Genomic DNA, 57,671 nt, shown 5'->3' with positions numbered 1-57,671 from the left:
GAGACTTCTCTTCCCAAAACACATAGGCAATCAAAATCACACAGGACGCCAATGCTGTCACAACAGACGCAATCCCGGCACCAAGAATGCCCAGTTGAGGAAAGCCGAAATAGCCAAAGATCAGCACATAATCGAGAAGTGCATTGACCACAGCACTCACTACAGTTGCCCACAACACAATTTGCGAACGTTCAATGCTGGTGAGGAAGCTGCGAAGCGCCGCCACAAATAACGATGGATACATCGACCACTGAACAATACGCAGATAATCGGCAGCAATGGCAGAAACCTCGGCGTCCTGCCCAAGGGCCAGCAAGAGACTCTCACCATTCCACAGCACGACCATCGCAAAAGTCGTATAAATGAGCGAAATCCAAAGGCCCATGCGCGAAGCACGACGCACATTACGTATGTCGCCTTTACCCTCGGCTCTGGATGCCAATGGCATAACGGCTTGCAAGAACCCAAGTCCTGCCAGCCATGTCAGAAAGAACAATTGCAAAGCGAGCACGGATGCTGCCAGCTCTGTTGCGCCAAGCCAACCGATCATCAATGCATCAGTGGCATTGATTGCCATCTGCGCAAGTTGCGCACCGATCAACGGCAATCCCAAAATAAGCGTTGCATTGGACTCCCCCCACCATGCAGACATGGATGTGGGTTTGGCAACGCTGGTGCTTTCAACCCGCGTCATCATAAGCTCCTGAAGAAAAGGGCATGGAGCCCCTCCAGAACTTGAGCCTCTCAAGAACATAAACAAGGCTGGGTCCTGCAATTGACCACAGTGCCTCGCTGGGAGGAAACTTCCTATCATAGAAACAGATCGACAAAATCCCAGTGGCTTCTTGCCTAAGCAATACCGCTAGTGAAAATGCCGATTACGCTACTTTGCAAAACTCTTCGGGAATGTCCAGAGGAATAAAGCAAGGCGCATTATCACCGCCATAGACCATAATGTGTCCGCAAGGCACTTCATACCAACCTTGCCCGCCCTTTTCCAAAGGCTCGGAGACAACACTCAAGTTACTGTTATGTAAGCGGTAATATAGGCTCGGAACGATCTTATCACTAGAGCAACGTACAGCATAAAGGCGCTCACCATCAGTCAAGGCCATCGCTACACGCAATGGAGCAATGACATCATTGCAACGCATAATCTCAAGTGTTTTCGTGAGGACCTGTTGCACAGCCCCCACAGGATCGACATCCAGACCATGACTTAACATGGCGAGAAAAAGCGCTTCACTGTCTGTTGTACCCTGCCGGTAACGATAAAAGTCGTCGCTGATCAAACCCTCAATCTGCCGGCGGATATCATCATACCCCCCAATCTGCCCGTTATGCATGAACATCCATTTGCCAACAGCAAACGGATGACAGTTGGAACGGGAGGTAGCAGTGCCAGTAGACGCACGCACATGAGCAAAGAACAAAGAGGATTTGAGGTGCTTGGTAATGCTCAGAAGGTTCTCATCACCCCACGCAGGCTGCGTATCACGATAAAGACCTGGCTCAGCCTTGTGACCGTACCAACCAATCCCAAAACCATCACCATTGGTGTTCACCTTGGCTTCCGCACAATGCAAGCTCTGCGCAATCAGAGAATGGTTGGGCATTGAAATCAGCTCTTCCATAAAAATGGGAGCTCCACGGTACGCAAGCCAGCGGCACATTACATTATTCTTTCTTCTGGTCTATTACCCAAATGAGGTCACTAGAGTATGCATGATCCATCAGCACGTATAAACCCCTTCCCTCGAACTAGAGTAACGAGTTTTCTCAGCGATCGTTCCGTGGATCTAAAGAGAGTCTCTCAATCGCAACTCTCGCGAGTCGAATGGACTCACTCGACTCATTTCCGAAGTCAGAAATGACGAGCAGCGTTTGAAGCGAATTACATTCAAATTTCCACCTCGATTTCCACTGTTCAGAAAAGCTCCTGTGACTTTTTTCAGCGTTGCAAGAGAGACTCAACCATACACAATCAATGGTTGTATTTCGCAAAAATAATTCCATACTCAAAGTTACAATGCATTTTGAAAGCTTTTTTTACTTATCTTTTACTTTACCCTCGAGCGTGCCGATGCCCCAATTTGAAGAAAATAAACACATGCTGCTGAGATTGCCTTGCCCCACAAGAGGTATTCCCCCCTTTCCCATCTATAAATTAACATAGATTCTCAAGTAAGGAGGTAGACAGCCCCCACACAGTCTGTTAGTTACCCCGTCAAGAAGCGACGCATCAGCGGCGACGGAGTTCTTGTGACCCGTGCATATGCGCTAAGCGTTGCTATCAATCATTTCATCTATGTCGTTCTGGATACGTAATCCAGAATGCTCGAAGGTAAGGATAAACGCGTGCAGGTTCTCGTTCGCGATAATAACGTCGATCAGGCGCTTAAAGCGCTTAAGAAAAAGATGCAGCGTGAAGGCATCTTCCGTGAAATGAAGCTTCGTGGCCACTACGAAAAGCCATCTGAAAAGAAGGCTCGCGAAAAGGCTGAAGCAATCCGCCGCACTCGCAAACTGGCTCGCAAGCGCGCACAGCGTGAAGGCCTGTTGGTCGGCAAAGGTCGTCGTTAATCCGGCTGCACTCGGGACATCACGCAGCTAAGGCTCAACTATGTTTGACGAAATGCGTGTGAGCGGACCGAAGCTAGAATTCAGAACGGACTAACCGGTAAACCGGTTGGTCCGTTTGTTGTTTATGCTGGTTCAATTGACCTTTTTTTGCCACACTAAAGTGTAGGCTATCGTGTCATTGCAAGGACTCTTTAAGAATGGGGCACATTCTCGTGAACAATAAACTGGCTAAAGGCATCTGTGCGTGTCTGCTCGCACTTGGCGTTGCAGCATGCCAATCCAACTCATCTGGCCTTGTTTATCAGAATGTGCCTATCGACAAAGCTGTTGGCTCTTCCTCCAACATCGACAGTCTGAGCGCTGTTGTTGACGCAAACCCAACCGACGCTGACGCCTACAACAAGCGCGGCATTGCATATGCAAAAGCTGGACGCCTTGATCAGGCTATTGAGGACTTCAACAAGTCTCTTCAGCTGAGACCAAACTCTTATCAGGCTTACGCAAACCGAGCTTTGGTGGAGCGCCGCAAGGGCAACACGTCTCAGGCAGTGCAAGATTACAGCTCAGCACTTTCTATCAAGCCAGATTACGTGAAGGCCCTGAACGGACGCGGCAACACCTACCGCTCTATCGGTCAGAACACAGCAGCGCTTCGTGACTACAACGAAGTCATTCGTTTGAACGCCGGCGATGCACAGGCCTATCACAACCGTGGCCTCATCTATCAGGCGCAGGGTCTACAGGAAGCAGCCCTCAATGACTTTTCATCGGCTGTTGGTCTCAACTCCCGCGCATATTCACCTCTGATTGCGCGAGGAGTAACCTACCTTTCTCTGAGTGATCCAAAATCTGCACTCAAAGACTTCAACGCTGCGATCGCACTCAATGGCAAGTCCGCATCTGCTTGGGCAAACCGTGGCCGCGCTGAAGAAGCTCTGGGGCAGATTACAGAAGCCCGCCAGTCCTACAGCAGAGCACTGCAGATTTCTTCGACAAACCAGATTGCGAAGGAAGGCTCCCAGCGCCTATCAACGTCATCTGGCGTTCCGCAAGCTTAAGCTCACAAACCATCTCGCTTCCAAAGGCCGGGTTCTCCGGCCTTTTTTATTGTCTTGCTTTCGAAGATATGGACAGTATCCAGTTAATCTCGTCACGCCAGTCAATCATGCGAATGGGTGTTCCGTGAGAGCCTGTTTCGAACAGTCGGAAGCGCACCGGATACTGTTTCTTTTTACCAGTGAGCACCTCGAACAACTGATACTGCTTCTCCCAACTGTAAACTCTGTCAGCACTGCCATGCCCAAAGACAATCGGCACGCCCGTCTTATACGCTTCACTCGTCGACAACCGCTGATCCGTCGCCCCGCCCAAGAACATGAGGCCGGACAGCGGCCCCGCTACACCGGCCTGATCAGCAAGCCCATAGCAAACCTGCGAACCCATGGAACCACAAGCCACAATCACCTTGGCCTGAGGCGCTTCTTCTCGGTATTGCGCAATCAGCTCGCGGATTTCCTGAGTACCCCTAGAGCTTGCAAGCTTCACATCAGGAGACAGATAAACCCCACGATTACGCACCATCAGGTTTTTCAGGCGATTGAAGTTACCACCAAATGTCCAATCGGCATTCCCCTGCTTTCGATTGCCACCCTTACCATGCAGATAAAGCAGTAACAGCTTGGTGTCGGCGTCAGGAGCCCCAACTCGGATGTGCTTACGCTTATTCCCCGCAAGCACAGCTGAGCGCTCCCGCACATACCAGGAAGGCCTGCTAGAGACGTAACGCCCCTCAACGCGTCGTTCCGGTATTTCATCCCGATCACGCAAATCACGCTGGATCTGATAATCGAGCCGCAAAAAGGCTCCATTCTTCGACTGCTCCAGCACGCGCGGATAGGCAAACAGCTCATTTTTAAAAGGCTTCAATTCAAAACCGGCAGCCTGCGCGACCGACAAAGTCACCGCAAGTGCGCTGCCAACCAAATACCCAAGGATCCTGAAGTTGCCTTGCATGCAGCACCTCCGTAAGAGCGCGTCACTTAAGGCTTCAGGTAGTCATACATAACCCGGCCATAAGGGAGTGTAAGGTCAGTGATGAAATGAACACCACCGAGTGACTTGAGCATTGGCAACTCAGCCACTGGTGCATTGGCATGGTGGAACAATTGCAGGCTTGCCGGACCAGACCATGCCCCTTTCACCGTCACATCAGCCGCCTCATAAGCAACCAACTGAGCGATAGCCAAAGAACCATCAACATCTGGAATGAGCTTCAGATTAACCTGAGTTTTCTGAAGCTTCTTAAGAATCGCATCAGGGTGACACTGCGTACCATGCTCCACATCATAAAGAAGATGCTGGTACTTGTAGCCCATGGTCGCAATAGCGATGGTCACATCATCAAAGACCAAATGCCCGGTCAATGTTGCTCCCGATATACTCAGTTCCGGTTGGCCAAGTTTTTTCGGAAAACCCCAAATCTCACGCCCACCAAATATCGGCGGTGTGTCATCAAGAAACATTTGCTGCGTGAAGTTCACAGGATGATCGCCAAACTTGGCAGGGATCACGATACCAGACTCGGTGTAGTCCCCAAAGCCAGCAGAATCTGGCATGCGGATCACCTCGAACATCACCGTGTTGGACCCATCCGGTTCCAAAGGCTCAGGCAAAGCTTCTCGAATTGCGTCGGGATCACTTTCATAGGAGACCACAAAAAACTCGCGGTCGATAAACCTGTATGGCCCCTTGGGATAAGCAGGAGAAGCAATCGGCATAGAAGCCTGTTCAAGAATATCGGCAATTTTCATGGACCACCTCGATCATGAAAGAGTGGGAACCGCGGCCAAATCACCAGCCAGCGCGCTCTCACCATAAGCACCGATATTTTAGATGTTGCCCCTTGGGTTTTAGGGTGACACTTTCAGAGCTCACCCCAAACACTTTTTTAATCAGCTTGTTACATCAATTTCTTTGAAAGTTGCCAGCGGCGCTTTTTCGCGGATAACCCAGTTCAAGGCACCAAGCTCTGTTTTCAAAGTTGGATGAACCAGTCCCAACACGCGCAGTTCACTCGCACCAGTGCCTGCATGGGTTTGGTTCACACGACTTGCGATATTGAGTGTGGTCGTTGACTGATCAACACTCCAACCAACTCGGTCACCTGCAACAAAGGCGACCTTGCGCCCTGTGCGTGTCGCACCAATCGGAATACCTTCAACCAGCTCAACAGAAGCAAGACGCTCTGTATCAATATGATAATCAGCGATCATCATCAGACCCAGCAGGTAATAATAACCCGCCTCTTGAGAAAGCCCCTGTCGGCTAGCCTGATCAATCAGATCATTCCTGCCGCGAACACCCTTCAACGAGTGCAGGCTTGCAACGAAAATCATTTTTTCACCGCGCGTCATAGAAGTAGCGCTCAGGAATGCTCGTGTGCTGCGCTGGCGAATGGCCATATCACCAAGCATCTCGCGCATCGTCTCATCGGCAACGGTCGGGCTGGCCTTGAGAGCCTCGCTTAAGTTGGTTGTTGCCAGAACTCCACTAACTGCCGTACCAACGCCACCCGGAATAAACACAGTTGCGAGATTGGTCAGACGGTTAGACGTTGCATAAGCCCAGGCAGCCTTATCAAGCGCGTCAGAGAGTGGAGGAAATGTCGTATAAGGGTCAACATTCGCCGCAACAGCTATATAGCGTCGGGCTTTATCTCGGCCAACAACAGCCGCAGCAACACTCTCAACCGCAGAGGTCTTCTTTCCACTTTCCTTAGACGGGGCAGTCGCTCCGGAATTTCCGGTAATGGTGTTCACAGTACCATTCAGCAACAAGCCGACACCATCAGCCGTGGAACTCAGTGTCTCTTTGGGAGAGGTTACAAGGCTACCGAGAAACGTCAGAGGTTTGGCGACCGCAGTCACAACGCCCTCACCCGCCTGAGAAACCGTATCCAGTTCTTGAATGCCCTTCAGCGCATGAAGTTCATTAATGCGCTTCTTCAATGTCGCCGTACCGCGCACTTTATAGGTCTTGCCATGAACTTTGAGGCTGTAAACCAGCAATGTCCCGTTCCGCAAAACCGGCGGCACAATCTCGTAATTACTGCCACGCGCAGCAACACCTTCTTCCTTCAGAATCTGGGAAAAACCAAGATCAGTTGAGGCAGAATGAGATGGCGATGAGACAACTGCAACCACAATGAAAATTGCAAGCAGCAAGGAACAGCGCAGAAGAACGCGAACAGTTTGCGCAGTAGACATATGATACCCGAACTCAGAACAACTCTTATTAAAGGCTCTATTCTTCAATAATGATCAGAAAAGGGCAGCGCCTCTGGCAAATCTCGGGGTTGAAACGAAAAATCGCAGAAGCACACAGCTCCTGCGATTCTCAAAACCTTAAAAACCTGAGGGTTTCTTAGATTGTCAGTACAGCTGTCACCACACAAGCAAACAGGAATACGATTCCCGGCACAATGTGTGACCTGTCACCAGATGCCATACCAACACCAACAGCAATCACTGTTGCGATTGTGGTGATGCTTGCCCATACCGTCCCGGCAGTGCCACCAAATCCAATCATTGCAATAACGAGTACAAATGTAAGAGCTGCAAGAATTCCAACCTTTGAGAAGTTGATGAAGTTCTTGTAGGTCTTCTCGTGTTCCTCATAGTCCATAACAGACGCGCTCCCGTCAGCCATGCTTCCCCCTCGAAACAAGTAGTTTTCCTAATATCAGTCTTTAACACCACATGGTCCGGTGACGCAACTTCCCTAAAGAACCGCTCTGGAAATAACCTAAGTGCCGGGGATAATTCTAACGGCCTGAGTATGTGCCTCAATCCTCACCAGTCAAACCACATAAGTCCAGTTGGTGCTTTTGATGGGCATTCAACGCATCCAGCTCAAATCCATCAATCTGCTCATTAAACAGTTGATGGAAGTTAAGCTCAGCTCGCAAGTGAAGGAAAACAGATCCAAGCCCAATTGCTGCCCGGTCCATAAAAACAAAGTACCGAGGTATTTTCACTGGCCCCAGCTCTTTGAGAGACTGATGCACCCGAAACGCTTCCTGCCGTCCATAAGCTGCTGGAGAAACCCCATCAGCAATCGAGCGCACCCGATCACTGAGCAACGGGCCAAAAATGAAACTCGCCCAAATATTCAAGGTCTCAATAAGCTCGGTCGTCAGCCCATCAAAACCCCAAGTCTCATAAGCAGCGACAACGCGATCCTGATCATCTTCGAGCAGGCCGTGATACAAATCTACCACGCCTTGCACAAAGTCTGGCGGGAAGATGCGCACACACCCATAATCCAGCAAATTCACACCAGCTGGCTCCGCACCATCCTCAAAGATCGTGTAGTTCCCAAGATGGGGATCGCCATGGATCACACCATAATGCGCAAACGGATGCCACCACGCCTTAAACATCACTTGCGCAATCTTGTTACGCGCCTCCAGCTTTTCTTGTCGATAGGCCAGAAGCGGACGCCCTTCCAGCCAACTCATGGAAAGCAAGCGCCGTGTTGACAGACCTTCAAACACGTCCGGGATCCGGATCTGCTCATCTGTAGCAAAAACATTGGCGTAAAGCTTGGAATGCCGAGCTTCCCGGCGATAATCTAGCTCTTCCCGCAGTCGGTCACCAACCTCCTTCGCAATCTCAGAAGTCTCAATCGCGGGTCTGAATCGCCGATGCAGAGCAAGCAGCATGTCAAATTGGTTCAGGTCAGCTTCAACCGCACTATCCATATCCGGATATTGCAGCTTACAGGCCAGCATTGCCCCATCCTGATCATAAGCTCTGTGAACCTGACCAAGAGAAGCCGCTGCTGCTGGTTCCTTCTCAAACTTATCAAACTTGCCTTGCCAACCAGGGCCAAGCTCAGCCCGCATGCGCCGTTTAACAAAAGCCCACCCCATAGGAGGTGCATTCGCCTGAAGACTTGCCAGTTCTGCTGCATATTCGGGAGGCACGGCATCCGGAATCGTCGAAAGAAGTTGCGCCACCTTCATCAGTGGCCCTTTGAGTTCACCAAGAGATTCTGCGATAGAAGCCGCATTCTTCGCAGGGTCTTGATCCCAACCAAACAGCTTACCTGCTGCAAGCTTGGCTGCGATGCCACTCATATTTCCTCCAACCTTGGCATAGCGGCCAATGCGGGCGGTCATTCTGTTTGCTTCCCGGTCACGAGATGAAGGCATATGGGGTTCCTGCGTCTCACACTCTTATTGCAATATATAGTGCACTGCAAAACCTAGCAGAAAACGCAGAGAACCCAAGGGCACTTTTAGAAATTACCTAATCACATATTTGCTCAGGCTTGCTCAGCTCTCTCCACAAACTCCAGTTCAAGCAGGCTTTCAACAGCATTGCCATGCGAAGCAACATACTCGCCCCGACCAGAAACACGCTCAAATCCTCCGGTTCCGGAACCGGGCACTACAGTCATCGAAGAGCAAACAGTCTCCCCATCAAACACCCCGCTCTCCTCGACAAGGAACGTGCCTTCATGTGAACCATATCGACCAGAAATCTGCGTGTACCCCGAGTATTTGCCCTCTTTCTCTGTTACATAGGCCAAAAGATAAAACATGCTCACCTGCCCAACGATTTCTCCGCTGAGGGGTCCCTGAGCGCGAACTGATGCAAACTTGCTCGCCATAGAAAACGCTTCTGCGATCTCTTCTTTCCATTCTTCAACTTTGTAGGTGCATTTAATCTTTGCCATTTTCAGCTCCTTGCATTGGGAGCCAAACACCTACTGCGTCAAAACCAGAAGGGCTTGTAAAAGCGCGACAGCTGCTATCTTTTATGCCTATGCCAAATCAGGATAACACCTCAAACCAGATCAGCGGCTTGCTAGACCAGCAACGCAGCCTCAAACACTTCAATCTGGACTGGCTCACTCCAGCTGAGCCATTACAGGAAGCCATCGAGTTCTATTGGCTGATCACATGGGACCTGCGAGGCAAGCCTCCATATAAGCAAGCAAACCTGCCCCACCCATCCCAACACATTGTCATCGACACATTGCAGACGACAGGCGTGTTTGGCATTAACACAGGCGTTTTCCATTACACCTTGCAACAGAGAGGCCGCGTATTTGGGGTAAAGTTTCGCCCGGGAGCCTTTGCAGATTTCTTCCGATACAGCCCATCCTTGCTCCTCAATACTCACGAAAATATTGAACCATTCCTCAGTATTTCCGAGCAGCAACTGGTAGCTAAGCTAAAATCGGCTGATGATCCAACAGCATTCGCGATCCAGATGGACTCCCTTCTGATTTCACATAAACATCCCTCAACTTCTAAGGCGAAGGATGCCGGTGCACTCGTAGACCTCATCGCGACAACAGACGAAATTAGCAATCTGAAAGATCTTTCCGGGATCTCAGGTTTCCAGCCAAGAACAATCCAACGCCTCTTCCAAAGCTACGTCGGCGTTAATCCCAAATGGGTGATCGAACGCTACCGCATGCTAGCCGCGGTTAATGCGATCAACAACGGACAAGACCTCAACCTAACAGACTTGGCCCACTCCCTCGGCTACTTCGACCAATCCCATTTCAACAACGCCTTCAAGAAACTAACAGGCCACACACCAAGTCATTACCTACCAGCGTCTCAGCCTTCCTAAACACGTTCCCCAGCGATCATATCAAGCGCTCGTGCGATAGTTGATGCGTGCGTTTTGATGCCTTTGTAGTCCAACTGCTCATCAGTTAACTCAAGCAACTGCGTCTTTAGGCCTTGGGCTAGTTGATCACCATCCGGATGCTCTAACAGGCCATGAACGGGATCATGATGAACCCTGATAGTGAAGAGGATATCTCCACTGTTAGGCAGACGTCGCAATGTCTGCTTCTCAACGCGCACATAAAGCTGCTCAAATGCCTGATCAGCCTCACAAAGAACTTCCCCGCGCAAACCTGAAATCGGATGATGAAGCTCAGCGTCCGTATACAGAGACCAGTTCAGTCGCCAAACGGGCTTATCTGCTTCCAACCTTTCAAAAATCCGCTGAACCATGTGTCCCATGCGATGTCCATTGAAATCCGGTACCCCTTCATGGATTGCACTCATTGAGCCGCCGAACTTTTCCGCTAGAGACCAACTGGAAGGAAAACACAGGCTTGCAGCAACAAGTCTATACCCATCATCGCCTTTACGCATCAGCACCAGATCTTCCTGAACGACACGGGAGATAGCTAGTAGTGGCGGTTCAGCACAAAACGATAGCTCAACACGCTTCCCTGCATTCTTCACGCTAAGAGAATTGTCCGAGTGACGCTCATAAATACTGGGAAATTGATCAAGCAGATGGACAGCAAGAAGATCTGCTACTTCGCGCTGAGCTGCTTCAGTATCCGCTTCTGCCGCAAACACAAACCTCTTAGGATCTGCAATCAGTCGCTCTTTTTCATCAAGATGGGCAGTTAAAAACTCATCGGGCTCAATCCACTCTCTCAAATCAAGAGGCTCAAGCCCAACGGTAAACGGTCTCTTAGAGCCATCATAAGGTGTATGTGCAAATCGCGACATAAAACGCCCTCCCCATCCAAAACATGCACCGGAAGGAGGGCGTTCTTCAACCTATACGGATTACCCGAGCTCTTTCATGAAATGAGCAAACGAAATAATGCCTTCTGGCCACGGCCCTTGACCGCTCTCAGAATTGATATGGCCACTTTCACCAGCATCCTGCAAACGTGCATTCCAGAGCTTGGCAAGCTGCTCCGCACGCTCGAAGGTGCAATAAGGATCATTGCGGCTCGCCACAACCTTGGCATGGAACGGCAGCGGGGAAGTTGGAAACGGACCAAAGCTATGCAATTCCGACGGAACACATGAGGTATCATCCACATCTGCAGGCGCAACCAGATAAGCACCCTTCACCCAATTCTTGATACGAGGTGCAGCGTGAATCACTGCAACAACACCAGCAGAGTGCGCAACAAGCACCACCGGACGCGTGGCTTCTTCGACCGCCTTCACAACGGCATTCACCCATTCCTCAAGGTCTGGCTTGCTCCAACTGCTCTGCTCAACACGCCGACCAGTGGAGAATTTTGTTTCCCAACGGCTTTGCCAGTGGTTTGCGTCGGAGCCATGTAGGCCGGGGACAATGAGAATGTCCGCCTCAGAAATCTTCATAAGGTTCCTCAATACGTGGTCGTGCTAAAAAGTCTGGCAGCTTAATAGGACGAAAATACCCAGTTTTCAAAGCGCCAGCCCAATCTCCACGCTGATTACGCGCAGCTTTTCTACTGGCATGATCCCAATCGTAGTTCACCATTCGCTCTTCAAAGGACCACCGTGTCCCAACCCGGGTCACAATCATGTACCGCGCATGAGGACTTCCAACTTCCATCGTATGTGCATGAGGCTTGTCATCATCATAGGCTGGCAGCCCAACACTGCCTGCATTCATCACGATTTGTCCGGTTGTCTCTAACCAGATGACCCGAGGGATGTGGGAGTGCCCACAAACGACCAGCGGTGACGAGACATCGCCAATATGCTCTAACACATACTCCGGTGATGCAATTCTGGTGTGATCCCCACAAAGCTCTTCAGTGAGATAAACATGATCAGCTGATGGCGTGCCATGGCACAGAAACACATTCTCTACATGTTCCATTTGCGTTGGCAGTTGCTTCAACCATGCCTTGGATTCATCAGAAAGGAGAGAATAAGCATGTGCATCGCTAGGACCCATCTTGGATTGGACATGGTCCACCAAATGCCGGTCATGATTGCCACGCACAGTAAGCCAGTTTTCTGCGATAAGGTACTGAGCCGTTTCTTCTGGCCACAGCGGTCCGGAAACACAATCACCCAGATTAAATACCAGATCCGGTGACTTCCGCTTTATGTCGCGATGAACAGCTTCCAGAGCAGGCAGGTTACCGTGAATGTCCGAGATAACCGCAATTCTCATAGCAATGACTCCTGATCGACATCAGCCCTATTAAAACTAAGAAGGACCATGTTGTCAGCGAGGTTCACCCAGCAGTGTCAAAACATTGCCAAACGGATCATGAAAATGTGCAAGAACTCCGCCCCACACCTGCTTTTCAGGCGGGCTGGTAAAGGCAACGCCTTTCTCACAAAGGCGCTCATAAGTATCGACGATATCATCGACCTGAAGTGACGCACCGAGAAAGCGACCAATGTATTCTTGGTCTTCCTCGTTATGCGCTTGCTCAATAATGAGCTCTGCGTTGTCGAGCTTGGCACCAAACGCGCCAAGCTCTGGCATTTCCCAGCTAAGAGGAAGACCGAGCGTTTCGGCATAAAACTCCCTGGCCTTTTCGATATCACTCACGAAAATCCGTAGACCATAAAGCTTCATCTTCCCCTCCACTGCTGTGTACGGGTTGCTTAGGCTTCGCCAAACACCCGCTTAAAGATCACATCTACATTCTTGGTGTGGTAGCCAAGGTCAAAGCGCTCACGAATTTGCTCTTCAGAAAGATGTTTGCGAACATCTTCATCCGCCAGCAGTTCAGTCAGGAAGTCCACCTTCGCATCACCAGAAACCTGGTAGCTGTCCCAAACCTTCATCGCATTACGCTGAACAAGGCGGTAGCTATCTTCGCGAGATGCACCAGCCTGCGTCAGTGCCAGCAAAATACGCTGAGAGTGCACCAGACCACCAAGGCGATCCATGTTACCCATCATACGCTCTGGGTAAACCACTAGATTTTCCATCACGTTGGTCAAACGAGCCAGCGCAAAGTCCAGTGTTACAGTCGCATCAGGACCGATCATACGCTCAACGGAAGAGTGCGAGATATCGCGCTCATGCCACAGTGCAACGTTCTCCATAGCAGGCAATGCATAAGAACGAACCATACGAGCAAGACCGGTCAGGTTCTCAGTCAGCACAGGGTTCCGCTTATGCGGCATCGCAGAAGAGCCCTTCTGGCCTTTTGAGAAGAACTCCTCAGCTTCCAGAACTTCCGTGCGCTGCAGATGGCGTACTTCTGTAGAAAGACGTTCGATAGAGGATGCAATCACACCCAAAACCGCGAAGAACATGGCATGACGGTCACGCGGAATAACCTGAGTGGAAACAGGCTCAGCACCCAACCCCAGCTTCTCAGCAACATGCTCTTCAACACGCGGGTCGATGTTTGCAAAGGTACCAACAGCACCGGAGATCGCACAGGTTGCGATCTCTTCGCGAGCCAGCTCAAGACGCTTCTTACAGCGATCAAACTCAGCATAAGCCTGAGCCATTTTTAGACCAAAGGTCACTGGCTCAGCATGAATGCCGTGGGAACGACCGATGGTCACTGTGTCTTTGTGCTCGTAAGCACGGCGCTTCAAAGCAGCCAGCAGCTTGTCCATATCGGCCAGCAGAAGGTCTGCTGCACGAACCAGCTGAACGTTGAAACAGGTGTCCAAAACGTCAGAAGAGGTCATGCCCTGGTGCACAAAGCGTGCTTCCGGACCAACGATTTCAGCAAGATGTGTCAGGAACGCAATCACATCGTGCTTGGTTTCACGCTCGATCTCATCAATCCGCGCAATGTCGAAGGTAGCTGGACCACCCTTCTCCCAGATCTTCTCAGCAGATTCTTTTGGGATCACACCCAGCTCTGCCAGAGCATTACAGGCATGAGCTTCAATCTCAAACCAGATGCGAAATTTCGTTTCAGGAGACCAAATAGCGACCATGTCAGGACGCGAATAGCGCGGGATCATGCCAGTCCTCGTATGCGTTACAATTCTGTCGCAGGATGTAGCAGGACAGGCTCTCTAGAACAATGCCAGAAAGCTCTGGTAATGCCGAAAAAACGCGTTTTTTAGAGAATTCAACGTTGCTATGCGTACTATGAATATTTCTTCATCACCCGAAAAAAGAACCTGCAATTTTCAGTCAACTTGTCTGCAACCAAACACAATCAAATCCAAGCCGGAAATCCCCCTTGGCAGTATCTGTTGCATCGTGGTTCATGACCAACTTGAGCTCTGCAAAACTTCCCTTATGCTGAGCATCTAAGACGTTTCAAAGTGGTTCTTGAGGGGGAAGTCACATGCAATTGGGTGCATTTTCAATCAGCCTGACGGTTAAGGACATCAAAGCATCAATCTCGTTCTATCAAAAGCTCGGCTTCGCATGCGATCCTGGTTGTGATGGCACAGATGGCTGGGCGATCATGAAGAATGGCGAGACTATCATCGGGTTGTTTCAGGGAATGTTTGAAAAGAACATGCTCACCTTCAATCCAGGATGGGATCAGGAAGCACAAGCCCTTGATGAGTTTATCGATGTGAGAGAGCTCCAAAAGCGCTTGAAAGCTGATGGCATTGAAGTTCACGGACAAGAAGCAGACGAGACCACATCAGGTCCGGCAAGCTTCACTGTGATTGATCCGGATGGAAACCCTATTCTGATAGACCAACACCGCTAGTGGGCAAAGGACCAGCAGTAAACAAGAGAGCCAGCAAAGCCATATTATAACTCCGACAAACGTTGAGCTTCAGTAAGCTACTCAGTTCCCTCTACACTCCTCTCAGTAATCCAGTGAGGTTTGTGAGTGACTGTGCCTTCAAGTGAATTAGCCAATACCAAAGCCTGTTACCTAGAGTTCAACACCCCGAACAGGCAAACGCATTTCATTGAAAGTACATTCTACCTCCACGACGATGGAACGCTCTCAGCCCAAAGCAAAGGCAACTTCGCCTCTCCCTATGCTTCGTTACGGTTCGAGCATCACGCAGACCATTCAGACACCCCATTCAAGCCGAAATACACACCTCCTAAACTGACAGCTTCACTTAAGAAACATCCGGTCATCGGCACCATATGGGGGATGAGGTTTAAGCACTTGCCACCCAAAACCATTCAGCATCCATCATACCGTATGCAAGAGCAAATCGTAGCCGCTCTCCAGCAACATACTCTGGCTCGGTTAAGTATCGAGGGCGTCCATCAAACCCTTATCGAAATATGCGACCTCTTGATCTCGTCCGTACCCGATAACAGTTTGCCACAATATGCTGATGATCGGCCTGACAAGAGGTCAGAAAGGACAGCGCGCCGACATTTCAAGGCGCATATGGGTCTATCCCCCAAGCCGTTCGCGGGGCTCAATCGGTTTCACGAGGCTCTCTCTGATATCACCAGAACCAACACCTCACTCACTGATATCGCCTACGATCACGAGTTTGCTGATCAGGCTCATTTCAGTCGGGACTTCCGCGAAAAGACGGGCCATACACCAGCACAGTTCCGACAAATCTGGCGCAAGACTGAAACTGTCCGTTTCCTTCAAGACTACGAGAGCCACCCCGCACTAAGACTTGGCATAGTTGCCACCTAACAGATTCAGATAGACATTTTCGGAGATAATATGAGTGAGTTTACGCCTCGATTTGCAGGTTATGAGAAGAAAGTACGAGACAGCTTTGCCCGTCAGCCAGCCATGGCCTCATTGGGTATTGAAATCGCCAGAGTAGAACCCGGCATCGTCGAGCTGACCATGCCGTACAACAAGGATTTTACCCAGCAACACGGCTTCCTCCACGCTGGTATCGTCACCACAGCCCTCGACAGCGCAGCCGGCTACGCAGCTTTCTCTCTGATGGACGAAGACGCTGCTGTACTTACTATCGAACTCAAAACCAATCTCATGAACCCAGCTACCGGAGACCATTTCATCTTCAGAGCAAAAGTAGAAAAACCAGGCCGCACAATCACCTTCGTCAACGCCACCGCCTACGCAATTAAGGACGGCAGTGAAAAGAAAGTCGCCACCCTATCAGGCACCATGATGTCCGTCCGCGGCAGGGAAGATATTCAGCAGTGAGCATAAACAAACCCGCAGCAAACTATACATGGGTCACCAAAGTCGATAACATGCAATCTGATACGTTCTTCGAAAGGACTAAACATGTCAGGTAAGGCGCAGCACGTTGTTCCGAGCGGTAGTGGCTGGAGTGTGCGAAGAGCAGGTGCGTCAAAGGCCAGCCGAACATTTAAAACGCAAGATGAAGCAATTGCTGATGCCCGTAAGAAAGCCCAGAGGCAAAAAACAGAGCTGTATATACATGGGCGCGATGGCCGAATTCGTGAGCGAAGTTCCTATGGAGAGGATCCCTTCCCTCCGAAAGGATAAATTTTGTTTGAAAAGTCCGTTTTTATTAATTGTCCATTTGATGCCGAATATGCACCACTTTTAGAGGCAGCACTTTTTACAATCGTTTACCTCGATTTTCAGCCGCGTTTAGCAACAGAAAGTCTTGAGGCTGGAGAAAATCGATTAGACAAAATCATTGAGCTCATACAAGCTTGCAAATACTCAATGCACGACCTGTCGCTATGTCGAGCACAAGAAGCAGGTGAAGCTTTTCGAATGAATATGCCATTTGAGTTGGGAATAGACTTAGGTATTCGGCGAAGTGCAGCCAACCGGTTTTCTCAAAAGCGATTTCTCATTTTTGAAAAAAATGCATTCGACTTGAAACCGACTCTATCCGATTTAGGAGGACAAGATGTGCTCCATCATAAGGGTAATTTCGAAGAGGTTATCAGACACACCCGCAATTTTCTTCACATAGAAACACAAGTCCATGCTCCTGGAGATGCAAAACTGATTTCAGAGTATTCCACGTTTCAAGGCTGGATGTATGAGAAGAAAATCTATGAAGGTCACTCAGAGCGTAATATTAAAGAACTCCCAACAACTGAACGCCTAAATGAAATGCTAATTTGGAACCAGTTGGGCCGTCCCCCAATTTTTGAACCCATAGTAGAAAATAAGTGACGGCGAGAGCAAACGCCCCCGCCTCTTAAAAACATCAAACCCAGTTTAGCTTACGCCTTATCCATCTCTTCCAGCTCATCAATGAACCGCTCAATCACAGCCAAGCCTTTCTGCCAGAAGGCTGGGTCCGTTGCGTCCAGACCGAATGGAGCCAGCAGCTCGCTATGGTGTTTGGTACCGCCCGCTTTCAGCAGGTCGAAATACTTCTGCTGGAAGCCATCCTCAGCTTCTTCGTAAACCGCATAAAGCGAGTTCACGAGGCAATCACCGAAGGCATAGGCGTAAACATAGAACGGCGAATGGATGAAGTGCGGAATGTAGGTCCAGAAGTTCTCATAGCCGCCTTCCAGGTCAATCGCCTCACCGAGGCTTTCTTCCTGAACGCCCATCCAGATTGCCGAAATCTGCTCAGCAGTCAGCTCTCCTTCCTTACGCAGCTCATGCACCTGACGCTCGAAAGTATAAAAGGCGATCTGACGCACAACAGTGTTCAGCATGTCTTCCACTTTGGCAGCCAGCATGATCTGACGCTTTTCAGGCGTCTCTGCCTTCGCGAGCAGATCCTTGAAGGTCAGCATCTCACCAAACACAGAGGCGGTTTCAGCCAAGGTCAGCGGTGTCGGTGCCATCAGCGCGCCGTTTGGTGCAGCAAGAACCTGATGCACGCCATGACCAAGCTCATGCGCCAGCGTCATCACATCCCGAATTTTGCCTTGATAGTTGATCAACACAAACGGATGGGCACTTGGCACAGTTGGGTGAGAGAAAGCACCCGGTGACTTACCTGGGCGAGCAGCAGCATCAATCCAATTCTTATCGAAGAACTGCTCTGCAATTTCGGAAAGTTCCGGCGAGAATTTCGCATAAGCATCCAAAACGGTGCCTTTTGCTTCATTCCACGGAATATCGCGCGTATCAGCTTGTGGTAGCGGCGCATTACGATCCCAGAAATTCATCTTCTCAACGCCAAGCCACTTGGCTTTCATCGCATAATAACGGTGCGACAAACGCGGATAAGCAGCACGGACCGCATCAACCAGCGCATCAACAACCTCGCGTTCAACACGGTTGGCAAGGTGACGGCTGTCAGCAATATCATCAAAGTTATGCCAGCGGTCGTAAGTATCTTTATCTTTCGCCAGTGTGTTCATGATCAGCGTAAAGATGCTCAGATTTTTACCGAAGGTTTTCGCAAGCGATTCAGCAGCCTTCTTGCGCATGTCCCCATCAGGTCCTTGCAGCAAGTTCAATGTCTGCTCAATGGAAAGCTCTTCACCATCAATCTCATAACGAGAACCAGAGATTGTCTCATCAAACAACCTGTTCCACGCTGCAGCGCCGGTCACGTGCTTCTCATGAAACAGCTGTTCAATTTCCTCACTGCGTTCATGCGGGCGTTCTTTGCGCAGGTCTTCCAGCCAAGGGCGATAATACGCCAGCTTTTCGGAGTTCAGCGCCTTTTCCAGAACCTCATCTTCAATCTTGTTCATCTCAAGTGACAAGAACAGCATGTGAAGGCTCGCAGTCGTCAGCTTTTCCTGCACATCACCATAAAACTTCTGACGAGCTGGATCTGTTGTGATGCTGGTGTAAGCCAGACCGGCAAAAGAGCCGATACGCCCCATCAGATCTTCAAGTTCCTCATAACGACGCACGATTTCGGCGAGCTCATCGCCAGAACGTGCTGCAATTTCAGCAAGCTTGCCTTTGCAGTCTGCTTCAAACTGCTCTGCCAGTTCTTTCGCTCGCGCCATATCCTGATCAATCGCGGGATCATCAATAGAGCTGTAAAAAACTGAAAGGTCCCACTCCGGCAGTTCACCAAGGGCAGAGCCTGCCGTGGCTGCATCAGCGCTTTGATAGGTGATGGAAAATGGAGTGACGTGCTTGAGTGTCATATGAGCGTCCGATTATGGGATGGCATTGCGCCAGAAAAGAAACCTGAGGTCTGCAAAACAAGTTCTGCAGTACACTGTTTTAATATGCGTCCAATCCTTACACATGCAATGGCGTCTTTTAACAAGATCCCCAAAATGAAGTGGGCAATTTGTTTACCAAATTAGGTGCAGGATGACCTGAATTGGCACACTATGCATTACTGCCCAATCGATTTGAAGGGATTTCCCATGGCACAGCGCATTTTGATCGTAGATGACGATCCGGTCCAACGACGCTTGCTGGAAGAAGCCGTAAAGCGTTTCGGGTACCGTTCCAAAAGCTGTGTCGATGGTCGCGAAGCGCTGGAAATCCTTACAGGAACTGCCCAAACAGAAATCGATCTGGTCATCCTTGATCTGATGATGCCAGAAGTAGACGGCTTTCAGGTCCTGAAAGAAACACGCGCCGCCAAAAATGCAGTACCTGTCATTGTTCAGACGGCTAATGGCAGCATCGAAACTGTTATCGAAGCAATGCGCGCTGGTGCACAGGATTTCGTTGTAAAGCCAAGCCGCCCTGAGCGCTTGCAGGTGTCCATCACCAACCTTCTCAAAGTTGCTACGCTGGAAGGTGAACTCACCCGCATCCGCAAGCACACAGAAGGCACCCTCACCTTCGATAATATCGTCACACGTTCCGAGCCGATGGATCGTGTCCTGCGATTGGGCGAAAGAGCTGCCTCCTCCAACATTCCGATCCTCATAGAAGGCGAGTCTGGAGTTGGTAAAGAACTGATCGCGCGCGCTATTCAAGGCTCCAGCGAGCGCCGGTCCAAGCCATTTGTCACCGTAAACTGTGGCGCTATTCCAGACCATCTGGTGGAATCTATTCTCTTTGGTCACGAGAAAGGTGCATTCACCGGCGCTGTCGATAAACACATGGGCAAGTTTCAGGAAGCCAGCGGCGGCACTCTCTTCTTAGACGAAGTCGGCGAGCTCCCACTGGAAGTACAGGTAAAACTCCTGCGCGCTCTGCAAGAGGGTGAAGTCGACCCAGTTGGTGCACGCAAGCCGATAAAAGTAGATTTCCGCCTGATCTCGGCAACCAACCGTCGTCTGATCGATCAGGTGAAAGAAGGTAAGTTCCGGGAAGATCTGTACTATCGCCTCAACGTCTTCCCAATCTGGATCCCACCCCTACGAGATCGTAGTGAGGATATTCCTGAGCTTACTCGCCATTTCCTAGCGCGTTTTGCTGCAGAAGAAAGCAAACCTCAAGTCACGGGCATCACTTCTAACACGGTCAATATGCTTAAGAGTTATGACTGGCCTGGCAACATTCGCCAACTTGAAAACGCAGTATTCCGCGCCGTTGTCCTGTGCGATGGTCCAAGCCTGACATGCGATGACTTCCCGCAAATAGCTCAAGCGACTGATACGCCAATGAGTTACGCGGCAGCACCGCCTGCCGGAAACAAAGAACCGCAAGCTGACGTCTATTCTTCATCCCTAAGTGTAGCGAGTAAATGGGAGGAACAGCAGGACGAACGATTTCTTCAGGTCGAAGCCGTTTCAGCCTTCGACGCGGAGCAACCTCCCTTTGGATACATGCGTTCACTCGATGGCGAAGGCCACGTGCGTACGCTCATCAGTGTTGAAGAGGAAATGATCCGGACAGCGATCTCCCATTACGGAGGCCGTATGACCGAGGTTGCTAAGCGTTTGGGCATCGGGCGCTCAACGCTTTATCGCAAGCTGAAGGAATACGGTCTGGAAGAAACTCCGGAAAGCAAAACTGCGCACTAAAGCCCAGTTTGCTGGATGGTTAGAAGCTAATGGGTAAGTCTCACGCAAGCCACAGGCGCGCGTGCATCTCAAGAAATCGATAAAGCATAGCGACTAACAAAAAACCGTGGGTTTAAGTTCATATCACTGATCCTTGAATTTAAAACATCACGCTGTCGTGCTATCTCAAAACGCATTAGTGTATATGCGTAATAAATATAAGTTTGGGCAAAACAACACTCTTAATTCTTAAGGCATTTTTCTTGTGCCTATAAAGATCAAAGAGTTATCAGGTGGGTAGTCATAAATGTTTGGTAGAACGAGCACATCAGCATTGCTCGCAGGGGCAGTTATTGCGCTTTCGTCAACTATGTATTCTGCGCAAGCCGCAATTCCTGACAATTTTGACGAGCAGCTCGAGCAAGTAAACCTCGCTCAGTCGAATCCTGTTGCGCAGGAAATTCAGCAGGCACTTAGCAAAAAGCACCGCCGCCAGAACTTCCATGCAAAACGCGAAGCAGCAGCCGCAAAACTGTTCTACGAAAACAGAAGCTTCCAGCCCGCCTGGATCCTGAAAGGCAAGCTCTCCGCCAGCGCATTGTCCGTTATGGAAACGTTGCAATCAGCCGAAAAAGAAGGCCTGCACGCCGCCGACTACCCGGTGCCAGCAGCAGGCTTCAATGCAGATGGCAAAGCAACCCCAGAGCAAATTGCAGCAGCAGAGCTTGAGCTGACCCATTCTATCCTCAAGTACGCAGAGGATGCCCAGGCAGGTCGCGTCAGCCCCTATGCAATTTCAGAGGACATTACCCTTCGCCCAGAAAGGCCAGACCCGATTGAAGCGCTGACATCCATAGCGCACTCGGTTGCTCCAGCCAAAACTCTAGCGGCTTTCAATCCTCCGCATGCAGAATACAAAGCGCTGAAGAAGCAGCTTGCTGAACTAAGAGAACATACTGAAAATGGCAGCCTCGAAGAGCAGGTTGTCATTCCAGCCGGCAAAGTCCTGAAAGTTGGAGTAAAAAGCTCCCGCGTTGCCGTTCTTCGCGAGCGCCTGAGTGTTCCAGCAGTTGAATCTCAGATGAACGTCTACACGCAGGATCTGGCTTATGCAGTTGAGGCATTTCAGGCTGCAAACGGCCTGCATCCAGATGGCGCAGTTGGCCCGCGCACATTGCTTGCCCTCAATGGGCGCGTTAGCGGTGACCCAATCAATGACGTGATTGCAAACATGGAACGCTGGCGCTGGATGCCGCGAGAGCTGGGCGAAACCCATCTGCGCGTAAATATTCCAGAGTTCATGGTTCGTTTGAACATGGATGGCTTTGTTCTTTATGAAACCCGCGTCGTTGTTGGCAAACGCTCCAACAAGACACCGGTTTTTTCAGACAAGATGCAGCATGTAATCGTGAATCCATACTGGAACGTCCCATATTCCATCGCATCAAAGGAGCTTTTGCCGGAACTGCGCGCAAGCAACCCACAAAGCTACCTGCAAAAGGGCAACTACGAGATCGTGTACGGCGGCAAGATCGTTGATCCTCGCCGTGTGAACTGGGATGCTGTGACCTTCAAGCAGATCCGCATTCGTCAGCGTCCGGGCCGCGGCAATGCACTCGGCAAAATCAAGTTCATGTTCCCGAACAAACACAACGTGTACTTGCACGACACGCCGTCTAAATCGCTATTCAATCGGTCTGAGCGCGCCTTTTCACACGGCTGCGTCCGCGTGCAAAACCCGTTTGAATTTGCCGATGCATTGATGGCCACGCAAAACACGATGACGGGTAATTACATCCGCTCACTTGTCGGCAAGAAGCAGACCCAAGTGAATCTGCAGAGGGATATCCCGGTGCATATCTCTTACTTCACCGCATTTGTGGATGAAGCTGGAAAGCTGCAAAGACGTCCGGATATTTACGGACATAATCAAGCAACGATCGACGCTCTGAATCTTTAAAATCGTCACTATCCACATGTATCCACAATAACATGACGACTTATGCGTGCGGATTCGCGCGCATTTGTCGCATGTAAATAGCGGAATCTGGCAAAAAACTTGGATTGTTGCCGTGAAGTCACTAGTTCGCGTTAATTGTAACTAAAGTAAAGGCTCATTAACCTTGTCCGCACTAGATAAAGAGGTGGGGCTCTGGGGTAAGGTTTTAGCCGATAACGCGAAAGCGAGATTCAATTGCGTGACATGATTGCATTCGGGCGCTCGGACTTTGGTAAACGTCTGCCTGGCATTTCAATGCTGGTCGCAGCGGTTCTTTGTGCGTTCTTCCTCACCTCAATTGCTTCGGCCAGTGCGAGCACACGCACGCTCAAGCTGTACTTCACCCACACGAAAGAGCGGGCGGAAATCACCTTCAAGCGGAATGGCCGCTATGACAAAGAAGGCCTTCGCAAGCTCAACAATTTCCTTCGGGATTGGCGCCAAAAAGAGCCAACGAAAATGGATCCTGAACTGTTTGACCTCATCTGGGAAGTTTACCAGAAAGCAGGCACAAGCAAGTACATCCATGTTGTCTCCGCTTATCGGTCGCCTAAAACCAACAACATGCTCCGTAAGCGCTCCAGCGGTGTGGCTAAAAACAGCCAGCACACCAGAGGCCGCGCAATGGACTTCTTCATTCCCGGTGTAAGCACAGCAAAACTGCGCGCGCTTGGTCTGCGCCAGCATGTTGGCGGCGTTGGCTACTATCCGCGCTCAAATACGCCGTTTGTTCACATGGACACCGGCTCTGTACGCCATTGGCCACGCATGAGCCGCTCTCAATTGGCAAAGGTATTTCCAAAAGGTGACACCATTCACGTCCCTTCCGATGGAAAACCAATGGCGCGTTACAAGCAGACGCTTGCCGCTGTAAAACGGAAAGATTCAGGCCGCTCAACCAGTGTTGCCAGTCGCTCCACTTCATCGTCAAAAGCAAGTGCTAGGGCAAGCTCGTCCAACAGTGGTGGAAGCTTCTTCTCCCGCCTGTTCAGCAATTCAGGCAACAACGAAGGAAGCAAACCGGCACCAACTCCGGCAACAAAAGCACCAAAAGTGCGTGAGCCAGATCCAAGTCGCCGGGTAGAAACCGAGTTTAACGCTATTCCGCAGCCAAAAGTGGCGTTGCTGGCAACTCAGCCAGCAGCGAGCCCGGTTCCTGGGGCGGCATCACCATCGATTTTGGCGTCAGCAAAACCATATGCAAAGCCGCAAGAAGAGAGCGAAGCAACGCCTGCACCAGCAGAACAGAATCTCAATCTGTTTGCCTCCGCTCGCCCGCGCATAAAACCACAACAAATCCTTCAGGTCGCCGCTTTGCCGGCGGCCACCCCTGCAACGCCGAAGCGCGCTCAAGTTATTCCGCAAAAAGTGGAAACACCAAAGGATGGCATTGCAGCGATCATTGCAGCAACTGGCGAGCAAACACCTGACAGCCTCCGTCCGCTTGTAGGCACACAACTTGCCTACGCCTCTCCTGCCGCGAATACAGATCTACCAAAGAGCAAGTTCAACAAAAAAACTGCGCTCACTGCACAGGCTCTCTTCTCAGAGCAGCGCCTGCCAGACTTAATGCCGAAATCACAACCAGCTCAACAGACTGTTGTGACAAAGGCCCCAGTCTATGGATCTCCGTTGGTAGGTTTCCATTCTGCACCAGAAGCAAACGCAGTGCTGATGCTTGATCCAACATGGACAGCAAGCAACCGCCGCACCATCACCATGCAGCACCCTGACCAGAACCAACTGGCGGTTCTGATGAGCCCTGTAACAACGGTTTTAAAGGATGCTCTGACCCAAACGCCATACCGCTCAATTCGCAAACGGATCAACCGCGGATCAGCAATTGCATGGCTGGACTCGATCTATACAGGCGAGATGAAAGTCTCCTCCAGATAGACCACCCACTATAATAAATGCTCGCCAGCACGGCATCAAATGCCGTGGAAGCACTCTCCTGCCCTCAGCTAGCCCATCCAATACCAACAAAGCCAATCACCACTGCCTGTTCAGGCACCTCTCAGCACTCCACAAACACAAAAAAGGCCCCTCACCGCAGTAAGGAGCCTCTTTCAGAACTCGCGCTAAGAGCCAGCTCGCGCATACATATAACACGCGGTGCTCTCACCAGTTGGAGCGCTTATGCGTCTTCCATTACTGGGCCTGCCATGCCGAGAGCATGCAGGTAAAGATCGAGGATTGCCTCTTCTTCTTCACGCTCATGCGGCTTGCGTTTACGCAAGGAAACGATTTTGCGCATTACCTTCACGTCAAAGCCGTTCCCCTTAGATTCCGCATAAACATCCTTGATGTCGTCCGCGATAACTTTTTTCTCTTCTTCAAGACGTTCAATACGTTCAATAAAAGCACGCAGCTGATCTGCTGCTACACCACCGGCATCTGACATATGAAATCCACCTTACGTTCGTGCGAAACACCATTAACCTTGTTGTCTTGCTGCCAGAACTGAGCACACGGGTCAACCGTTCACGACCTCTTTTCAGCAACCTTTACAGGTTCTGGGGGATGAACTGAATTTCAATGGGAATATAAAACAGCTGCCTCAATTGCTGCACAATCTATTGGCACTGACCTGACGGAAATTCATCCTAGCATTGTGGCCCATTTCCCCTATCTGACATTCATTATCAGGTAGCCCCAGTAGATTGGCACAAAAATAAGTGCCGCTACGTACGCATTGATACCTCGATCAAAACATACTCACAATTGTCCAAAGATAAATCTGCGCGACAAATTCGCTCTCTAAATATATCAGAGAACCGATCTGCTAACTAAAAGTCTTCACTCGGAAATTTAAGATAACAAATTCACGTTTTCCATTCAGCGGAACATGTGCCTCAATCAAAACTCGACAAAGTGTCGCAGTATCAAGAAACAACTTTGGACTCCGCTACGTAATACGAGTTTTTGATAATCTCCCAATGTTCATTATTCAGGGTCCCAAACCGGACATTTGTCCGAAACGCTGTTTATCTCTTTGTCTTATCTTTCAAAAAATCAGTTCTAAAAAGGGCAGGAACTGTGGGAGGTAACACTGTTTTTTGGCTTTTCTCTTGATTCCATGTAGAACTCAGGCCAATAAAGATATTCAGATTCCTAGAGGTAAGGTCCGACTTTTGGATCATATTTCAAATGTTAACGGGGGTCGTCCACACTCATCCAGAGTAAGGGTGGCGCAACCAAAGCATGACATGTCGGGTTTAAGCCAATTCATGATCCTGCCGTTTTTGCATGGTCAATGGTGAGTTGGGGCAACGTTCTTTACTCAGAACAACCTGTATTACCCTTTAGTCGTGCTCGAAATCACGTCGGCCATGGGCTGAACCACGTTGACAAGGGCATCAACTGAACGCATTAAACTGCCGTTTGTAGCTGTACATATGACTGTTATGAGAACATCCAGAAACGACTTCGCATCTGCTGTAATAAACCGTTTTCGGAAAAATTCACTGGCTCTTGCCTGTGTTGCTTTTGGAGTTCTGAGCTTTCAGCAGATCCCCTCTGCTAAAGCGGACTTTCGCGCATGTAATAAGACCGAAAGCACAGTTAACATCGCAATAGGCTACCGCGATGGCGCCGATTGGATCACCGAAGGATGGTGGACCATCGACAAAAACACCTGCGACACACTGGTGTCCGGGGATTTGGCGTCACGTTACTATTACTTGTACGCAGTACAAACGGATCAAAATGGCGAATGGGATGGCAAGGCGTATATGTGTGTACGTCAAAAAAAGTTCACCATTCGCGGTATAGAAGACTGTGTCGCTCGCGGTTATGAGCGAACAGGTTTCTTTGAAATAGATACAGGCGAGCAAAGCAGCTGGACGGTCCAGCTGACGGAGCCGGTAGAGCAAGGAACAGGTGGACGATGAAGCGTAATAGACGGGTCAAAATTCTAGCAACTCTCGGCCCGGCGTCTTCCGAAAAAGAAGCAATCAAACAGCTATGGCTTGCAGGTGCCGATGTTTTCCGCATCAACATGAGCCATTCCTCCCACGAAGTTCTCAACAATTTGGTTGGTCGCATCCGCGAAGTAGAAGCAGAAGTAGGCCGTCCAATCGGCATTCTCGCTGACTTGCAGGGTCCTAAACTGCGCGTTGGCACTTTCGCAGATGACGCAAAGCCAGTCCTAGAAAATGGCGCAACCTTTGTTGTAGACGCAAACGACGCTCCAGGTGACGCATCCCGCGTATACCTCCCACACCCAGAAATTCTTGGCAGCCTCGAAGTTGGCCACCGCCTTCTTGTAGATGATGGCAAAGTTTGCCTGCGTGTAACTGAAGCGTCTCCAAAACGCTGCGTGACCACTGTTGAAGTGGGCGGCAAGATCTCCAACCGCAAAGGCGTTTCTGTTCCAGATACAGAAATCCCTGTTGGTGCATTGACCGAAAAAGACCGCGCAGATCTTCTTGCTGCTCTCGATGCAAAAGTTGACTGGGTCGCACTGTCCTTCGTACAGCGTCCAGAAGACCTCATCGAAGTACGCAACACCACTCAGGGCCGCGTTGGTGTTCTGGCAAAAATCGAGAAGCCTCAGGCAATCGACCGTCTCTCAGAGATCATCGAACTGTCCGACGCAATCATGGTTGCCCGTGGTGACCTTGGCGTTGAAATGCCACTCGAGCAGGTTCCAGGCCTTCAGAAGCGCATGATCCGCGCATGCCGCAAAGCTGGTAAGCCAGTTGTTGTTGCAACGCAGATGCTTGAAAGCATGATCACTTCTCCAGTGCCAACCCGCGCAGAAGTTTCTGACGTGGCAAACGCAGTGTTTGAAGGCGCAGACGCAGTGATGCTCTCCGCAGAATCTGCTGCTGGTGACTTCCCGACAGAAGCCGTCACAACCATGGACAAGATCGCCGTGGAAGTTGAGCAGGACGAGAACTACCGTTCCATCATCCATGCTCAGCGTACAGAACCAGAAGCAACCGGCGCTGACGCAATCACTGCTGCAGCTCATCAGGTCGCTGAAACTCTGGATCTGGCAGCGATTATTTCCTACACCGCATCTGGTGGCACAGCACTGCGCGCATCCCGCGAACGTCCTGCAACACCAATCATTGCGTTCTCTCCTGAAATCTCCACAGTTCGCCGCCTGACCATCGGTTGGGGTCTGCACTGTGTTGCCAATCAGGATGCAGCGACTGAGGAAGACCTCATCGACCGCGCATGCTGCCTTGCAAACACCGAAGGTTTTGCAAAGCCAGGTCAGCGCGTTCTGGTTTCCGCTGGTGTTCCATTCGGCACCCCGGGTTCCACAAACATGCTGCGTATCGCATTTGTGGGTTCCAAAGACGCATAAGTCGTCAGAGAGCACCTCTTAAAGCAGTTAAAAGCCCGTGATTTCGTATCACGGGCTTTTTTCTTTCAATCGATTAAATGAGCTTGTTCCAACGCAACGAACTTCAGAAAACACAACCAAGCTTTAAAACGCCCACTTGAAATCTGTGAGCCATTCACTCTCACTCCAAAGACGACGAGCAACCTCCGGGTTCAGCGCATGGCTAGCGATCTGCGCTCTTCCAACCGATCCAACAGTTTCCATACGCTTTGTTGGGCCATAGTAGCCATTCGGTTCAACTTCCAACCCAGCTGCAGCAAGCACCGTTGGCAGCGCACCTCGCTCAGCAGACTGCGCGAACATGCTATTCATCCATCTATACGCCACACTCATCCAGCCTGTCGGACCTGTACTCTGCAAATTAGTGGCTGAATAACCTGGATGCCCCATAGCGACAAAAGAAGAACTCCCTGCATCCGACAAACGCCGCTGAAGCTCCAATCCAAACATCAAAGTGGCCAGCTTACTTTGCGAGTAGGCTTTCATAGACGCATAATTTTCACGCATCATCAGGTCGTTAAAGTTGATCTTGCCCATCTTGTGCACAAGGCTAGCGACCACAACAAACCTTCCGTTAGCAGCTTCAACATTAGGTTTGAGCAAGCCAGACCATAGAAAATGTCCTAGATGATTGGTCGCAAACTGCAACTCATATCCATCAACACTCTTCAACTCTGGTGTCTGCATAATGCCAGCGTTATTGATGAGAGCATCAATCTTGGTGTATCGTGAAGCGATGATTTCCGCTGCATGGCGAACAGACGAGAGATCACTCAAGTCCATCTGGACGAGATCAATTTTTCCCTTCGCTTGGATTTGTAATGCGTGTTGGGCAACTGAACCTTTTTCAGTATTCCGGCAAGCAATGACAACATCACCACCTGCATTAGCAAGCATTCTTGCCGCTTCAAAACCAATACCGGAGTTACCGCCTGTTATGATATAAGTTTTACCCTCAAGAGAAGGCAGTTTATCCGCAGTCCAGTTGGATACTGCGCTGCTCTTGTTCGCTGTGCTCATTTCAATCTCCAATGCGCGGCACCCGTTCGTGCCGCATAATAAAGTTGACAAAAATTACTTAAATTGTCAACTAGGTAAACATGAAAACAAACTTTGACAAAAAGAAGGCGTTGGGCGTTTTTGCTCAGTATGGCTTCCGAAAGACCTCAGTCGGTGACGTTGCAAGCGCGGTCGGCCTCTCACGCCAATCGCTCTACAAAAAGTTTGGAAGTAAAGAAGAGCTGTTCCAGACAATCATTGAGGAGTACTCCGAAGAAGTCGGTCTCCAAGCGCTGGACATTCTTGAAGACAAGACCAGTGACTCCAAATCTCGCATCCTACGCGCTTTGGACACGATCATAGGTCAGCATGTCGATCTAATGAGAAACTCCGTCCATGGCGCCGAACTGGTTCAGATGGGTGAGCAGGTCATGTCTGCCGTTGGAAAAGGCATCATGCCTCAGGTCATGCTCAAAATTGCGGACGTAATCCTGGAGACGCATGAGAACCGAAGCAAAGAGCAAGCAGAAGACGATGCCTTTATCCTCTACACCCTCGCCAAGGGGCTCTCTCTGACAGTCTCAAACTACACAGAGTATAAATCAGGCATCACTAGAGCGACAAACCGCCTGCTGGATTAAGAGTACTCTTAGAAAGCTTAGTGATACTGCCCCCACAGCTCCTCACGTAAGCTTTTAACAGCGTCCTGAGCATTCTCCAGCAATGGATAGATGCTCAGCACATGTTGAAACACCTCAAGTGCCTTGTCGTTCTTTCCCGTCTTTCGAAGGATCATGGCAAAACCAGAGAGCGCAGGATAATGTCGCGGCTCAATCCGGAGTACTTGCTCGATGTCAGCAAGTGAACGACCCAGATCCTCTTTCAAGAAATACACAGTCGCCCTACGGTTCCACCCCTCCACATATCCGGGATCTAAACGGACAACCGCGTCCAGCAAATCAAGCGCTAAACCGTACTCTTTCCCTTCAATGGCTTTAGCAGAACGCATCATAAGCAGATCAAGTGTATGGCTCCCAGACTGCATGAAGAGGCTGTGTATGCGTCGAGAGATCGATTGTGCATCACCCAACGTATCCGCATCTCTCAATTCAAGGAACAATGCATCTAAAAGCTGTCCGCGCGTGTAATGAGCAGGAACACCATGCCCCGGTGCAGATCGACCTATCTGAGCCGGACCTCCGGCAGGGCCATTAAGAGCAGCCTCCGGGCCGATGCTAAGCTTAGGATGCCCCTCTGACAGTCCACGAGTAATTTGCACCTCTACGGGGCTCGCAACAGCCACAGTGCGCTCAGAAGCATCTAAGCGCTCCCCTCCCACCGCAAGCAGCAAAAAACACGCAAGCGCAACTGCACCGCAAGCGCCAACGCAACACCTCAACCTGTCAGATTGTCGTGAAAAAGAAGTCCCTACCGAGAGACCGGAGAGCTGAAATTGTAGAAACGACGACGCCCCTCTAACGGGGCTGTTTGGGCGAGCAAACAAAAAAAACCGCATGGCAAAAGCATCTCACTTTTGCCATGCGGCTCGCAACTCTTAGAACCAAGGGTTTTTCGCGCTGGTTTAGTTTAAATCAACGCAGAAAAATTAACCCTGACGTGCTTTAAAGCGCGGGTTCTTTTTGTTGATGATGTAAACACGACCCTTGCGGCGTACCATCTGGTTATCACGATGGCGGCCCATGAGTGCCTTAAGAGAATTCTTAATCTTCATTATCCTACCCCCGGTTAGGGTCAATTTTATAGGGATCCTGAAGTACCACGATCCGCCAGTGAAAAGAGGCGCCAAGCGCCTCATGAGTACAGCCTCTGATCTCGCCGCGCTGCATTCTTACGAAGCGGCGCAGGACCAAAATCGAGGCCCGCTCCGCCGGATATACATCTAAGATGTTAACCGACGAAAAATGGTGGGCGTGACAAGGATCGAACTTGTGACCCCTACGATGTCAACGTAGTGCTCTCCCGCTGAGCTACACGCCCGAAACTTTCAAAGAAGCTCGTCCGTCAGCGCTTAAACGCTGCGGTGGAGAGGCGTATAAGAGGAATTTTGAGAACGTGCAAGTCCAAAAATGGAAATTTGCTATCTCTTTCCACATTCACCCCTCAAAACTAACTAAACGAGCATTTTTTCCACTTCGCGCACCAAATCTTTTAGGTGAAAAGGCTTGGAAAGAACCTTTGCATCCTGTGGCGCCTTGGAATCAGGATTCAACGCAACAGCAGCAAATCCAGTGATGAACATAACCTTCAGGTCTGGATCAAGTTGAGTAGCTTTTCGGGCTAACTCAATACCATCCATCTCTGGCATCACAATGTCAGTCAGCAATAGGGCAAAGGGCTCTTCGCAAATACGTTCATATGCGCTCTTTCCATTATCAAAGGAAACAACAGTGTGCCCAGCCTTCTCAAGTGCCTTAGACAAGAACTGGCGCATGTCATTATCGTCTTCCGCGAGCAGAATTCGAGACATGTTCGACAACCTTAAAACTCCAGGTGCAGCGACGAGGTTCTCTTTTCAGAGCCGCCCCGTAAATAAATAGAATATGTCAGACGCACTCACCCCCCGCAATCCGACAGATTCCGAATACCGTACGCTGTTAGGAACAGGAAACTACTCGGGAACACCTGTCAAAACAATAGGGACAAATGAAACAGGTTCACTTCTAAAGAGACTTATGCGTCAACTGAGGGTCCAGAGCCACACCGCCCTCTCAAACTACGCAAAAACTCGCGCATCTCTTGCCTATTTCATAAGCAAACTGTCTAATGTCTGGCCCATACGCTGATCTCGCTCTATACTAGGAAGAATTGCGGCGATTAAGGAATGTAGGCTCTGTGACAGTTTTGGAAGATCATCAGATTAAGGCAATAGCAAACTACAGCAGTGCGCTAGACGCCGCAGATCAGGTACCCGCATTTGAGGTGCTCTCCCCAGATGAACATTCTGTCCCTTTCATTTTTAACAGCCCCCACTCCGGGCGCGCGTACCTTTCGTCGTTCCTTCAAGCCTCTCGGTTGGACACCACTCAGATCAGACAAAGTGAAGATGCATTTGTTGATCTTCTCATCAAGGATGTCGAGCAACTAGGTGCACCGGTTTTAAAAGCCAACTTTCCGCGTGCTTACCTTGATGTGAATAGAGAGGCCTACGAGCTAGATCCAAAGATGTTCCATGGCAAACTCCCAAAGCACATCAATTCGCGCTCTCTGCGCGTTGCAGGAGGTCTTGGAACCATCGCCCGCATTGTGGGTGAGCGGAGAGAGATTTACCACACACGCATCCCGGCAGAAGAAGCGCTGGATCGCATCGAGCAAGTCTACAAGCCCTACCACAACACACTGCGTGGCTTGTTGAGCAATGTACAGGACAAGTTTGGTCTAGCTGTCCTTGTTGACTGCCATTCAATGCCGTCTGCCAACTCAAACAAGAACCACGACCCTAAAGCAGATTTCGTTATTGGGGATAGGTTCGGCACCAGTTGCTCTGCCTGGCTTTCATCCTGTGCAGTCGGGCTATTGCAAAACATGGGCTACAACGTAGCTCTCAACCGCCCCTATGCTGGCGGCTACATCACAGAAAACTACGGCAAGCCAGAACGCGGCGTGCACGCGCTTCAAGTTGAAATCAACCGCGCACTCTACATGGACGAGCACACCCACCAGCCACACTCTGGGTTCCATGACCTGCGCAAAGACTTGATGGAGTTCATCACTGCCTTGGTCGAGATGGTAACAGAAAGCTTCACCAGAGAAACTTTGGCTGCAGAATAACCTGCAGCCCTAATTTATGTTGCATCAAAAACCGAGCCAGTAGTCGTAAAGTCTCTCAATATCAGAAGAACACATAAGAGGCATGGCACCTTTCAGGACTTCATCTGTCCAATCCCACCATTTCATCTCCAATAGCATCTGAACCTGCTCTTCAGAAAAGCGGGAACGCACAACTGTAGCTGGATTACCGACCACGACGGCATAGGCCGGTACATTCTTCGTCACGACCGCACGGCTGCCAATCAATGCACCATTACCAATCTGCACTCCCGGCATAATCATCGCTTCAGAGCCAATCCAGACGTCGTTGCCAACACATGTCGAGCCTGCTGGCTTAAAACCGTCCTGTGCTCCTTCAAAAGCAGGCTCATCAAAATAATGAAATGGAAACGTTGTGGCCCACTCAGGACGATGTCCCTGGTTTCCTGCCATCGTAAACACTGCCCCAGATCCGATAGAGCAATACGCACCGATAATCAGTTTGTCTTGCACTTCTTCATCTGAACGTAGGTATCGGGCACAGTCATCAAAGCTGTGGCCGTGATAATAACCAGAATAATAGGAATGCTTTCCAACAATCATGTTGGGATTGGTCACCTGCCCCTGAAGTGGGATCCCCTTAAACGGACTCTCAAAAAAAACGGACTCTCAAAAAAATTCGGCACTCTATTCTCCCCCTGCCTGCCCCTCCCTACGACGGAGAACATTAACAACCAGACAAAAAAAAGGCCGCGCTCATCTGGAGGCGGCCCTTAGTCTAGGGAGGAAACGCCCTTCGCGAAGGGCGGCGCAGACACTGAATGTCGCGCTGCAACAAGACTCGCATCGCATCGCAAACACGTCAAGCATTCAGCACGGTAATCGAGCTGTTCCTATACGAATTGGCCAGTTTGTATCCTTGAGACAACACCCTGATTTTTCAGGGATCATAGCCGTTGGTATGAGTTTCACGCGATAGTTTAGCAGTAAGTCGTAGACACCAACGCGTGGCTTCAACAAGAGCATGCGCAAACTAAAACCGGCCTCAGAGCTATAGGCATTTGCACTTTTCCAAATCCTGACTATGGTGCGCATGCAATTGACTGCTCCTACCGGATAAATTGATATGACCTCTTCCAGTTCTGATTACGCCTTTCTTCACAAACTTGCTGACGCGGCAGATGCTAAAACCATGCAGCACTTCCGCAGCGGCTACGAAGTAGACAACAAACTGGAAGCAGGCTTTGATCCAGTCACTATTGCGGATCGTTCTGCAGAAGAAGCAATCCGCGCGGTTCTGGAAGCCGAGCGTCCAGATCACGGTATCATCGGCGAGGAATACGGCAAGGTCCGCGAAGATGCGGAGAATGTCTGGGTTCTTGATCCAGTCGACGGCACACGCTCATTCATTTGCGGCACACCGTTGTGGGGCACACTGATTGGCCTCAGAACCAACGGCAAAGCCTCTCAAGGCATTATGAGCCAGCCGTATAACAGCGAGCGCTTTTGGGGTGATTGCAACGAAGCTTTCATGACTGGTCCACTCGGCAAGCGCACCCTGAAAACCCGCAGCTGCGCATCCTTGTCAGAGGCAATCATCACCACGACCGAGCCGGCCTTGTTCAATGAAGTCGAGCGCCCGGTATGGGACACGATCTGCGCAGAAGCTCGCCTCACCCGCTACAGCACAGATTGTTACGGCTACGCCATGGTGGCAGCAGCAGGCTTTGATGCAGTCATTGAGACCGGCATGAACACTTACGACATTCTTGCCCTGATCCCAATCATCGAAGGCGCTGGCGGTTTTGTCACCAACTGGACCGGAGGCAATGCAGCAGACGGCGGGCAAGTGCTTGCCACAGGCGACAAGCGCCTCCACGATGAGCTGCTCACCAAACTGGCGCAAGTAGCTGTTTAGTCCGCGCTTCCCGGAATAAATGCATCAAATGCAGCCCAGAACTGCTCACGATAAGGATCTCGCTCCATTAGAATCTCATGGCGAGATCCTCGAATCTCCAGAAAACTCATACCTGGGCAAGAGCGACAGACTTCCTCTGCATCGTCAGTCGAGACGATCTGATCCTTTCCCGCGCCGATGACTAAAGATGGCACGCCGAATTCAATCTGAAATTCAGGCTCTCTAAAGCGCTCTGTCGCCAATCCCATAGCACGGAACCAGCTCACCGTCGGAGAACCCAACCCCAACTGAGGCGCCTCTTCAAGAATAGCATTCATCCGCTTAAAGCGATCAGGATCAGACGTGAGCGTATTGCCGTCATAGTCGACAAGAATTTTGTCATTGCCACCGGGAACAAAAGCGTTCCCCATGCCAACCCAGACAAGCGTCTTGGCAAGCGCACTTGCCATCTTGACCATACGCCCCTTCATAGCAAGACCGACGAGGGGAGCTGTCAGCACCGCCCGATCAATCTTGGTCTTCAGCCGCCGATTAGCATGCATAACCACAGCACCGCCGGTTGAGTGTGCTAGCAGAAAGTGCGGCCCGGGACAGTCAGAAAGCGAGACATTGTCCAAAACAGCTTGCAAATCCAGAGCGAACTCATCAAAGCTCTCAACGTGGCCGCGCCGCTCGTTCTTTAACAAACGCTCAGAACCACCCTGCCCACGCAGGTCAAAAGCCACCACATAGAAACCACGTGCCCGCAGTTCCTCAACAACCTCAAAGTATTTCTCAATAAACTCAGTCCGGCCTTGGACAAGGGTCACAGTCCCCTTGAGCGGAGACCCGGTCGGAGCCCAACGAGCCCAACGGATTTTCACATTGTCTTCTGTCTGGATAAAACCAGACTCCGTTCCCTCAGGAACCCGATTGAAATCCGTATTGACCAGTACCATCAGCGCGTAACCTCTAGTTCTCTCACTCTCAATTTGATAGCCTTTCCAAGCAACAGGCCGCAACCGCAATTTCTGGAAGTTTTTTCCATCTCAGTACGCGGTAACAAGGATATTTACATGCAAGACACAGACCCAACATCTGTTTCCCACGAGATTACCAGCCTCGCTCAGCTCGAAGAGCTCTATGGAAGTCCGAAACAAATCTCTATCGATAAAGAAGTCGGCTATATTTCTCCGCACTACAAAACCTTTATCGAAGCCTCCCCTTTCTTCGCGCTCACAACTGTATCTGAAGAAGGAACCGACTGCTCTCCACGTGGGGACCCTGCAGGCTTTGTAAAGGTCATTGATGAAAAAACCATCGAGTTTCCAGACCGACGCGGCAACAACCGCATCGATAGTTTGCGTAACATCGTCCAGGATCCACGCGTCTCTTTGCTGTTTATGATCCCCGGTGTCGGCGAAACCATCCGCATCAACGGAAAAGCCAAGATCTCTGTAGATCCGGCTCGGCTGGAAGCTCATAAGATAGAAGGCAAGCTGCCAAAATCCATCATGGTCGTCACGGTCGAAACCATCTACTACCAGTGCCAGAAAGCGATCTACCGCTCAGGCCTTTGGACAGAAGAAGCAAAGGTAGACCGGAAGACAGTTCCGACTGCCGGACAAATGGCACAGGCACTGTCAAAAGTTGAGTTTGACGGTGACGCCTATGACAAAGCTTATCCGGGTCGCATCAAAGAAACAGCATATTAGAGCCCAAATGCCGAAAGACCTGCCTTGATCGCAAAGAGGCAGGTCAGACGGATAAACAGATTAAGATCTCGGGAATGCCCTTTAGTACCCAAGGTAACGATATTTGATGATCCAGCCGCTATAGGCATCAACGACCAAACGAGCTCGATGTTGGCCCTGCCAGCTGGCCTTTACAACGTAAACATCACCCTTGCGCTTCACTTTCTTGAAATTCCGGTAGCCCCAGGCACGCAGACGCCGTTTGATCTGCTTCTTGTTCAGTGCATGGTGTTGTCCGTGTCCCCAATGACGGTTCTTCTTATAGTGAGCCTGCGTGACCTGAACGCTTACGTTTGGTCCGTCATAGGTGAATTTAGCGCCTGCATTTGCCGGAGCCGCCGCACCAGAAACTCCAAGAGCAACAACAGCTGCAGCGGCCAGTCCGGTTACTTTTTTCTTCAAAGCATTCATCTGTTTTCTCCTTGTCGGCAATAGGGTTTGCCTGAATACAAGGAGAACGTAACAAGGCGCGGATGTACGGGATCAGAAGCGTCTGTTCAGGTTCTGTTAATCTGAAAATGCGGGCACCATTCCTGCAAAAACACCTATTTTGAAAAAAACTCTTGAAACTTATTCGCCCCGTCCCCATCTCAAAATCACAGGCGCCACAGAGTGGGTCTGACACCGCTTAGAACCTTCGCCACTAATGGGAAGGCACTGTAAGCAAAAGGAAAATTTCATCGTCCGCGCGCTTTGCGGCGAAGGGTGAACGTTGCTCAGATGGCCTTAGGGCCACACTAAAGAGGACACATAAAATGCGTCATTTCGATCTTACCCCCCTCTACCGTTCCACTGTTGGTTTCGACCGTCTTTTCTCCATGCTGGATTCAGGAACGGAACAGCAGGGATCAGCTTATCCCCCTTATAACATTGAGCGCACAGGAGAGAGCGCATACCGCATCTCCATGGCCGTCGCCGGTTTTAAGGAAGATGAACTGACGATTGAAGCTAAAGAACATGTCTTGACTGTTTCCGGCGAGAAAAAGCCTGAAAGCGACGAAAAAGAAGTTCTCTACCGGGGTATCGCCTCCCGCGCTTTTGAACGCCGCTTCCAGATCGCCGAGTATGTGAAAGTGATTGGCGCAAGTTTGGAGCACGGATTGCTCCACATTGACCTCATCAGAGAAATTCCTGAGGCAAAAAAACCGCGCAAAATCAACATCACGGCTGGAGACAAAAAAGAACACAAACAAATTGAAGGCGAAACAGTAGCTCACTAAAGCAGCCTAAAGCCCTCGCGAGGACCTTCCTCCCAAACTCCCACCCTCGCGAGTGGCCACCCTTGTAACATTCTAGATTTTCTAATGTCTCTCAAAGATTGATTGGCACGCCCCTGCCAATCAATCCTACTCAAATCAACAGGTTCCTCCTCCGCAATCCTCCCATGCGGATTTGTCTGGCTGCCTCTCCCCCCAGTAAGGGCCAGACACAATCAACGCCCCGCTTGCCCCAGCGGGGCGTTCTTTTATGCGCGCTTCAGCAAGCACAGAGAAACTCTCTCTCTGCATCTGATTCTATTTTCTGGAATTACCGCGTTCCCCATGACCACACAGCCACTTAAGAATTATCGAGTGGTAAGTTACACGCAAAATAAGAAGGGTAGGTTAGTTCACTTAAGGCCTTGCCTTGAACCCACTGGACTGACACCGCAAGGGTTGGCCTCTAACACCCTTGCTAACCCCTTGCAGGTGCCCCGCTGGTCTGCGGATTTATATCCCTCCGCAGACCAGCATTCTATGCCCTTCTGCTCCACACCGCAATCATAAGATGCAATCGCGATACAGGCTGTTTGACGTAATTACCCACGCAGATGCGTCAGAAACTCGTCTACCATCTCTGGTGTGGTCGCAAAGCAGGTCACCAAGCGAAGGAACACTTCATCTTCTGAGACGAAATCCGCTGGAATATCATAGAACTTCGCGCCAGCTGCTTCCAAACGTGCAGCTTGTGCTTTGGTGAACACCGGGAACAACTCGTTGGCCTGTGGTTCAATTGGCAAACGCACGCCTTCAATATCGCGCATACCATCGGCAAGACGCATGCACATCGCGTTGGCATGACGTGCTGAAGCGAGCCAGTCATCGTCCTTCAGGTAACCTTCAAATTGCGCAGAAATAAAGCGCGCCTTTGAGAAGACCTGTGCAGCCCGCTTGCGCAAATATTCAAAGCCCTCGGACTCTTCAGGGTTGAAGAACACAACAGCTTCAGCACACCAGCAACCGTTCTTAGTGCCACCGAAGGACAGAACATCCACACCGGCTTTCCATGTCATCTCTGCTGGAGAAACATCTAAAGACACCAGCGCATTTGCAAAACGAGCGCCATCCATATGCAGTGGTACATTACGGGAATGAGCTACGTCCGCCAGCGCCTGAATTTCATCAAGTTGGTAGATGGTCCCAAACTCAGTCACCTGAGAGATAGAAACCGCGGCAGGACGGCCATGCATCGGATTATTATCTGGTACTTTGTTCATCGCGGTACGCAGCGCATCAGGCGTAAGTTTGCCATGTTCGCCACCAATACCAATCAGCTTATTACCAGCCGTAAAGAATTCCGGAGCATGGCACTCATCAACATTGATGTGTGCATCTTCATGGCAAAACACTGCCCCACCCGGCTTCGCATAGGTCGCAAGCGCCAGGGAATTGGCTGCTGTTCCTGTAGAAACCAGAAACACGGCAACTTCTTTTTCAAAGAGATCATTGAACTGCTGCTCGATAGAGCGGCTCAATGGATCAACCCCATAAGCGGTGGCAAAGCCGCTTGTATGGTTCGCAAGTGCAGTCATAACTGCACTCGTCGCACCTGCCCAATTGTCACTCGCAAAAATCATAGGATTTGAATAACAATATACCGAGGGAACTCAAGCCATTTATTGACCTTAAGGGCAAAGCTCTCCACGAGAAGCCCTTTAGGAGAGCAACACACTCTCAGAAGCTCCAGAAAGGTGCTCTTTTTTAAGGTCAGCCTTCAAAGTTAGAACAAGTGGGCAATGATCTGAGACCTCAGGTTTCTGCAATACTTGAAACTTCTGGATCTCATCGACCTGATCAATCAGCAAGTAATCAGCAAACTTACCTGGCTTTTTGTAATAGGAGTTCCGAGTAGTTTCGACGCTATAATGATTGACCAACTCAACCAAACCGTCTTCCTCCAGCATACGAATAGTCTCGCTGTCAGGCTCAACATTGAAGTCACCACATACTATTCTCAGATCACCAGCCTCAGAAACTCCGCGCGAAATATTGATCAACCGCTTCGCCTGGTCGAAGCGTTCTGGCGTGTCCATCTTACCATTCAAATCACGAAGGCCATGCATGTGGGTGATGCTCACAGCACGGTCTGTCGCATAATCATAAACACGAACTCCATGCGCATTACGAGAGCGTGGGTGGTCTCCATAACCATCAGCAGAATAGTCTTTGTGCACGAACCCTTGCACCTGACCAATAATAGGGAAGGAACGATGCACAAATGTTGCTAGCCCCCATTGAGAGGGGACAGACTGCTCCCCATCCCAGAGCACACCCTGAGCAGCAGGACAGAAGACAGGCACATGCTCAGGCAGCGCTGCGCAAACATCACGGAAGAAATTAGCACGCTGAGGTAAGACGTGATCACCATCCCGATAAGTCAGCCAGTCCTTATCGCTTTCTGGTGTGTGAACCACCTCTTGCAGGCAAAGCACATCAGGCGCGGCCTGAGATAAATACGGCAGCAAGTCAGAGTAGAGCGTCCCTCCCCAACCATTCAGGCACATAATCTGCAACGCCACCTCCTTTAGCTCAGTCTGCGCAAGCTCTAGTCATATACACAAACGAAAAAGAGCGCATCACTTCATCAGTGACACGCTCCAATATCTGAATGAAAACCTATAACTCTATCAGGCTCTCAATATAAGCCTCATGCGTGGCTTTTCGTATCTGAAATACCCGTTTCGTGATGAATGCCGAACCATTTGCCCAACACCCAATCCAACGAGAACACTCCAGGACCACGGATCACAAGCACAGTTGCCAGGAAGATCCACAGTGCGCGCTGATCAAAGATCAGAGCAGACGGATGACGGTCAAACAGCGCACCAATTGTCGGCATATCAACACCATGACCAACCACGTCCACGATAGACATAACAATCACAAAGCCAATGAAACCAATGCTTGCGGCACGAGTAAACAGGCCCACAACAATAAGCACCGGAATGATCACTTCACCCCATGTTCCCAAAAGCACAATCAGGCCATAGGGAAAAAACGAGATCTGAGAAATATCGTACCCAGCCGCCTCGGTAATATGCGGCAAGATCTGCGCATATGCACCGGTTGAAGGGAACAGGAACCCAAGCGCACCATCACCAAACTTGGTCAGCGCTGAATTCCAGAAGTACATAAATAGGACGCCTGCGAAAAGAAAACGCGCAGACAGGCCAAGAAACCAGCCTTCAGTTACACGCTCCAGCCAGCCAAATACGCCCTGATATAAATTTACAAGCATTCTCATCGGATTCCTCCTCTGGTGCTTTCCACCACTCGGGGGCCTTACCGCCCGGCCCCTCGCAATCAATATTAAGCTTTGACGTCCACGCTCGCGAACACGCGTGCGCTCAGCAGGCAGCCCAATGCCTGCGACAGATCAAAGAATTTGTAAGAGGATGAAACTGCTTCCGCAGCTTCCCCCAATGTCTTGCCAAAGAACAATAAATCGGCGAATGCCGCTACGTCCTGAGCCAGTCCGGTCAGTGTCACGTCCATGTCAGGTCGGCAAATCAAAATCACTTGATCAGCCTCAGGCGTGACACCTCCCACGTCTTCCGAGCGGTTCTGTTTCCAGATCTCGCTAAGCGGAAAACGGGAGTAAATCAGTCTATGTGCAGGGATCGGCGTAAACACCGCATCCCCCAGTTTTGCTGGATCAATCTTGGATAATACATCCGGCGCAACAGGCGTCGCATTCGGCCCGTGGTACACACGCAACCATGCCCACTCCAGCGCTGCGACGTCTTTCAGATATGGATAATCTGCAAGGGGAGGAAACGCCCCAATGAACTCGGAGAACTTGCCCCCAAACTCACTAAGTACCGGCTGCTCTGGTGGATGCTTGCGCACGAACTCCGCAGCAAGTGCCCGGAAGTAATCACGCCCGACCAGATCATGCACTGCGGGAAAGTTGGCAGCCATCGCATCAATCAAGCTCGCCATCACGTTGTTTCGGTAAACCCCATAACGCTTCTCAGAAGGATGACCATCACGCCCCACAACCCCATCGGGTACAGGGACGGCTGGATTCATCAGCCCATCAGAAAACATGTCAAAACCTTGCATGTTTGACTGCAAATCCTGCAAAGGAACGCCAAAACCTTTCAACGCAATCTTTTCCTTAATGCTATCAGGCGCTTGGGACATGATCACCCCGCATCTCAGAAGCTTTGGCCTGCGCTTCGATGTGGGATTGGATCACCACATCCGCCTGCTCAGCTTCATAAGCGAGGATATCCCAGGTCGGAATATTCGCATCCCATTCAATAAGAGTTGGTTGAGGTCCAGTCCGATCAATTGTCCGCGCATAAAGCGACCACACAGGATCAGCAACTTTACGATCATGTGCATCGATTAGAAGAGGATAGCCCAGCTCGTCTGTTTCTGGCGCATGCCCGCCAAGGTGAATTTCCTGAACATGTTCAACCGGGAATCGGTCCACATAATCTTCAGGAGAACCACCAGAGTTCGTCGCAGAAACAAAGACATTGTTCACGTCCAGCAGCAATCCGCAGCCAGTTCGTTTTACAATTTCACGAAGAAACTCAGTTTCTTCATAAGTGCTTTCCTTGAAGATCACATAAGCACTTGGGTTTTCAAGCAACATCTGACGACCAACGAAAGTCTGCACCTCATCAATATGATCAACAACTTGCTGCAATGTCACCTCAGTGTAAGGCAGAGGCAGAAGATCATTGAAATACTCGGTGTCGTGCGTTGACCAGGCCAGATGCTCACTGAAAAGACCCGGATCGTACCGGTCAGCAACATCTTTCACACGAGAAAGGTGCTCCTTGTTCAGTGGATCAGCACCACCAATAGACAACCCGACACCATGAAGAGAGATAGGATAATCACGACGGATCGCCTCAAGGTAACCGTGTGGAGGACCACCGGCACCCATATAGTTTTCCGCGTGAATTTCGAAGAAGCCCATATCAGGTTTGTCATTGAGAATACGATGATAATGATCAGCTTTTAAGCCCACGCCACCTCGTGCAGGTAGTTTTGCATTGACTCTTTGCGCGCACATATCAGTACCTCGTTCTATATTATGACTTCTTCTTAAAGAAACACCGGAGGAGGAAAACCCGCCCCGGTGCAACGCAGTATATTTTAAACTAAAGCGATTAGTGAGGCAGATCGCGGGAAAGTTCTTTCAAAGAACCTTTACGGTCACCTGGGACTTCAATGGATTCACATGTACCGGTTGGTACGAGGGTCCAAGCATTGCCCTGATAGTCAACAGTGGAAGTACCTGCACAAGTGGTGCCAGCGCCCGCTTTACAGTCGTTTTCACCAGCAAGGGAAACGCCGTAACATTTTTCCTTAGAAGCAGCTTCAGCAACAGTAATGTTCGCACCAGCTACAGCAGCAGTAACAGCGGTTGCAAGTACAGCAGCGGACAACGTTTTTTTGGACATTTCAAAACTCCTCAATTGAAATTCGGCGATGTGTTCAACAGGTTTGGTTCGCCTCTGAAGACAGTTCTGACAAAAAACTCGATCAATGGGAAATCAAACACATGTTATTTTCACGCGATTAAATCAATAAAATGAGATCATCGTCCTCACAGGTTCGTGAATAGTTGAAATATTATTGCATCTAACTTGAGTTTTAGATGCCAATGCGACAATCGGCCTAATAAAATTAAAAGAATAGAAATAAAGACTTTCTGAAACGCTCTTGCTCTACCCTCTGAAATCTGGCATGTTCGCGACGCGGAAAAGGACAGGAGTGCTGTCCTTATTATACCGCATGCGTTGATGACAATCTGGAAGACAGCTTCCAAGCGATCCACCTAAGAGATCCACACAACGCAAAAGAGAAGGATGTAGGCGCGTTCCCAACGCCGCGACATTCTCCCCCAAATGTGTGCCATGCGGACATATCGCAATGCACTCGCCAAAGGGGTAAGATAGATCGGAGGAAACTCCGAATGGGCGGCCCTATGTATAAAGAGGCCGTGCTTCATTCGACAGATCCGGGGCAAGCCGTGCCGGGGCTTCGAACGAGCCGCGAGGAAGACCTCCCCGCGACCCGAACGAGGAAGTGACCTTAACCAGTCACATTGAGATGAGCGAAAGTGAGGCCAAAAATGGCAGAAAAAGGAGGAAACACGATGCATATGAGTGGGGGGGAACCTATGAAAACCCGAGCTACCACCACAGGCACCGTTACGGAAAAACTCCGCACTGCTGCCACTGAGGGGCTTTACAATCCAGCCAAAGAGCACGATGCCTGTGGCGTCGGCTTTATAGCTAACCTCAAAGGCGCACAATCTCACCACGTGGTACAAAGCGGCCTGCAGATCGTTGAAAACCTGACCCACCGCGGCGCAGTTGGCGCCGACCCATTGATGGGCGACGGTGCAGGTATGCTGACCCAGGTCCCACACGAGTTTTTCAAAGAAGAATGCACGAAGATCGGATTCGATCTTCCAGACGCTGGCGAGTACGGCGTTGCGTTCTTCTTTCTTCCACAAGATAAAAAGCTCCGCGAGCAGTGCGAAAGCATCGTTGCGGAATGTGTTTCTGATGAAGGTCTTGAAGTATTAGGCTGGCGTGATGTTCCGGTCGACAATTCTTCTTTGTCCAAAGCACCGGATATTGCAGCAACTGAACCTGTATCCCGCCAATTGTTTGTAACACTACCAGACAATACTGATGGTGATATTCTTGAGCGCCGCCTCTTTATCCTGCGCAAAGTAATCTCCAACGTCGTACGCGAGAAATCCGAGGGCGTAGAAAAAGGCTTCTACGTCGTTTCCTTCTCAAGCCGCACAATCGTTTATAAGGGCATGTTCCTCGCTTACCAGCTTGGCGCCTACTATGACGATTTGCGCGACGAACGGTTCGTCTCTGCATTGGCGTTGGTTCACCAGCGCTTCTCAACCAACACTTTCCCATCGTGGGATCTGGCTCACCCATACCGGATGGTTGCTCACAACGGTGAAATCAACACCCTGCGCGGCAACGTAAACTGGATGGCAGCCCGTCAGGCGTCTGTGTCTTCTCCAGCATTTGGTGACGACATCAATAAGCTGTGGCCTATCTCTTACGAAGGCCAGTCTGACACAGCATGTTTCGATAACGCATTGGAATTCCTCACCACTGGCGGCTATTCCCTTGCGCATGCAGCTATGATGCTGATCCCGGAAGCATGGGCCGGTAACCCGCTGATGGACGAAAACCGTCGCTCTTTCTATCAGTACCATGCCTCTATCATGGAACCATGGGACGGCCCTGCAGCAGTAGCCTTCACAGACGGTCGTCAGATTGGCGCGACACTTGACCGTAACGGTCTGCGCCCTGCCCGCTACATCGTCACGGATGATGACTTTGTGGTTATGTCTTCTGAAGTTGGGGTTCTCGACATTCCAGAAGAGAAGATCATCCAGAAATGGCGTCTCCAGCCGGGCAAAATGCTTCTGATCGATCTGGAAGAGGGCCGCATTGTTTCTGACGAAGAAATCAAGCGCCAACTCTCCACTGCCAACCCTTATAAAGACTGGCTTCACCGCACCCAGATGGTTCTTGAAGATCTGCCATCCGTTCGCGAGCGCGCGCCGGTTGCTGGTGAAACCCTTCTCGACCGTCAGCAAGCTTTTGGTTACACGCAGGAAGACATCAAGCTTCTCATGCAGCCAATGGCAACCGTTGGTCAGGAAGCACTGGGTTCTATGGGTACTGACACACCTGTGTCCGTCCTCTCAGACAAATCCAAGCTTCTGTATACCTACTTCAAGCAGAACTTTGCGCAGGTCACCAACCCACCGATCGATCCGATCCGTGAAGAGTTGGTGATGAGCCTCGTGTCCTTCATCGGACCGCGCCCAAACCTGTTTGATCTAAAAGGTCTTTCGACCTCCAAGCGTCTGGAAGTGCGTCAGCCGATTCTCACCAATGCTGATCTGGAAAAGATCCGCGCCATTGGTGATATTGAAGACAATCAGTTCCAAACCAAAACCCTCGACATCACCTACTCTGCTGAGAAGGGTACCGAGGGTATGGAAGATGCTCTGGAACGCCTGTGTGCCCGCGCTGAAAAGGCAGTTCATGGTGGTTACAACATCATCATCCTGTCTGACCGTGTGATCTCACGTGCCCGTATCGCAATCCCTGCACTGCTGGCGACAGCTGCCGTTCATAACTATCTGATCCGCAAAGGTCTTCGTACTTCAGTGGGTCTTGTGGTTGAAACGGGTGAAGCACGCGAAGTTCATCACTTCTGCGTTCTGGCCGGTTACGGTGCAGAGGCAATCAACCCATACCTCGCATTCGAAACAATCCGCTCAATGCATTCTGAAGGGTCTTTCCCTGAGGAAGTGGATGAGCATGAAGTGGTCTCTCGCTACATCAAAGCCATCAACAAAGGCATGCTCAAAGTCATGTCTAAGATGGGCATCTCCACCTATCAGTCTTACTGTGGTGCGCAGATTTTTGATGCGGTTGGCCTAAACTCAGAGTTTGTAGAAAAATTCTTCTTCGGCACAGCAACAACCATCGAAGGCATCGGCCTGAAAGAAGTTGCTGCAGAGACTGTTGTTCGTCATCACGATGCGTTTGAGGACATTCCTGTTCTGCGTCGCTCGCTGGATGTTGGCGGTGAGTATGCCTACCGGACCCGTGGCGAAAACCACATGTGGACCCCGGACAGCATCGCCACTCTTCAGCATGCAGTTCGTAACAATCTGCCTGAAAAGTATCTGGAATTCGCCAAGGAAGTAAACGAAGCCTCTGGCCGTTATACAATCCGTGGCATGTTCCGCATCAAATCAGCAGAAGAACTGGGACGCCGTCCAGTCAACATCGATGAAGTTGAGTCTGCAGAAAACATCGTCAAGCGCTTCTCAACGGGTGCAATGTCTTTCGGCTCAATCTCTCGCGAAGCTCATACATCGCTTGCGATTGCTATGAACAAGATTGGCGGTAAATCCAATACCGGTGAAGGTGGCGAAGAAGCCGAACGCTTCAACCCACTGCCGGATGGATCTCCAAACCCAATGCGTTCTGCGATCAAGCAGGTTGCTTCAGGCCGCTTTGGCGTGACAACCGAATATCTGGTCAACTCTGACATGATCCAGATTAAGGTCGCTCAAGGTGCAAAGCCGGGTGAAGGCGGACAGCTGCCGGGCCATAAAGTGGATGCCGTGATCGCAAAGACACGTCACTCCACACAAGGCGTAGGCTTGATCTCACCTCCTCCGCATCACGACATCTATTCAATCGAAGATCTGGCACAGCTAATCTACGATCTGAAGAACGTGAATCCAGAGGCAGATATCTCCGTCAAGTTGGTGTCTGAAGTTGGTGTTGGAACAGTTGCAGCAGGTGTTGCTAAAGCACGAGCAGACCACATCACGGTCTCTGGCTTTGACGGCGGCACAGGTGCATCTCCGCTCACTTCTTTGAAACACGCTGGTTCTCCATGGGAAATGGGTCTTGCTGAAACCCAGCAAACGCTCGTTCTCAATGGCTTGCGCTCCCGTATCGCTTTGCAGGTGGATGGTGGTCTTCGTACAGGCCGTGACGTGCTTGTTGGCGCGCTTCTCGGTGCTGATGAATACGGCTTCTCAACCGCTCCACTAATCGCAGCTGGTTGCTTGATGATGCGTAAGTGTCACCTCAACACCTGCCCGGTTGGTATTGCGACCCAGGACCCGGTTCTGCGGAAGCGCTTTAAGGGCACTCCAGAACACGTCATCAACTACTTCTTCTATGTTGCTGAAGAACTTCGCGGCTTGATGGCGGAACTCGGCGTCAGAAAACTGGACGACATTATTGGTCGCTCCGACATGCTCGACAAAGAAACTGCAATCAACCACTGGAAGTCTGAAGGCCTTGATTTCTCAAGGATCTTCTATCGTCCAGATGCGACCCAGGAAGAAAGTCGCTGGTCACAGCTTCAAGAGCATCCAATCAACGATGTTCTGGACCGTGAGCTCATTCGCAATGCAATGCCAGCGCTGGAAAGCAAAGAAAAAATTGAGTTCCCAGCGAAAATCAAGTCTGTTGATCGGTCTGTTGGCGCAATGCTTTCTGGTCAGATTGCTAAACGCTACGGCGCAAAAGGTCTCAAAGACGACACCATCCATATCTCGATGACAGGTACGGCTGGTCAGGCGTTTGGCGCCTTTGTTGCCAAAGGTGTGACGATTGATCTTGAAGGCGACGCAAACGACTACGTAGGCAAAGGCCTCGCAGGTGGTCGCATTATCGTACGTCCTCCAGAGAACACACGCATCGTACCGGAGAACTCCATCATTGTTGGAAATACCGTTCTTTACGGAGCAACCAGCGGTGAAGTGTATTTCCGCGGTGTCGGCGGTGAGCGTTTCGCGGTTCGTAACTCCGGAGCAACTGCGGTTGTTGAAGGTGTTGGTGACCACGGATGTGAATACATGACCGGCGGTGTTGTTGTTGTAATCGGACAAACTGGCCGTAACTTCGCAGCAGGTATGTCCGGTGGTGTTGCTTACGTGTTGGACGAGGATGGTACCTTCGGCTCCCGTTGTAACCTTGCAATGGTAGACATTCAGCCCGTGCAAGAAGAAGATGACCTGCTCGAAAAGCTGCATCACCATGGTGGCGACATCGAGTACAAAGGACGTGTGGATCTGTCAGCTGACATGACACGCCACGACGACGAACGTCTGCGTCTCATTCTTGAAAACCACGTGAAGTATACTGGTTCCACCAAAGCTCAGAATATTCTGAATGACTGGGAGAACTGGCGTCCGAAGTTTGTGAAAGTTATGCCGGTTGAATACCGTCGCGCGCTTCAGGAAATGAAAGCAGCGCGTCTGGGCCTCGCGGCTGCGGAATAAGAGGGGAAGACATGGGTAAGGTAACTGGCTTTTTGGAGATCGACCGGCAGGAGCAAAATTACCAGCCGGCATCAGATCGCATCCGCCATTTTCGCGAATTCACAGTTCCGCTCTCGCAGCCGGAAGTGGAGCGTCAGGCAGCTCGTTGTATGGATTGTGGTGTCCCGTTTTGTCACGGCCCAGCAGGATGTCCGGTAAACAACCAGATCCCCGATTGGAACGATCTGGTGTTCGCTGGCGACTGGGAAGAAGCATCACGCAATCTGCACTCAACCAACAACTTCCCTGATTTCACCGGACGCATTTGTCCGGCACCATGTGAGGAAGCTTGTACGCTTAATCTGGAAGACATTCCGGTTGCGATTAAAACTGTCGAGCAGGCAATTGTAGATCGCGCCTTCAAGGAAGGTTGGATCAAGCCGGAACCAGCAGCCACCAAGACAGGTAAAACTGTTGCGGTTATTGGGTCTGGCCCTGCAGGCATGGCGGCAGCTCAACAGTTGGCTCGTGCTGGTCACACAGTTCATGTTTATGAGCGTGAACCAAGTGCTGGCGGCTTGCTGCGCTACGGTATTCCAGACTTTAAGATGGAAAAACACTACATCGACCGCCGCGTAGAACAGTTGGAAGGAGAAGGTGTAACCTTCCACTACGGCTGTGAAATCGGCAAAGACGTAGAGTTTGAAGAGATCCACACACGTCACGACGCAACACTGCTTTGCACTGGTGCAGAACGTCCGCGTGATCCGGGCATTCCGGGCATGGACCTCAAAGGCGCTATGTATGCAATGCCTTTCCTCGTGCAACAAAACCGCCGCGTTGGTGGTGAAGATGTATCGGGCGAAGAGCCATACTGGGCTGGCGGCAAACACATCGTTGTTGTCGGTGGTGGTGACACCGCATCTGACTGCGTTGGCACCTCCTTCCGTCAGGGTGCTTTGTCTGTAACTCAGATGGACATCCGTCCAATGCCGCCACTGAAGGAAGATAAGAACCAGTTCTGGCCATACTGGCCGACAAAGTTCCGTACTTCTACCTCTCAGGCGGAAGGTGCAGAACGTGAGTTCTCCGCGGCAACGCTCGAAATCGTAGGCGATGAGGACGGTCACGTGACAGGCGTGAAATGTGCTCGTGTGGATGAAAAACGTGTTCCGATTGAAGGAACCGAGTTCATTCTCAAAGCAGATCTTGTTCTTGCAGCTATTGGCTTCTCTGGCCCAAACATGGAAACTTACGTCAAAGAAGCAGGTGACGACCTGGAACTTGACCCACGTACAAACGTGAAAGCCAACACCGAAGACTACAAGACCTCCATCAAAAAGGTCTTTGCAGCAGGTGACGTGCGCAAAGGCCAGTCACTTGTGGTCTGGGCTATTCGCGAAGGTCGTCAGGCGGCTCGTTCAATCGACGAGTTCCTGACAGGTTCCTCCAACCTGCCACGCTAAACACAGCGTATCGCCAAAAAGTGGGACCCGATTTTCGGATAAAGATACGCAAAAACAAAGGCTAAAGCAGTTCAGATGTTTCAATCTAAATGCGAACTGCTTTAGCGGACAATCAAACAACAAAGCCCCGGAAAGCCCCGCTTTCCGGGGCTTTTTGATATTGCTCCACTCTTTCTCACTCATACATTCTGAGTTGAACTTGCAAGCACTAAAAGCACCGCATGGCTTCCCATGCAGTGGTGAAACGAGAGTTCCCGAAGGTCGGGATGAGCAAGGCAGCAGGCAACACCTGCGCTACTTGTTAGAGATGAGTCTTTGGCATTGGCTACGTGCCTTGCCCGGGCATTTTGATATGGACAACATCGCCTCTTATCCTGAAAGACACGATAGCCGGTTTCCCGGAAAGACAACGGCTTTGCCCGGATAAGTTTCCCCATCCAAACAGGTCCATTGCCTCTGACATCTACCGCTCTGACCAGCAAATGCCACTGCGTGATGCCCTTCAGGCTTGGGTCCTTCCTCTCAGACCATGCAGTCACGCCTGAAAATCGGTTCCACCGGACCTTTGCAAGATGCGTTACCCCTCACAAAAGCCCCACCCAGCCCACGACACACCGACGGACGGCCCGCCAGCAGCCCGTCACGTGGGCATAGAATTAGTATGAGGGCATATTTGCGTAAGGGGGATAAGTTTTTGGAAAATGCCCTTTATCAATCACTCAACATTTCCAGGACAAAATTTAAACTCCCACAAATCCAGGGTGAGTTCATAGATGGCAATGCCGCTCAGACAGGTCGACACTGGACCGCAATTCTGAAAGCAAGCAATCAAGGCCCTCAACGACAGAAATGCCCAGACATCGGATTTCCTCCGTTGGCTTCAATAAATCTGGCACCATGACCGTGACCATGCCTGCGGCGGTAGCCGCACGGATACCGGTATGGGAATCCTCCAAAGCAAGGCATTGTGAAGGTCGGCCGCCCACTGCGGCAGCAGCCTTTAAGAAAGTCTCAGGATGCGGCTTGCCGAATTCGACATCCGTTCGGGTTACGACAGCATCAATTCGATCAATGATCCCCGCTTTGTCCAGATGATCTAGAGCCAGCGCTCGAGGGGTGGAGGTGGCTACGGCTCGCGGAATGTTAAACTCTTTCAACCAATCAAGTATTTCGCTTGCACCCGGGCGCAATGGAATATTCTTCGCGCACAAGGCGCGAAACCGATCCCGACATTTTTCATGGTATTTATCGATCGCAAATTCATCGCCGAAGTGCGCCTTCAGCTTCGCGTCCCCTATTTCTTTAGGAGAGCCGATCAAGCTGAGATGAAGAATATCATGCATGTTATGACCAAGGTCCTCGCATGCACCGAAGATGGCCGACCGATAAAGCCTTTCAGTGTCTAGCAGCAACCCATCCATATCAAATATTACAGCGTCCAACGGTACAGGAAACATCCACGGCTCCTTCGTCGTGTAGGCATTTTCGGTTAGAACTTCATTTCACAGTCGAGCGGTAATCTACCCCGTGCAATTACCAACGGAAGCCGCCGCAGAATGTTCGAAAATTCACAAGTATGGAAGATGTCCTTGTTACATCAGCGGTTATGGCAAAAATGCGGTCCGAGCGACACACCGTGTCTTTGAACTCTCGAACATGTCTCAGGCCATTTTGATTCCGTCTTTCTCCATGTCTTCCAGAGCTTGAACGTCACGAAGGCACACTTTGGCGTAACGGACTACAGACAGCGTAATTACTACAATCGATGAGAGAGCATTCGATGCTTGTCAGGACGTTGTGTTTAAACGAAAAAAGAAGGTCTCCAAACAGGAAGATCTGAGTGTAGCGCACCTCAACTGTTGGATGAAAATAAAGTGTCACTCTGAGGACTGGTGCGTTTTTGAACACTTCCTTCGGCAAACATTACCCTGCTAGTGTCAGTTTGCACGATTACCGGCAAAAGCCCCCTCCTTTTTTGAGTGATACTTTCTTTTCATCTCACATCTGGCGCTTCTGTATAGAACTTAGAACCTTTGATTAGAAGATTCAAAAAGTGGCCTGATCTCCATAACAACTCACGACGCAATCTCTAATTTTCACTGTTTGATCGCTTCTCCCTTAGGAGTTGAAAGCTGCTTAGGCAGCTTTCACGTTCTCAAGGAAACTGGCAACTTCAGCCCGCAAGTTCTCGGAGAGATGACCCAATTTTCCAGCAGCCTGATGCAGATCATTCGAAGCATCTTTTGTTCCCTGAAACTCACTGTCCAGATCCAGCATGTCTGTCGCGACCTGTGACACATTCAAGTGCGCGCTATTCAGATCTCGGGAAATATCTTCAGTTGCCTGCTTCTGATCACCAACAGCTTCATTAATGCCAGTCGACAAGGAGTTGATCTGCTCAATCGTCTCACCGATTGAACGGATTGCTATCACAGCTTGCTCAGCAACCTTTTGCACCGACTCAACCTGCGTAGAAATCTCCTCAGTCGCTTTGGAGGTTTGACCAGCAAGGTTCTTCACCTCACTTGCGACCACAGCAAAGCCACGCCCAGCTTCCCCTGCACGCGCCGCTTCAATTGTCGCATTCAGCGCCAATAGGTTGGTCTGGTCAGCGATTTGATCAATCAGCTCAATCACCTCACCAATCGCCTTCCCACTTTCCGCCAATCGCCCGACAATCTCATTGGTCTTATGCGCATGCACTGCTGCATCCTGCGCAAAGCGGGCAGCCTGTGTAGTGTTATCGCCAATCATCCCCGAAGAACGCGACACACCTTCTGCCGCTTCAGCCAATGCTTTCACGGAGGTTTGCGTGGTTTGCGCCACATCACTGGAAGATGTCATGGCACTGTGGGCTCCTTGCACACTTGCATCCAACTCTCTGGAGCGTGTCTCCACGGCCTGACTGATCTCCAGCAAATCATGCACAACATGACCAACTGAAGCCTCAAACTCCTGTGCAACGCTGGCTAAGGCATGCTTGCGTGCATCTGCCAGTTCCAGCTCCTGCTGTATCTTGGCTTTTGCATCAGCTTCAGCTTTATCTTTCAGCACAACACGGAACTGGGCAATAGAACGAGCAATTGCACCAATCTCATCCCCCCGCTCTATGCACTTGATCTCAGTGTCCAACGCGCCTTCAGCCAGCGCATCTAGACCACGTTGCAACGCAGCCATGTTGTTTCTCATGCCCCTTGCAATGACAACAGCCACAACAAAGAACAGAGCCCCCACAGGTGCACAGACCATCACAATGTACATAAGATTGTCGACAAGCAGCGTCTCCAGCGCGCTTTGCCCATGATCAGACATAAGCTGCGACCTTAACGCCTCATCTCCCAGAGCAGACGTCAACACATCGTATATTGTAACAAAGGAAAATAGCGTACCGAGTGACATGATTGACATGGCCAGAAATACGACCAAGACAAACTTGCCCACCATCGATAGCTTAAAAACATGCGGTTGGGTAACCATCAATAGCCCCACTTCACCCATAAGTTTAATGTGAGTAATGTTACCCATGTATGTAAACAGAACACTACCATGAGGCTATGAATTGCATACATTTTCGAAAAAACAGCGATAAAATTTAATTTTCTGCAGACATTTCTGAATCTCAGCCAATATTCAAGGCATAACTGGCAAAGAATACTTCAAATATTAAAATCCGGTCCAACGCGTGTCGTCAGCACGACCAGAAACCTCTGGCAATGCTTCTCCAGAGACAGTCAGTTTGAACAGATCACTCCCCGCTGCAGCTTTCCCGCCTTTATCGTCAGGTCCGATAAGCTTGGTTTCGGGAGAAGTTAAGCGTCCAGTCAGAACAATAAAGTTCGGATCATCTTTCACACCTTCAAAAATGAAGGCCGTCGCACTACCAAATATGCGCGCGATTTCTCGCTCCACAAAGTAAGCAACTTTCCGGTATCCGGCCCAGGTAAAGTAGACCCCGTCCGTCGCCCTCAATCGGCGGCGCTTACCAGTAATATCTGGGCCATGAGGCGTATACTCTCCCTCCTCACTCTGAAAGGCAGCCCAAATATCAACGAAGATACCTCCAGCAGGTTCAACTTGCTCTTTGAACAAATCATTGAGATAGCTGAAGTTAGCACTCGTCAGATACTCTTCAGCCGGAGCAAGCCCCACCCAAATCAGAGGTAACTGTTCATTCCGAACAGCTGCAACCAGGGACGCTGTCCTGAAGCGGTACTCTTTCTTCCACTCTTCCCCTTGAAACTGCAGTTCTTCAGCGTAGCTGGCAAGCTGCCCATCAATAACGCCTTGTCCAACAACCTTGATGTTCTGGTTATCGCGTGCGCCCAGGGAAACAACCACAAGACCTACGTCTTCACTCTTCAGCACAGCTGTCACATCTTCCGGCCAGTCCGGATTTTTATCTGCAACAAGACCCGTTCGAGGATAGACAAGTTTTTTGACCTTAATCGAAGGTGTCTCAGCATAGACAGCCTTCAAACCATCAGCCAATCCCATCGCCAGGTCATCACCAATGACCAGCAGGACCTTAGCGTCCTTACTCTTTTCTTTCTCAACGATCTTAGGAGTATTCACTGCAGCGACGCCAGCACTACGGTTTTTACGCGTTGTGCTTCTGCGTCGCTTCTTTCTGGTTGGATTCGCCTGCTCAATTCTTTTGTTGCCACCACCAAACAACCAGCCAAAGAATGACTTGTTGCCTTTTTTAGGGGCGCCTGTGCTGTTGGTTCGCACCTGAGCTACAACCTCAACGGGCACAACAGAAACACTGATAAAGCAAAGGCTTACCAGCGCCACAAACATAAGGGACAAAAAGGATCGTTGCATAATCGCGAGTCTCCAGCAGGAACCAACCACCAGCATTGGTTTCCTGCCATTAGGAAACCCGATTATGTTCTACCTTGCAACCTATTAAGAAGCTTTATTGAATCGTGACCATCTGGAACCAGTCCCGATGCTTTTTGATAAGCCTGAATAGCCTGACGGGTTCTTTGGCCAATCTTTCCATCTACAGCCCCAGGTTTATAACCCTTATCGGAAAGCCCCTTCTGCAACGCTTTTTTCTCGCTAAATGTCAAAGGGCGATCGCCGCGCGGCCATTCCACAGCAAACCCAGAAAGCCCGAGTAAACGATCAGAAAGGTGCCCAACTCCAAGCGCATAAGCACTAGAGTTGTTGTAGCGTTTGATCACGTAGAAGTTTTTGAGCAACAGGAACGCAGGGCCATTAGCTCCCGCAGGTGTATAAAGCCGCGCCATGTCAGCTCCACGTGGGAACTTCGAACCATTTGCTCGCTTCACACCAAATTTGCCCCAGTTAGCAACAGATTGCTGCTTACGTTGGTTGCTCAAGCGGTAATTAAAGTTTTTCGGCAGAGTAACTTCATAGCCCCAGGTCTGCCCGGACTGCCAACCCATCTTATTGAGATAGGCTGCTGTTGAAGCCAATGCATCAGGAATGCTATTCCAGATATCTCTTTTACCATCGCCTGTGATATCAACTGCATAAGCTTGGTAAGTTGTTGGAATGAACTGGGTATGTCCCATGGCACCCGCCCAGGACCCCCGCATCTGCGCAGGCGAAACATCACCATTTTGAAGGATCTTAAGAGCAGCAATCAGCTGTTTGCGCGCATACTTCCCGCGACGACCACCATTATAGGCCAGCGTAGCTAGAGCACGAGGCGTTGAACGAACAATCGATGTATTGTCGAGAATACGCCCATACGAACTTTCCATTCCCCAAATCGCCAGCACCACATGGCGGTTCACGCCATATTTAGCCTCAATCCTATCAAGCCAGCCAGACCATTCATCCACCATACGACGCCCATGGAGCACGCGGTCTTCTGAGACTGCACTATCCAGATACTGCCAGATAGCACGCGTAAACTCAGGCTGGTTCTCTGCACTCTTCTTAATTCGCGGGTCAGGTGTCATCCCCTTGAAGACACGGTCGTATAGTTGAGCATTAACGCCTTGAGCTACAGCAGTCCGCTTATAGCTTGCAATCCATTTTTGAAAATCACTCCCCTGAGCAAAGGCGTAGGAGTTGCTGAAAAATAGAAACCCAGCGCACAAGACAGCTGGCAAAGAAGAAAATCGCATACTGCTTTCTCCGGTCACCCGAATGGGAGTTTGTTAGGCGCACTTTGCGCAGTCTTTTTGCTTAGCCCTCGGAGGCATTACTGCCATGACTGTCAACCATGGTAAAAAAAAGGCCGTTTTTAATCAAAACCCCTTTTTAAGCTTGTCAATTCTTACTAGTTGCGTCTTTGAAAAATTAACACGCTCTGAAACACTTCAAGAATTCAACGTCTTATCCGAAGGCCAGCTTCAATGAGGCTGCTCGTGTAGTTGCTATTTGGCGTGGAACTCTCAAACGCTCGGAACGTGTAGCGAGAAAGCAGTGCTGCATCCTTGGAGAAAGCCCACACCAAACCGAAGGACCCAGATCCTTCCTGCTCAACAATATCTACCCCTTGATACGTCCTGTAGGTGTAGCCAAACTGGACATCACCAACCAGATTCTGAGTAAACTGATGTGCATACCGGGCATCCCCTGCGTAGAGGATTGAACCTGAGGCTCCACTGATGTTCGTTCCGCTAAAGCTGGTTGCTCCACTGACAGTCACAGTATCCCGGCGTGTAGGAGACCAAACAAAAGCTCCATCAAAAATCAGTCCCTGCAAAGCTTCAAGGCGGTCGTCATCCAGATACTCAGCCCGATAACCAATCCCAAACTGCCCCCGAAGCTTGGGCCCACGATCAACACTAACGCCAGCTTTTACAAAATAGCCGCGTGATGTCCTGTCGAAGCAGGATGGATCACTGTTACAATCTTGATCGTATTTCCGGACAAGAAACCCACCTTCCAGATAGGGCTCAAATGCCGCTCCAGTATCAAATGATGTACGCAAAGTGGCATCAAACACAGTATTATCGCGAGGCTGCGAACTACTCATTTGCCCGCCGTAAACTGCGCGGTCAACACCAATACCGCCACGCAGCTGAACCAATGAAACTTGTCTGTTGAGCGAGAACCGACCACCAATTTCCTGCACAGAGTTGGTACGCCCGGTCGACGCCTCATTCTCAGCAGAAGAACGCTCTTCTCGCGAGAACGAATAAACACCATCAATATCAGCAGTTGTCAGATCGCCCAGATCAAGGCGTACATTCCCACGACCAGTGACAACAGGTTGGTTGTTATCAGGTTCATTGAAGAAAGCACGAAGGCTACCTCGAAGCTCCAACCCGAGTTCGTGCCGCTCCCAATTAGAGACCACACCAACCGCCGCATCAACTTCATAAAACCCATCCGGTGTACCA

General features: G+C 50.4%; 53 protein-coding genes and 1 tRNA gene (2 of these 54 running past the window's edge). 20 read left to right on the top strand and 34 right to left on the bottom strand.

The genetic code is table 11. The features are described 5' to 3' along the window. On the bottom strand, positions 1 to 694 hold the 5' end (the start) of the coding sequence (locus tag BM231_RS13310; RefSeq protein WP_208860340.1) for an MATE family efflux transporter. The gene continues 707 nt to the left of window position 1, outside the view; the window shows 694 of its 1,401 coding nt (coding positions 1–694); the start codon lies at positions 692 to 694; its stop codon lies off the left edge, out of view. Positions 695 to 878: 184 nt separating this feature from the next. Beyond that, entirely contained in the window at positions 879 to 1,634 is a 756-nt protein-coding gene (locus BM231_RS13305) for a class II glutamine amidotransferase (protein ID WP_093520254.1), read from the bottom strand. A 724-nt stretch (positions 1,635 to 2,358) separates the two neighbouring features. On the opposite strand from BM231_RS13305, the gene rpsU reads away from it, so the two are divergent. Next, on the top strand, positions 2,359 to 2,583 hold the full coding sequence (rpsU, locus tag BM231_RS13300; protein ID WP_057462062.1) for a 30S ribosomal protein S21: 225 nt from the start codon (positions 2,359 to 2,361) through the stop codon (positions 2,581 to 2,583). A 197-nt stretch (positions 2,584 to 2,780) separates the two neighbouring features. Further along, entirely contained in the window at positions 2,781 to 3,641 is an 861-nt protein-coding gene (locus tag BM231_RS13295) for a tetratricopeptide repeat protein (protein WP_093520074.1), read from the top strand. Positions 3,642 to 3,687: 46 nt separating this feature from the next. Here the strand turns inward: BM231_RS13295 and BM231_RS13290 are convergent, their stop codons facing one another. The 6 genes from BM231_RS13290 to BM231_RS13265 all read right to left on the bottom strand — a co-directional run bounded on the left by BM231_RS13290 (position 3,688) and on the right by BM231_RS13265 (position 9,324). Then, positions 3,688 to 4,596, bottom strand: a complete 909-nt coding sequence (locus BM231_RS13290; protein ID WP_093520072.1) for an alpha/beta hydrolase — start codon at positions 4,594 to 4,596, stop codon at positions 3,688 to 3,690. A 26-nt stretch (positions 4,597 to 4,622) separates the two neighbouring features. Further along, positions 4,623 to 5,393 carry an acetoacetate decarboxylase gene (locus BM231_RS13285; RefSeq protein WP_063312844.1) on the bottom strand — a complete coding sequence of 257 codons (771 nt, stop codon included), beginning with the start codon at positions 5,391 to 5,393 and terminating at the stop codon, positions 4,623 to 4,625. A 141-nt stretch (positions 5,394 to 5,534) separates the two neighbouring features. Then, a complete protein-coding gene (locus tag BM231_RS13280) occupies positions 5,535 to 6,848 on the bottom strand; it encodes a hypothetical protein (protein WP_093520070.1) in 1,314 nt (437 codons plus the stop codon). Between the two features lie 157 nt (positions 6,849 to 7,005). Further along, complete coding sequence (locus tag BM231_RS13275) at positions 7,006 to 7,290, bottom strand: aa3-type cytochrome c oxidase subunit IV (protein WP_208860338.1); 285 nt, start codon at positions 7,288 to 7,290, stop codon at positions 7,006 to 7,008. A gap of 136 nt (positions 7,291 to 7,426) precedes the next feature. Continuing rightward, entirely contained in the window at positions 7,427 to 8,797 is a 1,371-nt protein-coding gene (locus BM231_RS13270; protein WP_093520068.1) for an ABC1 kinase family protein, read from the bottom strand. A gap of 113 nt (positions 8,798 to 8,910) precedes the next feature. Next, positions 8,911 to 9,324, bottom strand: a complete 414-nt coding sequence (locus BM231_RS13265) for a DUF3224 domain-containing protein (RefSeq protein WP_093520067.1) — start codon at positions 9,322 to 9,324, stop codon at positions 8,911 to 8,913. A gap of 83 nt (positions 9,325 to 9,407) precedes the next feature. Between BM231_RS13265 and BM231_RS13260 the strand changes: the two genes are divergently transcribed. Beyond that, positions 9,408 to 10,232 (top strand): helix-turn-helix domain-containing protein, encoded by an 825-nt coding sequence (locus BM231_RS13260; RefSeq protein WP_093520065.1) that lies wholly within the window; start codon positions 9,408 to 9,410, stop codon positions 10,230 to 10,232. On the opposite strand, the gene BM231_RS13255 is transcribed toward BM231_RS13260, so the two are convergent. The 5 genes from BM231_RS13255 to purB are packed head-to-tail and all read right to left on the bottom strand — an operon-like array spanning position 10,229 to position 14,308. Beyond that, entirely contained in the window at positions 10,229 to 11,137 is a 909-nt protein-coding gene (locus BM231_RS13255) for a heme-dependent oxidative N-demethylase family protein (protein ID WP_093520063.1), read from the bottom strand. The two genes, BM231_RS13260 and BM231_RS13255, sit on opposite strands and share 4 nt — an antisense overlap. A 60-nt stretch (positions 11,138 to 11,197) precedes the next feature. Beyond that, positions 11,198 to 11,749: an RBBP9/YdeN family alpha/beta hydrolase gene (locus BM231_RS13250; protein ID WP_093520062.1), complete on the bottom strand. Its 552-nt coding sequence runs from the start codon at positions 11,747 to 11,749 to the stop codon at positions 11,198 to 11,200. Next, on the bottom strand, positions 11,736 to 12,536 hold the full coding sequence (locus BM231_RS13245) for a metallophosphoesterase family protein (RefSeq protein ID WP_093520060.1): 801 nt from the start codon (positions 12,534 to 12,536) through the stop codon (positions 11,736 to 11,738). The genes BM231_RS13250 and BM231_RS13245 overlap by 14 nt, the downstream gene beginning before the upstream one ends. 54 nt (positions 12,537 to 12,590) lie before the next feature. After that, complete coding sequence (locus BM231_RS13240; protein WP_093520058.1) at positions 12,591 to 12,950, bottom strand: VOC family protein; 360 nt, start codon at positions 12,948 to 12,950, stop codon at positions 12,591 to 12,593. Positions 12,951 to 12,979: 29 nt separating this feature from the next. After that, positions 12,980 to 14,308, bottom strand: a complete 1,329-nt coding sequence (gene purB / locus BM231_RS13235) for an adenylosuccinate lyase (protein ID WP_093520055.1) — start codon at positions 14,306 to 14,308, stop codon at positions 12,980 to 12,982. A 332-nt stretch (positions 14,309 to 14,640) separates the two neighbouring features. On the opposite strand from purB, the gene BM231_RS13230 reads away from it, so the two are divergent. The 5 genes from BM231_RS13230 (at position 14,641) to BM231_RS13210 (ending at position 17,373) form a co-directional block, all read left to right on the top strand. Then, a complete protein-coding gene (locus BM231_RS13230) occupies positions 14,641 to 15,018 on the top strand; it encodes a VOC family protein (protein ID WP_093520053.1) in 378 nt (125 codons plus the stop codon). A 126-nt stretch (positions 15,019 to 15,144) separates the two neighbouring features. After that, positions 15,145 to 15,930 (top strand): helix-turn-helix domain-containing protein, encoded by a 786-nt coding sequence (locus BM231_RS13225; RefSeq protein WP_093520051.1) that lies wholly within the window; start codon positions 15,145 to 15,147, stop codon positions 15,928 to 15,930. 30 nt (positions 15,931 to 15,960) lie between these two features. After that, the gene (locus BM231_RS13220; RefSeq protein ID WP_093520049.1) at positions 15,961 to 16,416 is read left to right on the top strand and encodes a PaaI family thioesterase; all 456 of its coding nucleotides are present in this window, start codon (positions 15,961 to 15,963) and stop codon (positions 16,414 to 16,416) included. 84 nt (positions 16,417 to 16,500) lie between these two features. Next, positions 16,501 to 16,725 carry a DUF2188 domain-containing protein gene (locus tag BM231_RS13215; protein ID WP_093520047.1) on the top strand — a complete coding sequence of 75 codons (225 nt, stop codon included), beginning with the start codon at positions 16,501 to 16,503 and terminating at the stop codon, positions 16,723 to 16,725. A gap of 3 nt (positions 16,726 to 16,728) precedes the next feature. Further along, positions 16,729 to 17,373 carry a hypothetical protein gene (locus BM231_RS13210; protein WP_093520046.1) on the top strand — a complete coding sequence of 215 codons (645 nt, stop codon included), beginning with the start codon at positions 16,729 to 16,731 and terminating at the stop codon, positions 17,371 to 17,373. A 50-nt stretch (positions 17,374 to 17,423) separates the two neighbouring features. Here BM231_RS13210 and BM231_RS13205 read toward each other — a convergent pair whose 3' ends face one another. Further along, on the bottom strand, positions 17,424 to 19,271 hold the full coding sequence (locus tag BM231_RS13205; protein WP_093520045.1) for a M3 family oligoendopeptidase: 1,848 nt from the start codon (positions 19,269 to 19,271) through the stop codon (positions 17,424 to 17,426). Between the two features lie 228 nt (positions 19,272 to 19,499). On the opposite strand from BM231_RS13205, the gene BM231_RS13200 reads away from it, so the two are divergent. The 3 genes from BM231_RS13200 (at position 19,500) to mepK (ending at position 24,930) form a co-directional block, all read left to right on the top strand. After that, a complete protein-coding gene (locus BM231_RS13200; protein ID WP_093520042.1) occupies positions 19,500 to 21,056 on the top strand; it encodes a sigma-54-dependent transcriptional regulator in 1,557 nt (518 codons plus the stop codon). Positions 21,057 to 21,342: 286 nt separating this feature from the next. Then, positions 21,343 to 22,995, top strand: a complete 1,653-nt coding sequence (locus tag BM231_RS13195) for a L,D-transpeptidase family protein (RefSeq protein WP_208860337.1) — start codon at positions 21,343 to 21,345, stop codon at positions 22,993 to 22,995. Between the two features lie 243 nt (positions 22,996 to 23,238). Then, positions 23,239 to 24,930: a peptidoglycan L,D-endopeptidase MepK gene (gene mepK / locus BM231_RS13190; protein WP_093520038.1), complete on the top strand. Its 1,692-nt coding sequence runs from the start codon at positions 23,239 to 23,241 to the stop codon at positions 24,928 to 24,930. A gap of 241 nt (positions 24,931 to 25,171) precedes the next feature. Here the strand turns inward: mepK and BM231_RS13185 are convergent, their stop codons facing one another. Continuing rightward, positions 25,172 to 25,438 carry a DUF2312 domain-containing protein gene (locus BM231_RS13185; RefSeq protein ID WP_057462047.1) on the bottom strand — a complete coding sequence of 89 codons (267 nt, stop codon included), beginning with the start codon at positions 25,436 to 25,438 and terminating at the stop codon, positions 25,172 to 25,174. A gap of 994 nt (positions 25,439 to 26,432) precedes the next feature. Between BM231_RS13185 and BM231_RS13180 the strand changes: the two genes are divergently transcribed. Together BM231_RS13180 and pyk are read left to right on the top strand one after the other, a co-directional pair. Beyond that, positions 26,433 to 26,927: a DUF1036 domain-containing protein gene (locus BM231_RS13180; RefSeq protein WP_057462048.1), complete on the top strand. Its 495-nt coding sequence runs from the start codon at positions 26,433 to 26,435 to the stop codon at positions 26,925 to 26,927. Beyond that, positions 26,924 to 28,354 carry a pyruvate kinase gene (gene pyk, locus BM231_RS13175; protein ID WP_093520036.1) on the top strand — a complete coding sequence of 477 codons (1,431 nt, stop codon included), beginning with the start codon at positions 26,924 to 26,926 and terminating at the stop codon, positions 28,352 to 28,354. The genes BM231_RS13180 and pyk overlap by 4 nt, the downstream gene beginning before the upstream one ends. A gap of 123 nt (positions 28,355 to 28,477) precedes the next feature. Here the strand turns inward: pyk and BM231_RS13170 are convergent, their stop codons facing one another. Further along, positions 28,478 to 29,413, bottom strand: coding sequence for an oxidoreductase (locus tag BM231_RS13170; protein ID WP_208860336.1), 936 nt, complete (start codon positions 29,411 to 29,413; stop codon positions 28,478 to 28,480). A gap of 80 nt (positions 29,414 to 29,493) precedes the next feature. Between BM231_RS13170 and BM231_RS13165 the strand changes: the two genes are divergently transcribed. After that, positions 29,494 to 30,033: a TetR/AcrR family transcriptional regulator gene (locus tag BM231_RS13165; protein WP_093520032.1), complete on the top strand. Its 540-nt coding sequence runs from the start codon at positions 29,494 to 29,496 to the stop codon at positions 30,031 to 30,033. 17 nt (positions 30,034 to 30,050) lie between these two features. Here the strand turns inward: BM231_RS13165 and BM231_RS13160 are convergent, their stop codons facing one another. From BM231_RS13160 to cpdR, 4 genes are all read right to left on the bottom strand, one after another. Continuing rightward, positions 30,051 to 30,695, bottom strand: a complete 645-nt coding sequence (locus BM231_RS13160; RefSeq protein WP_208860335.1) for a tetratricopeptide repeat protein — start codon at positions 30,693 to 30,695, stop codon at positions 30,051 to 30,053. Positions 30,696 to 30,998: 303 nt separating this feature from the next. Further along, complete coding sequence (gene ykgO / locus BM231_RS13155) at positions 30,999 to 31,124, bottom strand: type B 50S ribosomal protein L36 (RefSeq protein WP_054662728.1); 126 nt, start codon at positions 31,122 to 31,124, stop codon at positions 30,999 to 31,001. A 191-nt stretch (positions 31,125 to 31,315) separates the two neighbouring features. After that, a tRNA-Val gene (locus BM231_RS13150) sits at positions 31,316 to 31,390 on the bottom strand. A gap of 133 nt (positions 31,391 to 31,523) precedes the next feature. Beyond that, positions 31,524 to 31,880, bottom strand: a complete 357-nt coding sequence (cpdR, locus tag BM231_RS13145) for a cell cycle two-component system response regulator CpdR (RefSeq protein ID WP_008551455.1) — start codon at positions 31,878 to 31,880, stop codon at positions 31,524 to 31,526. A 485-nt stretch (positions 31,881 to 32,365) separates the two neighbouring features. Here cpdR and BM231_RS13140 point away from each other — a divergent pair, with 485 nt between their 5' ends. After that, positions 32,366 to 33,181: an N-formylglutamate amidohydrolase gene (locus tag BM231_RS13140; protein ID WP_084403854.1), complete on the top strand. Its 816-nt coding sequence runs from the start codon at positions 32,366 to 32,368 to the stop codon at positions 33,179 to 33,181. Positions 33,182 to 33,205: 24 nt separating this feature from the next. Here the strand turns inward: BM231_RS13140 and BM231_RS13135 are convergent, their stop codons facing one another. Next, the gene (locus BM231_RS13135) at positions 33,206 to 33,796 is read right to left on the bottom strand and encodes a CatB-related O-acetyltransferase (protein WP_244527173.1); all 591 of its coding nucleotides are present in this window, start codon (positions 33,794 to 33,796) and stop codon (positions 33,206 to 33,208) included. Between the two features lie 490 nt (positions 33,797 to 34,286). Between BM231_RS13135 and hisN the strand changes: the two genes are divergently transcribed. Further along, a complete protein-coding gene (hisN, locus tag BM231_RS13130) occupies positions 34,287 to 35,078 on the top strand; it encodes a histidinol-phosphatase (protein ID WP_093520028.1) in 792 nt (263 codons plus the stop codon). Here the strand turns inward: hisN and BM231_RS13125 are convergent. Beyond that, positions 35,075 to 36,016, bottom strand: a complete 942-nt coding sequence (locus BM231_RS13125; protein WP_093520026.1) for an alpha/beta fold hydrolase — start codon at positions 36,014 to 36,016, stop codon at positions 35,075 to 35,077. The two genes, hisN and BM231_RS13125, sit on opposite strands and share 4 nt — an antisense overlap. A gap of 117 nt (positions 36,017 to 36,133) precedes the next feature. Between BM231_RS13125 and BM231_RS13120 the strand changes: the two genes are divergently transcribed. Further along, positions 36,134 to 36,772: a pyridoxamine 5'-phosphate oxidase family protein gene (locus tag BM231_RS13120; protein WP_093520024.1), complete on the top strand. Its 639-nt coding sequence runs from the start codon at positions 36,134 to 36,136 to the stop codon at positions 36,770 to 36,772. An 81-nt stretch (positions 36,773 to 36,853) separates the two neighbouring features. Here the strand turns inward: BM231_RS13120 and BM231_RS13115 are convergent, their stop codons facing one another. Beyond that, on the bottom strand, positions 36,854 to 37,222 hold the full coding sequence (locus BM231_RS13115) for a hypothetical protein (protein ID WP_063312868.1): 369 nt from the start codon (positions 37,220 to 37,222) through the stop codon (positions 36,854 to 36,856). 344 nt (positions 37,223 to 37,566) lie between these two features. Here BM231_RS13115 and BM231_RS13110 point away from each other — a divergent pair, with 344 nt between their 5' ends. Then, complete coding sequence (locus BM231_RS13110; RefSeq protein ID WP_057461817.1) at positions 37,567 to 38,031, top strand: Hsp20 family protein; 465 nt, start codon at positions 37,567 to 37,569, stop codon at positions 38,029 to 38,031. Positions 38,032 to 38,609: 578 nt separating this feature from the next. On the opposite strand, the gene BM231_RS13105 is transcribed toward BM231_RS13110, so the two are convergent. From BM231_RS13105 to BM231_RS13080, 6 genes are all read right to left on the bottom strand, one after another. Then, positions 38,610 to 39,647, bottom strand: a complete 1,038-nt coding sequence (locus tag BM231_RS13105; RefSeq protein ID WP_093520022.1) for a threonine aldolase family protein — start codon at positions 39,645 to 39,647, stop codon at positions 38,610 to 38,612. Positions 39,648 to 39,725: 78 nt separating this feature from the next. Continuing rightward, positions 39,726 to 40,583, bottom strand: coding sequence for an endonuclease/exonuclease/phosphatase family protein (locus BM231_RS13100; RefSeq protein ID WP_167550301.1), 858 nt, complete (start codon positions 40,581 to 40,583; stop codon positions 39,726 to 39,728). A gap of 134 nt (positions 40,584 to 40,717) precedes the next feature. Further along, positions 40,718 to 41,308 carry a DoxX family protein gene (locus BM231_RS13095; RefSeq protein ID WP_093520018.1) on the bottom strand — a complete coding sequence of 197 codons (591 nt, stop codon included), beginning with the start codon at positions 41,306 to 41,308 and terminating at the stop codon, positions 40,718 to 40,720. A gap of 71 nt (positions 41,309 to 41,379) precedes the next feature. Continuing rightward, on the bottom strand, positions 41,380 to 42,216 hold the full coding sequence (locus BM231_RS13090) for an HvfC/BufC N-terminal domain-containing protein (protein ID WP_093520016.1): 837 nt from the start codon (positions 42,214 to 42,216) through the stop codon (positions 41,380 to 41,382). Then, entirely contained in the window at positions 42,200 to 43,102 is a 903-nt protein-coding gene (bufB, locus tag BM231_RS13085) for an MNIO family bufferin maturase (RefSeq protein ID WP_093520014.1), read from the bottom strand. The genes BM231_RS13090 and bufB overlap by 17 nt, the downstream gene beginning before the upstream one ends. Positions 43,103 to 43,199: 97 nt before the next feature. After that, the gene (locus BM231_RS13080) at positions 43,200 to 43,493 is read right to left on the bottom strand and encodes a BufA1 family periplasmic bufferin-type metallophore (RefSeq protein WP_093520012.1); all 294 of its coding nucleotides are present in this window, start codon (positions 43,491 to 43,493) and stop codon (positions 43,200 to 43,202) included. A gap of 722 nt (positions 43,494 to 44,215) precedes the next feature. Between BM231_RS13080 and gltB the strand changes: the two genes are divergently transcribed. Then, a complete protein-coding gene (gene gltB / locus BM231_RS13075) occupies positions 44,216 to 48,898 on the top strand; it encodes a glutamate synthase large subunit (protein ID WP_093520248.1) in 4,683 nt (1,560 codons plus the stop codon). Positions 48,899 to 48,909: 11 nt separating this feature from the next. Then, positions 48,910 to 50,343: a glutamate synthase subunit beta gene (locus tag BM231_RS13070; protein ID WP_093520010.1), complete on the top strand. Its 1,434-nt coding sequence runs from the start codon at positions 48,910 to 48,912 to the stop codon at positions 50,341 to 50,343. A 767-nt stretch (positions 50,344 to 51,110) separates the two neighbouring features. On the opposite strand, the gene BM231_RS13065 is transcribed toward BM231_RS13070, so the two are convergent. From BM231_RS13065 to BM231_RS13045, 5 genes are all read right to left on the bottom strand, one after another. Beyond that, positions 51,111 to 51,800, bottom strand: coding sequence for an HAD family hydrolase (locus tag BM231_RS13065; protein WP_093520008.1), 690 nt, complete (start codon positions 51,798 to 51,800; stop codon positions 51,111 to 51,113). Positions 51,801 to 52,479: 679 nt separating this feature from the next. Then, positions 52,480 to 53,655 (bottom strand): methyl-accepting chemotaxis protein, encoded by a 1,176-nt coding sequence (locus tag BM231_RS13060; RefSeq protein ID WP_208860332.1) that lies wholly within the window; start codon positions 53,653 to 53,655, stop codon positions 52,480 to 52,482. Between the two features lie 351 nt (positions 53,656 to 54,006). Then, the gene (locus BM231_RS13055) at positions 54,007 to 55,167 is read right to left on the bottom strand and encodes an SGNH/GDSL hydrolase family protein (RefSeq protein ID WP_208860331.1); all 1,161 of its coding nucleotides are present in this window, start codon (positions 55,165 to 55,167) and stop codon (positions 54,007 to 54,009) included. Positions 55,168 to 55,229: 62 nt separating this feature from the next. Beyond that, entirely contained in the window at positions 55,230 to 56,447 is a 1,218-nt protein-coding gene (locus tag BM231_RS13050; protein WP_093520002.1) for a lytic murein transglycosylase, read from the bottom strand. Positions 56,448 to 56,650: 203 nt separating this feature from the next. After that, positions 56,651 to 57,671, bottom strand: the 3' portion of a protein-coding gene (locus BM231_RS13045) for an outer membrane beta-barrel protein (RefSeq protein ID WP_208860330.1). It continues 428 nt past the right edge of the window; only the last 1,021 of its 1,449 coding nucleotides appear in the window; its start codon lies beyond the right edge, outside the window — the gene reads right to left on this strand; it ends in the stop codon at positions 56,651 to 56,653.

This window comes from Pseudovibrio ascidiaceicola (assembly GCF_900114245.1).
Classification (GTDB): Bacteria; Pseudomonadota; Alphaproteobacteria; order Rhizobiales; family Stappiaceae; genus Pseudovibrio; species Pseudovibrio ascidiaceicola.
The sequence above is the reverse complement of the archived record's forward strand: the minus strand, read 5'-3'. Positions and strand labels throughout refer to the sequence as shown.

Coding starts and splice junctions, on each gene's coding strand:
- BM231_RS13305 (WP_093520254.1), bottom strand. CDS start 1,634: ATGGAAGAGCTGATTTCAATGCCCAACCATTCTCTGATTGCGCAGAGC.
- BM231_RS13295 (WP_093520074.1), top strand. CDS start 2,781: ATGGGGCACATTCTCGTGAACAATAAACTGGCTAAAGGCATCTGTGCG.
- BM231_RS13290 (WP_093520072.1), bottom strand. CDS start 4,596: ATGCAAGGCAACTTCAGGATCCTTGGGTATTTGGTTGGCAGCGCACTT.
- BM231_RS13285 (WP_063312844.1), bottom strand. CDS start 5,393: ATGAAAATTGCCGATATTCTTGAACAGGCTTCTATGCCGATTGCTTCT.
- BM231_RS13280 (WP_093520070.1), bottom strand. CDS start 6,848: ATGTCTACTGCGCAAACTGTTCGCGTTCTTCTGCGCTGTTCCTTGCTG.
- BM231_RS13275 (WP_208860338.1), bottom strand. CDS start 7,290: ATGGCTGACGGGAGCGCGTCTGTTATGGACTATGAGGAACACGAGAAG.
- BM231_RS13270 (WP_093520068.1), bottom strand. CDS start 8,797: ATGCCTTCATCTCGTGACCGGGAAGCAAACAGAATGACCGCCCGCATT.
- BM231_RS13265 (WP_093520067.1), bottom strand. CDS start 9,324: ATGGCAAAGATTAAATGCACCTACAAAGTTGAAGAATGGAAAGAAGAG.
- BM231_RS13260 (WP_093520065.1), top strand. CDS start 9,408: ATGCCTATGCCAAATCAGGATAACACCTCAAACCAGATCAGCGGCTTG.
- BM231_RS13255 (WP_093520063.1), bottom strand. CDS start 11,137: ATGTCGCGATTTGCACATACACCTTATGATGGCTCTAAGAGACCGTTT.
- BM231_RS13250 (WP_093520062.1), bottom strand. CDS start 11,749: ATGAAGATTTCTGAGGCGGACATTCTCATTGTCCCCGGCCTACATGGC.
- BM231_RS13245 (WP_093520060.1), bottom strand. CDS start 12,536: ATGAGAATTGCGGTTATCTCGGACATTCACGGTAACCTGCCTGCTCTG.
- BM231_RS13240 (WP_093520058.1), bottom strand. CDS start 12,950: ATGAAGCTTTATGGTCTACGGATTTTCGTGAGTGATATCGAAAAGGCC.
- purB (WP_093520055.1), bottom strand. CDS start 14,308: ATGATCCCGCGCTATTCGCGTCCTGACATGGTCGCTATTTGGTCTCCT.
- BM231_RS13230 (WP_093520053.1), top strand. CDS start 14,641: ATGCAATTGGGTGCATTTTCAATCAGCCTGACGGTTAAGGACATCAAA.
- BM231_RS13220 (WP_093520049.1), top strand. CDS start 15,961: ATGAGTGAGTTTACGCCTCGATTTGCAGGTTATGAGAAGAAAGTACGA.
- BM231_RS13215 (WP_093520047.1), top strand. CDS start 16,501: ATGTCAGGTAAGGCGCAGCACGTTGTTCCGAGCGGTAGTGGCTGGAGT.
- BM231_RS13205 (WP_093520045.1), bottom strand. CDS start 19,271: ATGACACTCAAGCACGTCACTCCATTTTCCATCACCTATCAAAGCGCT.
- BM231_RS13200 (WP_093520042.1), top strand. CDS start 19,500: ATGGCACAGCGCATTTTGATCGTAGATGACGATCCGGTCCAACGACGC.
- BM231_RS13195 (WP_208860337.1), top strand. CDS start 21,343: ATGTTTGGTAGAACGAGCACATCAGCATTGCTCGCAGGGGCAGTTATT.
- mepK (WP_093520038.1), top strand. CDS start 23,239: ATGATTGCATTCGGGCGCTCGGACTTTGGTAAACGTCTGCCTGGCATT.
- BM231_RS13185 (WP_057462047.1), bottom strand. CDS start 25,438: ATGTCAGATGCCGGTGGTGTAGCAGCAGATCAGCTGCGTGCTTTTATT.
- BM231_RS13180 (WP_057462048.1), top strand. CDS start 26,433: ATGACTGTTATGAGAACATCCAGAAACGACTTCGCATCTGCTGTAATA.
- pyk (WP_093520036.1), top strand. CDS start 26,924: ATGAAGCGTAATAGACGGGTCAAAATTCTAGCAACTCTCGGCCCGGCG.
- BM231_RS13170 (WP_208860336.1), bottom strand. CDS start 29,413: ATGAGCACAGCGAACAAGAGCAGCGCAGTATCCAACTGGACTGCGGAT.
- BM231_RS13165 (WP_093520032.1), top strand. CDS start 29,494: ATGAAAACAAACTTTGACAAAAAGAAGGCGTTGGGCGTTTTTGCTCAG.
- ykgO (WP_054662728.1), bottom strand. CDS start 31,124: ATGAAGATTAAGAATTCTCTTAAGGCACTCATGGGCCGCCATCGTGAT.
- cpdR (WP_008551455.1), bottom strand. CDS start 31,880: ATGTCTCGAATTCTGCTCGCGGAAGACGATAATGACATGCGCCAGTTC.
- hisN (WP_093520028.1), top strand. CDS start 34,287: ATGACCTCTTCCAGTTCTGATTACGCCTTTCTTCACAAACTTGCTGAC.
- BM231_RS13125 (WP_093520026.1), bottom strand. CDS start 36,016: ATGGTACTGGTCAATACGGATTTCAATCGGGTTCCTGAGGGAACGGAG.
- BM231_RS13120 (WP_093520024.1), top strand. CDS start 36,134: ATGCAAGACACAGACCCAACATCTGTTTCCCACGAGATTACCAGCCTC.
- BM231_RS13115 (WP_063312868.1), bottom strand. CDS start 37,222: ATGAATGCTTTGAAGAAAAAAGTAACCGGACTGGCCGCTGCAGCTGTT.
- BM231_RS13110 (WP_057461817.1), top strand. CDS start 37,567: ATGCGTCATTTCGATCTTACCCCCCTCTACCGTTCCACTGTTGGTTTC.
- BM231_RS13105 (WP_093520022.1), bottom strand. CDS start 39,647: ATGATTTTTGCGAGTGACAATTGGGCAGGTGCGACGAGTGCAGTTATG.
- BM231_RS13095 (WP_093520018.1), bottom strand. CDS start 41,308: ATGCTTGTAAATTTATATCAGGGCGTATTTGGCTGGCTGGAGCGTGTA.
- BM231_RS13090 (WP_093520016.1), bottom strand. CDS start 42,216: ATGTCCCAAGCGCCTGATAGCATTAAGGAAAAGATTGCGTTGAAAGGT.
- bufB (WP_093520014.1), bottom strand. CDS start 43,102: ATGTGCGCGCAAAGAGTCAATGCAAAACTACCTGCACGAGGTGGCGTG.
- BM231_RS13080 (WP_093520012.1), bottom strand. CDS start 43,493: ATGTCCAAAAAAACGTTGTCCGCTGCTGTACTTGCAACCGCTGTTACT.
- gltB (WP_093520248.1), top strand. CDS start 44,216: ATGAAAACCCGAGCTACCACCACAGGCACCGTTACGGAAAAACTCCGC.
- BM231_RS13070 (WP_093520010.1), top strand. CDS start 48,910: ATGGGTAAGGTAACTGGCTTTTTGGAGATCGACCGGCAGGAGCAAAAT.
- BM231_RS13065 (WP_093520008.1), bottom strand. CDS start 51,800: ATGTTTCCTGTACCGTTGGACGCTGTAATATTTGATATGGATGGGTTG.
- BM231_RS13060 (WP_208860332.1), bottom strand. CDS start 53,655: ATGTCTGATCATGGGCAAAGCGCGCTGGAGACGCTGCTTGTCGACAAT.
- BM231_RS13055 (WP_208860331.1), bottom strand. CDS start 55,167: ATGCAACGATCCTTTTTGTCCCTTATGTTTGTGGCGCTGGTAAGCCTT.
- BM231_RS13050 (WP_093520002.1), bottom strand. CDS start 56,447: ATGCGATTTTCTTCTTTGCCAGCTGTCTTGTGCGCTGGGTTTCTATTT.